This is a genomic window from Aeromonas sp. R4-3 (genome assembly GCF_040908275.1).
In the GTDB taxonomy this organism is placed as follows: Bacteria; Pseudomonadota; Gammaproteobacteria; order Enterobacterales; family Aeromonadaceae; genus Aeromonas; species Aeromonas rivipollensis.
Genome location: NZ_JBFODK010000027.1, coordinates 1 through 52,901, shown reverse-complemented (window position 1 = coordinate 52,901; position 52,901 = coordinate 1). Strand labels below are relative to the sequence as shown.

Here is a 52,901-nt window from a genome sequence, read left to right as displayed (position 1 = left end):
GGCGCCTCGCGGCCCGCGAGGCCCTGCGCCCTTTCGGCCTGGCGGGGAGTACAGTGGCCATAGGGAGCGCCCGCGAGCCGCTCTGGCCTGAGGGGATGGAGGGGAGCATCAGCCACAGCCAGCTGGCGGGACAGGGGGTGGCGCTCTGCGGGGTGCGCCCCGCCCAGGGGGGCATGGGGCTGGATCTGGAGGCCTGGCTCGAGGCCGATCAAGCGGCGCAGCTCTGGCCCGGCATAGTCGATGAGGATGAGTGGGGGCGGCTGAAGGCCGGGGCCGGCGCGGTCGGGCTCGACAGATCCCGGGGGCTGACCCTGGTGTTTTCCGCCAAGGAGAGCCTGTTCAAGGCGCTCTATCCCAGAGTGGGGCGCTATTTCGACTTTCTCGATGCCCGCTGGCTGGGGATGACGGCACAGACCCTCACCCTGGAGCTTAAGGTCCCCCTGACGCCGACCCTGCCCGCCGGCTGGCGCTGCACCCTGCACTGGCAGCGGTTGCCGGGGGGCGTGCTCACCACCTTGCTGCTGTGAGTTCCGCCCGGGCCCTCGCGCCCCGTCACTGCCCAGACAAAGAAACCGCCATCAGGCGGTTTCTTGCTATCTCTCTCAGGCCGACTGCTTGCTTGGCGCTGTATCCTGGCGCCGGCGGGGCACTATGACGGGGGCACCATCGCCGGGGGCGTGCAGTATGTCCACATCTGTCTGGTAGAGACGATCGATCAGGGACTTGGTCACCACCTCCCTGGCCGGGCCCATGGCCTGGATGCCGCCGTCCCCCAGGACAATCAGCTCGTCGCAGTAGCGGGCGGCGGTGGCGAGATCATGGATGACGATGAGCACCGTCTTGCCCTCGGCGGCGACCCTGTGGATGGCCTCCATCACCTCGGTCTGGTGGCCTATGTCCAGGGCGCTGGTGGGCTCGTCCAGCAAGATGAGATCCGCATCCTGGGCCAGCACCATGGCGAGCCAGACCCGCTGGGCCTGGCCGCCGGACAGCGAATTGGCGCTCTGCTGCCAGATGGCATCGAGCTGCATCCGCTCCCGGGCCCAGTCCACCATGCGGGCGTCCTCCTCGCTCCACTGGGTGAACCAGCCCTGATGGGGATGACGGCCATACTGCACCAGCTGCTCGACCCGGATGCCAGGCGGCACCAGGGGGCGCTGGGGCAGGTAGGCCAGCTCCCGGGCCAGGGCCTTCATGCCATAGCTACCCAGGGGCTTGCCCTTGAGCAGTATCTCCCCTGACTGGGGCTGCTCCTGGCCCGCCAGCAGTTTGAGCAGGGTGGACTTGCCGCCCCCGTTGGGGCCGACTATGCCCACCAGCTTGCCCTGGGGGATGGAGAGGGAGATCTCCTCGAAGATGGCCTTGTGCTGGTAGCCGAAATGGAGTCGATTCACGGTGAGCGTCATCAGTCGGCCCTCGGTTTGTCTTGGAAATGGATGAATGGCATGGTCAGTCCGCCCGTTGTCTGTCTTTGATCAGGATGAAGAGCAGCAGCAAGCCGCCGAGAATGCGGGTCATGATGCCGGTGGCCACCTCATGGGGGCTGGCCAGCACCCGCACCAGAGTGTCGCTGGCGAGCAGCATCAGGGCGCCGCACAGGGCCGCAATCCAGAGCGGCACTATGCGATCCCGGGAGAGCCAGGAGGCTAGTATGGGGGCCGCCATGGCGATGAAGACCACGGGGCCGCCGATGGCGGTGCCAAGGGCCGCCACCAGTATGGCCTGGGCCAGCACCCCGAGCTGCACCCGGTTCACGTTCACCCCCAGGGTGCTGGCGGTGACGGATCCTAGGCGCAGCACACCGAGGGCGCGGGAGAGATAGACGACCCAGGGGCAGATGAGCAGGATCAGTATCCCCACCGGCACGACTGTGCCGTAGCCCTGGCCGACGAAATTGCCCATGTTCCAGAGATAGAGGCTGGTGAGGTGCACCAGGGACTGGGTGGACATGGCGAACTGGCCGATGGCGTTCATCAGCTCGGAGACGCCTATGCCGATCACCACGAACAGGTAGCCCTGCTCCCCCGGCTTGTTGCACAGGGCATAGAGCACCAGAGCGGCAAACAGGGCACCGAAGGGCGCGGCCCACCAGGGCCAGCTGCCGAGCGTCAGGTAGAGGGAGAAGATGATGATGGCCAGGGAAGCCCCCTCGTTGACCCCTATCATGTCCGGGGTGGCGAGGCGGTTGCGGACCAGGGTCTGCACCAGGCAGCCGGAGAGGCCCATGGCGGCGCCGGCCACCAGCACGGCGACGATGCGCGGCAGCCGGATCTTGAACACCGTCACCTGGTCGAGCCGGCTTCCCTCCCCAAGCAGTGTCTGGATGACACCCATCATGGTGATCTTGCCGGAGCCCAGGGTCAGGGCCAGCAGGGAGAGCAGGGTGAGGGCGAGCACTAGCCCGAGGGTGATTAGCCAGGCGCGGCGCTCCAGCAGCAGGGTGCGGCGGCCGAGGCGCAGGCAGAGGGTGCCGGTGGGGAGTCGGGTTTCGGGCAGGGGGGCCCTCATGTTCATGGCGTTATTCATGGGAGGGCACCTTATTTGACGGCCAGCAGGGAGCGGAAGCCGCCGCTGCGCACCACCAGGATGAGCACGGGGGCACCGATCAGCGCCAGAATGACGCCGTTGGGCAGCTCGAACGGCTGCAGCAGCCAGCGCGCCAGTATGTCGGCACCGAGCAGGAACAGCACCCCGAACAGGGCGGAGAAGCGCACCTGGATGGCCAGGCGCACCGGCTCCACCAGGCGGGCGCAGTAGGCGGCCAGGAAGCCGACGAAGCCGATGGGACCGGCAATGGCGATGGCGCAGGCGGTGAACAGGGTGGCGGCCAGCAGCACGCCGATGCGCACCCGGGTCGGCCGTATGCCGAGCGCCTGGGCCTGGTTGTCCCCCATCTGCATCAGGGTGAGCTGGCGGCACAGCGCCAGGGTCAGCAGCAGGGCGGCCAGCGCGAAGGGGATCACCGTCAGCACGGACTCCAGGCTGGAGGCGGCCAGCGACCCCAGGTTCCAGAAACGAAACTGCTCCAGTACTACCCGGTTGGAGAGCAGCAGGAAGTTGGAGAGGCCGCCGAAGGTGGCGGAGAGGGCGACCCCCACCAGGATGAGCTTGAGGGGGTTGGAGCGCCCCACCATGAGGCCGAGACCCAGTACGATGAGGTTGCCGAGCAGGGCCCCCATGCCGGACCAGAGCAGGTAGCCGTAGGCGGATTCGACACCGAAATAGGTCAGCCCGATCACCAGGGCGAACACGGCGCCGGCGTTGACCCCGAGCAGGCCGGGTTCGGCCAGGGGGTTGCGGGTGGCGCTTTGCAGCATGGAGGCGGCGAGGGCGAGACAGACCCCCACCACCAGGGCCGCCAGGGTGCGGGGCAATCGCAATGTATTGACTATCATGGCGAGTTTTTCATCGGCCACCAGGGCGGGATCGCCCAGCAGGAAACCGGCGACCTCGCGGCCACCATAGACACCGGCGCCTGTGGCCAGTGACAGAGAAATCAGCAGTATGAGGAGCAGCACTCCGAGCCAGAACAGCTGAGCTTGGTATCTGAGCACGCAACAACTCCTTTGATAGGGGGCAGTAGAAACGCAAAAAGGGAGCCCCGATCTCGGGGCTCCCGCAGGGAGAGCTTACAGCTTGTAATCTACGCCAGCGTAGACGGTGCGTCCTTCCAGGATGAAGTCGGCGTCGGTGGCCACCTCATCACGCTTGGTGTTGGTGAGGTTGGTGATGCCGAGCTTGAAGTCCAGCGCCGGGGTGACAGTCCAGTTGGTGTTGACGTCCAGGGTCTGGTAGTGCTTGGAGGTGAACGCCTGGGAGTTGCGGGCCGGGACCTTGATCACCTGGCTGCCGACATATTGCCAGGCCAGGTTGGCGCTGACGAGCTCGCTCGCCTGCCAGTCCAGACCGAGGTTGCCGGTGTGATCCGGGGTCTTGGCCAGATCATCCCCTGTGCTCCTGTCCACTGAGTCCAGCAGGGTGAAGTTGCCGGTCAGCGTCACGTTGTCCAGCACGTCGACCCAGCCGGTCAGCTCCAGACCCTTGATGCGGGCCTCCTTGACGTTGAGGTAGGTCATCACGGTCGGACGGTAGCCCGGGCCCCACTGATCGCTCTGGATCAGATCCTCGATCTCGTTGTGGAAGCCGGTCACCCCGGCGCCGAAGCGCGCGGCCTCGTAGGCGGTGCCCAGCTCATAGCTGACGGCGGTTTCCGGCTTCAGATCCGGGTTGCCGATGACCTGGCAGGCGCCGCGGCAGGCGGTGGTGGAGAAGCCTTCGCTGGACTGGGCCAGGGTCGGGGCCTTGAACGCCTTGCCGGCGCCACCCTTGATCACCCACTCGTCGGTCAGGGTGTAGAGGGCATAGGCGCGCGGGCTGAACTCGGTGCCATAGGTCTCATGGTGATCCAGACGACCGGAGAGGGTCAGGGCCAGATCGCCGAAGCCGAACTCGTCTTGCAGGTAGACGGCGCTCTGGGTCGCATCCACGCTGCCATTGGCGATGTTGCGGCTGTGCTCCAGCTCTGTCTTGCGCAGCTCGGCACCTGAGGTGAGCAGGTGATCACCCAGGTAACCGCTGACCTGACCGTCCACAGTGTTGTTGGTCTGGGTGACATCGGCGGCGCCGCCATTGAGCTGGGAGTCATCCATCAGATCGATTTGCTCGAAGTAGTAACGAGCGCGGCTGTCGAAGTGCTCCCAACGGCCGTTGTGGGTCAGCCCCAGGCTCAGGCGATCCAGGTTCTGCACGTTGTGGGGGGTGGCCGGTGCGGTCGGGGCGCGGGGCACGTTGTTGAAGTAGCTGTCCATGTCGTTCTGGTTGTAACCCAGATCGAAGTCGATGTCCTGGTTATCGGCCACCAGCCACTTCAGGCTGGTCAGCACGTTGACCACTTCCCGTTTTTCCAGGGCATCGGCGTCCGGGTTGTTGGACTGATCGCTCTTCCAGTTGTCGCGCTGATAGCCTTCCACCACCACGCTGCCCAGCAGCTTGTTGTCGATCAGGGCGCCGGAAACATAGGCGCTGGCCTGGTTGGCATCGCCGCCCTCACCCTCGGTGGGCATGCTGTGGGTGTATCCGACGGCGGCCTCTGTCTTCTCCTTGGCCTGGCGCAGGATCACGTTGACCACGCCGCCCAGAGCATCTGCCCCGTACAGGGAGGAGACGGGGCCACGGATCACCTCGATGCGCTCGATGGCGGCCATGGGGATGGAGCTCAAGTCGAAGTCGTTGCCGTAGGCGCTGCCCAGGGTCTCGCGGGCGTTGACCCGTTTGCCGTTGATCAGCAGCAGGGTGTAGTCACCCCCCATGCCACGGATCTTGATCTCGTTGCGGCCGGTGGGGTTGGTGGAGACTATGTTGACCCCCGGCACGTGCTTGAGGGCATCGCCGATGTTGTTGACGTTCATCTTGTCCAGATCGGCACGGGTCACCACCGAGACGCTGGCCGGGGCGGACAGCTCGGTGTGCTTGGTCTGGGTGGCGGTGACCACCATGGTCTCGTTGGCCTTGACCGACTCTGCCTGGGCCAGGCCCGGTACGGCCAGCAGGCCGAGGGAGAGCAAAATCGGGTTCAAACGAAATACGCCATGCTGCAACTGCATTGTCAAAACTCCATGAATAAACAGAGGTTATGGGGTAGGGCGCTGTGGGCCCAAATGCTCACTGACTTCCTTGTCTGGCAGTACCAGAGGCAGGATTATTGTTATCTCTTGCTCGCTCCAGTCCCCGGATGAGGAACCAGACGCCGGCGCAGGCCAGCAGGCCGCAGCCGATGTTGATCCAGGCCAGGGTGGAGAAACCGTGCAATGCGCTCCCCGCATCGGAGACCAGGTATCTGGCCGAAAGCAGGCTGCCGACCCCGGCTGCCACATTGGTGACTGTGCCCTGGAAGGACATGAAGGCGGCGCGCTGATGGGGCGCCGGAATGGCCGCCGTTACCGCTAGGGTGGTGCTGGCGCGGGCCGAGCTCAGGGCCATGAAGAGGGTAAACAGCAGGTAGACGGGCAGGCCGACCGGCAGGGCGAAGCCGAGCAGGGTGACCAGGGCCAGCAACAGGCTGGTGAGCAGTATGGCGCCCTGGGCACGGCCCTGGTCTATCCAGCCGCCGCACAGGCGCATGGTGGCCATGCTGGCGAGGCCGCCGCACAGATAGAGGGCGGCGATCTGCTCGCGCGGGAAGCTGAGGTTGAACTGGAAATAGTTGGCAAAGTGCGGGATCAGCAGGAAGTGGCCGAACATCTGCAGACAGAGGATGCACAGGGCCCCCTGACAGAGCGGCGAGCCCAGCAACTGGCGCAGACCGCTGCCCTGGGGGGAGCGGGTCACCGGCAGGGACGGCAGCAGGCGGGCGCAGATCAGGGCCAGCAGCAGGCCGCTCGCGCCAAACAGCAGGAAGGGGCTCTGCCAGCCGAGCAACTGGGCCAGGATCAGGGCGACGGGCACGATCAGGATGGCGGCAAGTGAAAACGCCATCCCCACGTAGGCGAGGCGGCGGCCCCGTTCGGCCGGGGGCACCAGATCCAGCACGGCGGCCATCAGGATGGCGGCAAGGGGCCCAGCCACGCAGCCGGACAGGATGAAGATCACCAGCAGTTGCTGACTGTCTTGCACCAGGGCGCAGGCCATCAGCAGCAGAAAACGCAGGGTGAGCAGCACCAGCAGGGCGGGTTTGCGGTTGACCCGATCGAGCCAGGGGGCGGCCAGGAGTCCCATCAGGGCGGCGCCCAGGGTGGCGCCGCCGCTGAAGTAACCGGTCTGCTCCGGGGCCATGCCGAGGCTTGTCACCAGGTCCGGCCCGAGGGGCATCACCATCATCATGCTGCCCATGGAGAGCATGTTGATCAGCAGGGCCAGATGGATGGCAGCAGGGGAGGAGACGACAGGTTCTGGCTTCATCAGAGGCTGACTCGAAAAAATGAGTCCGAATTGTATCCGAGGGATATTGTTGTGACAACAAATGATAACCATTTTTATTTGTATTGAGTGGTCTCTCAATGAGTCTTTTATTTGGGCTCGAAAACGAGCCGAACAAGGACCTCCATGACACTGTCATGGGCCCGGCAGTTTTGCCCCTTGCCATTGCAATCGGGGCGCCATGGCCCATGATGGCAAGGAGTGATGAGAGAGACGCCATGAGAGACGGCAAAAGGGACGGCAAAAGGGATGGCAAAAGGGACGGCAAGAGGGGGACGAGGATGAGAGCTTGGTGTTGGGTGCTCGGGTGCTGCGTGCTCTGGGCCTTGCCCTTGCGGGCCGAGGTGAAGGTCATACCTGTGTTTGAGGCAGAGGGGATGGTGCAGACCCTCAAGGAGCTATATCCCGAGCTTGGGGTCAGTGCCATGGGCAACCAACTGGTGCTGAGCGGGACGCCCGACCAGCTGCAGGAGGCCGAGAGGGTGCTGGATAAGCTCAACCAGCCGCCCCAGAGCCTGCTCATCGAGTGGCGGGTGGCGGGGGCGTCCAGCAGCCGGCAGGCGGGGATAGGCATCGGCAATGACAACGCCAAGCGGCAGTGGCTGCTGGAGGGTGGGGCCGAGGATTACCAGCGCACCCAGCAGGACAACTGGCAGGTGCGCGGCCTCTCGGGGCGGCCCGTGCTGCTGCAGATGGGCTCCTATCAGCCGGTCACCTTCTATCGCTGGCAGGGGGGTCGGGTGGTGGGCATGATGCCGCTGATAAGCGGCCTCTACGCCACCGCCACCCTGATAGGTGACAGGGTACAGATAGCCCTCAGCAGCGAGCAGGCCAGGCTTGAGCGGGGTGACATCAAGACTGGGCAGAGCGCCACCGAGGTGAGCGGCGCCCCGGGGCAGTGGCTGACGGTGGGGGAGCTATCCACCAGTCAGGGGGGTCAGGGGGCCGCGCTGTCCAATCCGTCACGGGTCGGGGTGGCGAGCGGCAGTGAACGCCAGACCCTGCAGATCCGGGTCACTCGCCAATGAGGCGGCCGACGGTGCCCGTTAATGGGGTTGATCCCGGGTGTAATCCCGCAGCTGGCGGCTCTTGAGCAGATACCAGAGCGCCCAGAGGCTGGCGACCAGCACCAGGGCGGTGGGCCAGCTGAACGACCATTTCTGCAGATTGAGGCTGTGCAACTGCATCAACAGACCGCTCGCGGTGGAGCAGAGCAGCAGGCCCCGGCTGTGGCGTCTGAGCCAGGCGCGCAGGCTGTTAGTCTGCTGATAGGTGCCGCCAAAGGCGAGCAGCGCCAGCATGGCGGGCACGTCCGTCAGCAGGCTGATGTAGAGGCTCATCTTGTCCGGGTAGAAGAGGGTCAGGATGGCGCTGCCGCTCTCCCGGGTGACGCCGGCCATCAGAAACAGCCAGACCGAGCGGGTCAGCAAGAGGGCGATGGGCCAGAACCAGAGCGGCGGCCGCAGTTGGCCATGATCGTCATAGCGATGTTCGGGGTAGAGGGTCATAAGGCCCGTTCCGGGGTTGAACTATAGATGCAGGGGATATGGGGCGGGGGGCGGCCCTTTGCAAGGCGGGGGAATTAATCGGGGGGCCAGTGCCCCCCAATCTCTGCTTGGCTTGTCTGATGCCGGATGGCGTTACAGCCAGCCCTTGCGCTTGAAGAAGAGGCCGGTGCCGAGCGACGACATCACCATCAGCACCAGGGACATCTGATAGCCGTATTCCCAGGCGAGCTCCGGCATGCGGCCGAAGTTCATGCCATAGATGCTGGCGATCAGGGTGGGGGGCAGGAAGATCACCGCAGCCACCGAGAAGATCTTGATCACCTTGTTCTGCTCCAGATTGGTCACCCCCATGGAGGCCTCCAGCTGGAAGTTGATCTTGTCAAACAGGAACTGGGTGTGGGGCAAGAGGGACTCCACGTCGTGCAGCATCTCGTCGATCCACTTGTTCTGCTCCCCTGTCATGCGCTGGCGCAGGCTGCGTTTGAGGAAGCGCAGGGCTCGGCGGGTATCGTGCAGGGAGAGACGGATCTGGCCGTTGGCCTCTTCCTGGGCCATCAGCTCCTTGAGCATGGAGTTGATCTGATCCGGCTCGAAGATCTGATCGGCGGTGTTCTCCAGGGTCTTGTAGCCATCCTCGATGAGATCCGAGAGGTACTCCACCTTGAGGTTCTGCACCTCCAGCAGGATGTCGAGGGCGTTCTCCACCTCCAGCCTGTCCTGGCGCATGTAGTGGCGCAGCAGGCGCACCAGGCCGATGTCATCCTCGCGAATGCTGATCAGCAGGTTGTTGCGCAGGGTAAAGGAGACGTGGACACCCTTGGTGTCGCGGCCGATCCGCTGGGGGAACAGGGAGTGGATGTGCAGACCATCTGTGTCCCAGTAGAAACGGGCGGAGGCCTCGATGTCGTCCAGCTCTTCCTTGTCGGGCACCTCTTCCAGGAAGAGGCCCGTCAACCATTCTCGCTCCGCCGTGTCCGGCTTGTAGGCATCCAGCCAGACGGTGTTGTCGGGGACTATGTCGTCCGGTCCGAGCGTGACTATGTCCAGCACCTTGTTATTGAGAATGTAGGCGGTGATCATCTGTCCCCCCTTAAGAAGTCGTGGGTAATCAGGGATGGTTGCACAGGTTCATGCGGCCCTAGATCGCACAGAAAGCGATCCCATGAAATAGCATAACGAGGCCGATGGACAACCTGAATGCGGCGAACTATACAGGGGCGGGCCCCGCTTGTCAGGGGCTATTCATCGGGGGTTCAGCCTGTTTGCTCAAAAAAACGGCGAGGTCGGAGCAGCTGTCCGGGCCGGCATAACCCGGCCCGGACGGGGGATTGCCGAGGGATAAATCGACCAAGATCCCTGGGATCCCAGGGATCACATATTGGGGTAGTTGGGACCAGAGCCTCCCTGAGGCGGGGTCCAGACGATGTTCTGGGCTTGAGCATCCTTGATGTCACAGGCCCGTTTGCCCATCTCACATATTGGGATAGTTCGGCCCCGTGCCTCCCTAAGGAGGTGTCCAGACGATGTTCTGGGGCTGAGCATCCTTGATGTCAGGCCCCAGCCCGAACCGCGCCGGTCACATATTGGGATAGTTGGGGCCGGATCCTCCCTGGGGTGGCGTCCAGACGATATTCTGGCTGGGATCCTTGATGTCACAGGTCTTGCAGTGAATGCAGTTGGCCGCGTTAATCTGCAAGCGAGGCTGGCCCTCCGCCTCCGGGATCTCGGCCTCAATGATCTCAAAGACCCCGGCCGGGCAATAGCGCTGGGCGGGCTCCGCCCAGGTGGGCAGGTTGACCGTCACCGGGATGCGCTCGTCCTGGAGCCTCAGGTGGCAGGGCTGATCCTCGTCGTGGCTGGTGTTGGCCAGATACACCGAAGAGAGCTTGTCAAAGCTGAGTCGCCCGTCCGGCTTGGGGTAGTCGATGGGCTGGCAGCGGCTGGCCAGGCGCAGCTGGCGGTAGTCCGGCTCCTTGTCCAGCAGGGTAAAAGGAGAGGCGCGGGCAAACAGCCGCTGCTCCAGCCAGTTGAAAGCACCGCCGAGCCAGGGACCGAAGCGGTGCAGGGCGGCGCCGAAGTTGCGGGCAGCGATCAACTCCCTGGCCAGCCAGCTCTGTTGCAGCGCATCGCCATACTCGGCGAGATCCCGCCCGCCCTCATCACCGCCGCGCAGGCTCATGGCGACAGTGCCGGCCGCCAGCATGCCGGACTTCATGGCGGTGTGAATGCCCTTGATGCGGGAGAAATCCAGGGTGCCCGCATCGCAGCCGATGAGCAGGCCGCCGGGGAAATGCATGCGGGGCAGGGAGTGCCAGCCCCCCTTGGTGATGGCCCTAGCGCCGTAACTGATGCGCTCCCCCCCCTGCAGGGTCTGCGCGATGAGAGGGTGGTGTTTGAGGCGCTGGAACTCGTCGAAGGGGCTGAGCCAGGGATTCTGGTAGTTGAGATCGACGATGAGGCCGACCGCCACCTGGTTGTCCGCCAGATGATAGAGATAAAAGCCCCCCTGACTCTTGCTGCCTCTCTGCTCCCCGAGCGGCCAGCCGCTGCCGTGCAGCACGCGGCCGGGATGAGATTGACCGGCGGGCACCTGCCACAGCTCCTTGAAGCCGATGGCATAGTGCTGGGGTTGGTGCTGGGCGGTGTTTTCCAGATGGAATTGGGCGATCAACTGTTTGCCGAGGTGGCCGCGGGCCCCCTCGGCGAACAGGGTGTAGCGGCCATAGAGCGCCATGCCGGGCACGTGATCCGCCTTGGGGTTGCCCTCTTTGTCGAGCCCGAGATCCCCTGTCACCACTCCTCTTATCCTGCTCTCTTCCACTATGAGTTCGCTCGCCGCGAAGCCGGGGTAGATCTCGACCCCGAGCGCCTCGGCCTCCCGGGCGAGCCAGCGGCAGAGGTTGCCGAGGCTGACGATGTGGCAGCCGTCGTTGTGCATCCGCGGCGGCACCGCCCAGCTGGGAAGTTGCAGGGCGCGTGACGCGTCTTGCAGCAGATGGACCTGATCATCCGTGACCGGTACGCCGAGGGGCGCCTCTTGCCAGCGCGCCGGCAGCAGCTCCTTGAGGGCGACGGGATCGAGCAGGGCGCCGGAGAGCAGATGGGCGCCCACTTCCGCCCCCTTCTCCAGCAGGCAGACCGAGAGATCCGGGGCCTGCTGCTTCAATGCGATGGCGGCACTGAGGCCAGCCGGGCCGCCACCGACGATGACGACATCAAATTCCATTGCTTCGCGTTCCATCTTGCCTCTGCGCTCGACTTGGCCTAGGGTAGTGCTGGTAGTTTACGTAAACGTAAACCATTTTGTCAGCATAAAAGTGTGAGAGTGCAAAATGGATTCACTCAACCGATACGAGGGATGACCGCCATGAAGCTGCTGGTCGCTGTCAAACGGGTCGTTGATTACAACGTCAAGATCCGGGTCAAGAGCGATGGCTCCGATGTGGAGCTCGCCAATGTGAAGATGGGCATCAACCCGTTTTGTGAAATCGCGGTGGAGGAGGGGGTGAGGCTGCGTGAAGCCGGGGTGGCCACCGAGCAGGTGGTGGTGACTCTGGGCCCGGAGGTGGCGGCCGAACAGCTGCGCCATGCCCTGGCGCTGGGGGCGGATCGGGCCCTGCACTATGTCACCGACGAGACCCTGACCCCGCTCACAGTGGCTCGCGCCCTGCAAAAGGTGTGCGAGCGGGAGCAGCCCAGCCTGGTGCTGCTCGGCAAGCAGTCCATCGACTCTGACAACAACCAGGTCGGCCAGATGCTCTCGGCCCTCTGCGACTGGCCACTCGCTACCTTCGCTTCCGCCATCAAGCTGGTGGAGGGGGAGCTGCAGGTGACCCGCGAGATAGACGGCGGTCTCGAGACCCTCGGCATGGGGCTGCCCGCCGTGGTGACGGTGGACCTGCGCCTGAACGAACCCCGCTTCGCCTCGCTGCCCAACATCATGAAGGCCAAGCGCAAGCCGATTGAGAGCGCTCCCTTTGCGGCCCTTGGGGTCGAGCCCGCCGGTCAGACCCGGCTGCTCGGGGTGATGGCGCCTGCCCCCCGGCGCGCCGGCATCAGGGTGGGCTCGGTGGACGAGTTGCTGGACAAACTCAGGCACGAAGCCAAGGTGATCCCATGAGCGCATGCAGGGTCACGGCCTATCTCGCGGGCCAACTGGCTGCCACCAGCGGGCGCGTTGGCGAACAGACAGGAACAACAACGGACGACATCAAGGTGCTGCCATGAGCGTACTCATTATTGCCGAACATCATCAGGGCCAGCTGGCGGACAGCGCCGCCCGTCTGGTCACTGCGGCGACCCGGCTCGGCGCCGAGGTTCACCTGCTGCTGCTGGGCCAGGGGCTGGCGGAGGCGGGGGAGCAGGCGGCCTCCTTGCAGGGAGTCACCCGGGTGCTGCTGGCCGAACACCCCATGCTGGCGGAGGGGCTCAATGACGGTATCGATCGGCTGCTGGCCCCCGTGGTGCGGGACTATCAGCACTGCCTGATGGCGGCGAGCAGCCACGGCAAGGATCTGCTGCCACGGGTGGCGGCCAGGCTGGGGGTGGAGATGATCTCCGAGGTGACTGACATAGAGGGGCCCGATACCTTCCTGCGCCCCCTCTATGCGGGCAACGCCATTGCCCGGGTGACGAGTGCGGCGCCCGTCAAGGTGATCAGCATACGGGCATCGGCCTTCCCTTGCGCCGAGAGCGGGGGGGCAGAGGCCAGGGTCGAGCACCTTCCCGTCCCCGAGCTGGGCTGCCGGACCCGGCTCATCGAGCGGCGTGCGGTGCGATCCGCACGGCCCGAGCTCGGCGCGGCGCGGGTGGTGGTCTCAGGCGGGCGGGCGCTCGGATCGAAAGAGCAGTTTGCCCTGATTGACGCCCTGGCCGACAAGCTCGGCGGCGCTGTGGGGGCCTCTCGGGCCGCGGTGGATGCGGGTTTTGTCGCCAACGATCTGCAGGTGGGCCAGACCGGCAAGATAGTGGCCCCCGAGCTCTACATCGCCATCGGCATCTCGGGGGCCATCCAGCACCTGGCGGGGATGAAGGAGTCCAAGGTGATAGTCGCCATCAACAAGGACCCGGAAGCCCCCATCTTCCAGGTGGCGGACTATGGCCTGGTGGGGGATCTCTTCACCCTGCTGCCGGAGCTCACCGCCAAGCTGTAAATTTGCCAAAAAGGGGCACAGGAAGCCGTCTGTGCTGTCTCGCCCCCGTTTCCATGCATGTTCTCTGCAAGCCCTGGCCCTTTCAGGGCTTTTTCCATGGTGTCGGCGTCGGCCATGGGGGCAAAAGGTTGCGCCAGATCCCAAAAAGCCTTTGCCCCCACGGGGGCCTGTCGTGTAAAAACATTCAAGTCATCGATCACTCTCATCCATTCACGGAAAGCGTCATGAGCAAACAGATTTACAACTTCTGCGCCGGCCCCGCCATGTTGCCGGTTGAAGTCATGGAGCGCGCCCAGCGCGAATTTTGTAATTTCCAGGGGCTGGGAGCCTCGGTCATGGAGCTCTCCCATCGCGGCAAGCCCTATATGGCGGTCGCCGAGAAGGCCGAAGCCGATTTGCGGGATCTGCTGGCGGTGCCGGACAACTACAAGGTGTTGTTCATGCACGGCGGCGGTCGCGGCCAGTTCTCTGCCGTGCCCATGAACCTGCTCGGCGGCGCCAATAAAAAGGCGGATTACCTGCTGACTGGCGTCTGGGCTCAGAGCGCCGTGGATGAGGCCCAGAAATACGGGGACATCCAGACCTTCCAGGGGGTGGCGAAGAACGAGCAGGGGATAAGCCACCTGCTGCCGACCCCGGCGTTTCGCGCCGATGCGGCCTATGTGCACTACTGCCCGAACGAAACCATAGATGGCATAGAGATGTTCGACATCCCGGCCACCGGCGATGTGCCCCTGGTGGCGGATCTCTCCTCCACCATCCTCTCCCGTCCCATCGACGTGAGCCGCTTCGGCATCCTCTACGCCGGTGCCCAGAAGAACATAGGCCCGTCGGGCCTGGCCATCGCCATAGTGCGGGACGACCTGCTGAACCAGGCGAGAGCCGACGTGCCCTCTGTCTTTGACTACCAGCTCACCGCCAAGAACGACTCCATGTTCAACACTCCCCCCACCTACGCCTGGTATCTGGCCGGCCTGGTGTTCGAGTGGCTCAAAGAACAGGGCGGGCTGGAGGCGATGGAGGCGCGCAACAAGGCGAAGGCCGATTTCCTCTACGGCTACCTCGACGACTCCAGCTTCTACGGCAACAAGGTGGACGTGGCCTGCCGCTCCCGCATGAACGTGCCCTTCCAGCTCAAGAACGAGGCCCTGGACAAGCAGTTCCTGGCGGAGTCGGAAGCGGCCGGTCTGCTGGCGCTCAAGGGGCACCGCATCGTCGGCGGCATGCGTGCCAGCCTCTACAACGCCATGCCGCTGGAAGGGGTCAAGGCCCTGGTGAGCTTTATGGATGGTTTTGCCAAGCGCCACGGTTGAGCCGCCGCTCACGCGCTGGCTGCGACGCCGTGATCAAGGCTCATGTGCTGCGCGGAACCTCATTGATGGGTATCAACTCCGGTTCCTGTGCTGCGCTTCACCTTGCTGACGACCTCTCGCGACAGAGCGTGAACAGCCAGGGTATTGCCGTTGATGCAAGGCGCCGGGGACTCCCCGGCGTCTGTTTTTCCAGAAGATCCTGACCGCCAGCCCGGCTGCCCCGGTTTTGTGCCACAGACGGTCTTGCCGCGCGGGGCGCGGGCTGTTAACGTCCGGTCAGGTGATTTACTTGAGATTGTACAGGAAGTCTATGAATTCGTTGCGTTTGGAACCCATTTCTAGCGTGGCCGGGGTGGTCAATCTGCCTGGCTCCAAAAGTGTCTCTAACCGTGCCCTGCTGCTGGCAGCCCTGGCACGGGGCACTACCCGGCTGACCAACCTGCTCGACAGCGATGACATCCGCCACATGCTGGCGGCGCTGACCCAGCTCGGGGTCAAGTACAAGCTCTCCGCCGACAAGACAGAGTGCACCGTGCATGGCCTGGGTCGCAGCTTTGCGGTATCGGCACCGGTCAACCTCTTCCTCGGCAACGCCGGCACCGCCATGCGCCCGCTCTGTGCTGCGCTCTGTCTGGGCTCCGGTGAGTACATGCTGGGGGGCGAGCCGCGCATGGAAGAGCGTCCCATCGGTCATCTGGTGGATGCCCTGCGCGAAGCGGGTGCCCATATCCAGTACCTGAAAAAAGATGGCTATCCGCCCCTGGTGGTGGATGCCAAGGGTCTGTGGGGCGGCGACGTGCACGTCGACGGCTCCGTCTCCAGCCAGTTCCTGACGGCGTTTTTGATGGCGGCCCCCATGGCGGCCGGCGACACCCGCATCCACATCAAGGGGGAGCTGGTCTCCAAGCCCTACATCGACATCACGCTGCACATCATGAAGCAGTTTGGTGTGGTCATCGAGCACGATGACTACAAGGTGTTCTACATCAAGGGCAACCAGACCTATGTCAGCCCCGGTGACTTCCTGGTGGAAGGGGACGCCTCCAGCGCCTCCTACTTCCTCGCGGCAGGCGCCATCAAGGGCAAGGTGCGGGTCACCGGCATCGGCAAGCACAGCATCCAGGGGGACATCCACTTCGCCGACGTGCTGGAGAAGATGGGCGCCCGCATCACCTGGGGCGACGACTTCATCGAGGCCGAGCAGGCCCCCCTGCACGGCGTCGACATGGACATGAACCACATCCCGGATGCGGCCATGACCATAGCCGTCGCGGCGCTGTTTGCGAAGGGGCCCACCGCCATTCGCAACATCTACAACTGGCGGGTGAAGGAGACGGATCGCCTGCACGCCATGGCGACCGAGCTGCGCAAGCTGGGCGTGGAAGTGGAGGAGGGGCACGACTTCATCGCCGTCACCCCGCCGGAGCAGCTCAAGCACGCCGAGATCGATACCTACAACGATCACCGCATCGCCATGTGCTTCTCCCTGGTGGCGCTGTCCGATACCGCTGTCACCATCAATGATCCGGGTTGTACCTCCAAGACCTTCCCGGACTACTTCACCAAGCTGGCCAGCATCAGCCAGGCTTAAGTCCGTCGGGCCCGCCTTGTGCGGGCCCGTTCGTTTCTGCCTCCCGTCTTCTCCCCCGGTTTGCCAACACCCTTAGCAGCATTATCCAAACTTGCAAGGTGCGCCGATAAAATTCCTTGTCCAAGAATGTAATTTTCTATTTACACCGTCCCGGTCGCGGGCTAGATTGAAGTTTCTTCATCGCAGTCATTTAGCAGGAAACTTGGTCATGCAGCATCAAACCGACGACGTTCGTATCAGTGAAATCAAAGAGTTATTGCCCCCGGTTGCGGTGCTTGAGAAGTTTCCGGCGACCGAGACCGCATCAAATACCGTGTTTGAATCCCGCCAGGCCATCCATCAGATCCTGGCCGGTGAAGATCAGCGCCTGCTGGTGGTGATCGGCCCCTGCTCCATCCACGATCCGGTTGCCGCGCTGGAATACGGCAAGCGCCTCAAGACCTTGCGTGACGAGCTCAAGGGCCAGCTGGAAATCGTGATGCGGGTCTACTTCGAGAAGCCGCGCACCACAGTGGGCTGGAAGGGGCTGATCAACGACCCTTACCTCGACAACAGTTGCCAGATCAACGACGGCCTGCGCCTGGGTCGCAAGCTGCTGCTGGATCTCAACGACATGGGGCTGCCGACCGCCTCCGAGTTCCTCGACATGATCACCCCGCAATACGTGGCGGATCTGATGAGCTGGGGTGCCATCGGGGCCCGTACCACCGAATCCCAGGTGCACCGCGAGCTGGCCTCGGGTCTCTCCTGCCCGGTGGGCTTCAAGAACGGCACCGACGGCACCATCAAGGTGGCCATCGATGCCATCGGCGCTGCCAGCGCCCCGCACCACTTCCTGTCGGTGACCAAGTACGGTCACTCCGCCATCGTCTCGACCGCCGGCAACCCGGATTGTCACATCATACTGCGCGGTGGCCGCGAGCCGAACTACAGCGCCGCCCACGTGGATGAGGTGGTGAAGGGGCTGGACAAGGCCGGTCTGCCCCAGAAGGTGATGATCGACTTCAGCCACGCCAACAGCAGCAAGCAGTTCAAGAACCAGATGCTGGTGGCCGAGGACGTGGCCGGTCAGCTGCGCGCCGGCAGCAAGGCGGTGTTCGGTGTCATGGTGGAGAGCCACCTGGTGGAAGGCCGTCAGGATCTGGTGGAAGGGTGCGAGCTCACCTTCGGTCAGAGCATCACCGATGCCTGCATCGGCTGGGCCGATACCGAGGTGCTGCTGCGCAATCTGGCCGATGCGGTCGCCACCCGCAACGCACTCTGAGGCCGGGGCGGGGATGCCCCGCTCACGGCAATAAAAAAGCGCGACCCCAGGGTCGCGCTTTTTGTTGGCTCAGGAAGAGGGGCTTACTTGGCCCGCTCCTGATGACCGCGCAGGCGGATGTTGATCATCTCCACCACCAGCGAGAAGGCCATGGCGAAGTAGATGTAACCCTTCGGAATGTGCATGTCCAGCCCCTCGCCGACCAGGGCGACACCGACCAGGATCAGGAAGGCGAGCGCCAGCATCTTGATGGTGGGGTGCTCGTCGACGAAGTCACCTATGGCCTTGGCGGCAAACATCATGACGCCGACGGCGATCATGATGGCCAGCACCATGACGGGCACGTGATCCGCCATGCCGACCGCAGTGATGACGGAATCCAGGCTGAAGATGATGTCGAGGATGGCGATCTGCACCAGTGTCGACATGAAGCCGGCGGTCTTGCTCACCATGCCGGGCTCTTCGGCGGCGCCCTCCAGGCTCTGGTGGATCTCGTGGGTACTCTTGGCGATGAGGAACAGGCCCCCCACCAGCAGGATGAGATCCCGGCCCGAGATGGCTTCATCCAGCATGCTGAACAGCGGCTCGGTGAGGCGCATCACCCAGGCCAGGGAGAGCAGCAGCAGGATGCGGGTGCCCATGGCAAGCCCCAGCCCCAGGATCCGCGCCTTCTGGCGTTGAGCCTCCGGCAGTCGCCCCACCAGGATGGAGATAAAGATGATGTTGTCGATGCCCAGCACGATCTCGAGCAGGGTCAGGGTGGCGAGCGCCACCCAGGCTGAGGGGTCAGCAATCCATTCCAGCATGATTGAACCTTGGTTGAAAAATTTGAAGCAGCGCATTCTAGCAGGGGGTTATGGCTTGTCCCAGTAGCGCGAAAAGATAAAAATGGCAGCCATCCAACGGGAGGAAAACATGTTTCGATTAGGGCTCATCATCAACCCCATCGCCGGCATCGGCGGTGCGGTCGGTCTCAAGGGCAGCGACGGCATGGTGGCCGAGGCGCTGGCGCGGGGCGCCATGCCCAAGGCCCGGGAGCGGGCCCGTCAGGCCCTGCTGCCCCTGTGCTCGCTCACAGACCAGTTCGAGCTGCTGACGGTGGCGGGAGAGATGGGGGAGACACTCGCCGCCGAGCTGCATTTGCCTCACCGCATCCTCTACCAGCCTGCCGGTGCCCAGACGTGTGCCGAGGACACCCGGGCCGCCGCCCTGGCCCTGCGGGAAGCCGGGGTGGATCTGCTGCTCTTTGCCGGCGGGGATGGCACAGCCCGGGACATCTGCGCGGCGGTGGGGGAGTCCTGCCATGTGCTCGGCATCCCGGCGGGGTGCAAGATCCACTCCGGTGTCTACGGCGTGACCCCGACGGCGAGCGGCCGGGTGGCGGCGCGGATGATAGCAGGGGAGCTGCTGAGCCTGGTGGATGCCGAGGTGATGGACATCGACGAAGAGGCGTTTCGGGCGGGCAAGGTGCGCGCCCGCCACTACGGCCAGCTGCTGGTGCCCGGGGATCTGCGCTACGTCCAGGCGGTCAAGCAGGGCGGGCGGGAGTCCGAGGAGCTGGTGCTGGCCGATCTCGCCGCCGGCGTGGTGGAGCAGATGGAGCCTGACACCCTCTATCTGATGGGGTCGGGGAGCACAGTAGCCGCCTGCATGGCGGAGCTGGGTCTGGAAAATACCTTGCTCGGTGTGGATCTGGTGGAAAATGGCCAACTTATCGGGCAGGATCTCAGCGCCGCCGAGATCCTGACCCGGATCCGCGGTCGTCGCTGCCGCCTGATCATTACCCTGATCGGTGGCCAGGGACATCTGTTCGGGCGCGGAAATCAGCAACTGAGTCCAGAGGTGATCCGGGCCGTCGGGCGAGACCATATTCAGGTGCTCGCCACCAAGTCCAAGCTGGCGGCCCTCGATGGTCGTCCGCTGCTGGTGGATACCGATGACCCGGCACTGAACCGGTCGTTACGTGGTTATCTGCGCATAACCACGGGATACAAGGATCAGGTCATCTACCCGGTGGCCAACCCGGAATAGGACATCAAGGATGCGGCTGGCCTGGCGCCAGAGAGCCGCGATCAACAAGATCGCGGTTCCACTCCCCCGAATTTTTTGCCGGCAATCCCGGAAATGAGGCTGCGTTAAATGACGATTCACGATTTTGAACACAAGTTGTTGGGACTGATCGACGCCATGGTCGCCACGGCCAGCGAGGACGAGCTGTTTGCGGGCGGCTACCTGCGGGGTCATATCTCGCTCGCGGTGGCGCGCGCCGAGCTGGAGGGCAAGACGCTGGTGCGGGACGTAAAGAGCTATGTGCTGCGCAGCCTGAACGAGGCCATCTTGCAGGGGGAGCTTTCCGAGCAGGACGAGGTGCTGGTGCAGGAGATGTGGAAGCGCTTGCAGCAGCAGGCGGAAGCTTGATCCCATTCGCAATTCAAACAGAAGTTTAAGTAATCTGCTTCCCTGAGTGTTATCAAAAGGTTAATAATGAGGCTCGCCTTTTGTTTCAGGGATTAAACTATGGCCTCCACCTCACGCATTGCCACCAAACTGCCGCTCGAGATGCTCTATCACTGGGAGCGGCAGTGTCCCGACCGGATCTATCTTCGCCAGACCATCAACCGCGAATACGTCGACTTCACCTGGGGTGAGGTCGCCGACGAGGCGCGCCGCATGGTGACGGCACTGCGCGCCCTGGGGCTGGTCCCGGGGGACAAGGTGGCCCTGCTCTCCAAGAATTGCGCAGAGTGGTTCATCGCCGATCTCGCCATGCAGATGGGGCAGTACGTGAGCGTGCCCATCTACCCGACCGCCAACGTCGACACCATCGAATACGTGCTGCGCCACAGCGAGGCCAAGGCCATCTTCGTCGGCAAGCTGGACGACTGGAAGAGCCAGGAGGCGGGGGTGCCCGCGGATCTGCTGCGCATAGCGCTGCCCTATGACACCATGCCGGCCGCCCACCAGTGGGACGCGTTGCTCGATGCCCATGACCCCATCCCGGACAGCCCGGTGCAGGCACCGGATGCCCTGCTGAGCCTGGTCTACACCTCTGGCAGTACCGGCAAGCCCAAGGGCGCCATGCTGAGCGTGGAGCGCTACGCCTGGTCCTGCGAGAAGCTGGTGGAGGCAGTCTCCCTGACGGCCGCGGATCGCGGCTTCTCCTACCTGCCGCTCGCCCACATCACCGAGCGGGTCTACATCTACGGCGGCAGCCTGTTCAGCGGCGCCACCATCGCCTTCCCCGAGTCCCTCGATACCTTCATCGAGGACGTCAAGCGCTGCCGACCCACCGTCTTCATCTCGGTGCCGCGGCTGTGGGCCATGTTCCGCATCAAGATCCACGAGAAGTTGCCCCAGAAGAAGCTGGCGCTGCTGCTCAAGATCCCGCTCATCTCGGGTCTCATCAAGAGCAAGCTGCAAAAGGGGCTGGGGCTGGATCAGGCGCGGGTGCTGGGCTGCGGCTCGGCCCCGGTGGCCCCGGCGCTGCTCGAGTGGTATCACAGCATAGGCATCGAGATCACCGAGGCCTGGGGCATGACCGAGAACCACGCCTACTCCACCCTCAACTACCCCTTCCGGGCGGACAAGATAGGGACTGTGGGCAAGGCGGGCCCAGGGGTGACCCTCAAGATCTCAGACGAGGGGGAGATCCTCTGCCGCTGCGACGGCATGATGCTGGGCTACTACAAGGATCCCGAGCACAGCGCCGAGGCCATCGACGCCGAGGGCTGGCTCCACACCGGTGACATGGGCAAGCTGGACAGGGAGGGCTACCTCACCATCACGGGCCGCATGAAGGACGTGTTCAAGACCGCCAAGGGCAAGTACGTGGCGCCTGTGCCCATCGAGGGGATGCTGGGGCAGGAGCCCATCATAGAGCAGCTGTGCGTCATCGGTTACGGCATGCCGCAACCGGTCGCCCTGGTGCAGCTGGCCGAGAGCGCCATGAAGGGGGACAGGGGGGCGGTCGATGCCCAGCTGGAGGCCGCCCTGACCCGGGTCAACGGCCAGCTCGAATCCCATGCCCGCCTGCGCGGCATCCTGGTGGTCAAGAGCCCCTGGAATATCGAGAACGGGGTGTTGACCCCCACCATGAAGATCCGCCGCCACCTGCTGGAGCAAAAATACGCGGACATAGGCGAGCGCTGGTCCGGTGCCAGGACCATCATCTGGGAGTCCTGACAGGGGTTCGCACTAGCTGGAATATCAATGAGATCAGGGGAGCCAGCGGCTCCCCTGATACATACTGGGCGCAAATCAGCGCGTCGCGGCCAGTGCAGACCCATGATCCGGGGGGCCTGGCAGGGGGTAAAGGTATTTGGAAAATTAATGCAAAAAGGGGAGCCAGTGGCTCCCCTAATACATTCCAGCGCCGGATCAGACCGCCAGGTACTCCAGCTGGACAGATCCCAGGGCCTTGAGGGTCGACTGGGCCGAATCCCGCTGGCTGATCTGGCCATCCTTGCTCTCCAGCAGCACGGCGCGGCGCACTGCGGCGAGCTCCTCGCCATTGAGCACCGCATGGGCGCAGGCCATCTGCATGGGGGGGAGGCTGGGGTTGAAGGCGGCGTTCTCGGCGTAGCGGCCGCAGAAGATGCGACCATCCTCGAACTGCAGCGCCACAGCGGCATAGCCCTGGCTGTAGGGGGCATAGCTCTGGCGGGCGGCGGCCAGCGCGGCCTGCCACAGGGGGTCGTCGCTCTCGAGCACCAGCTCGTCGTGGGCCTGGGGGCTCATCAGGGCATCGGTGATCTCGAGATCGGCGGGGCCGAAGGAGTGGGGCAGGAAGGACTGCAGCTCGCTCAAGTCGTCCGGCAGGGAGACTTTCAGGGTCTTGGCGGTGCTCAGCTCGTTCATGAACTGGCGGCAGTGACCGCAAGGGGTGTAGTTGACGGTGATTTCACTGATCCCGGTCTCGCCGCCGAGCCAGGCGTTGGAGATGGCGGACTGCTCGGCGTGCACCGAGTGGAACAGCCCTTGACCCGCAAACTCCATGTTGGCGCCAAAATACCAGCTGCCGCTCAGGCCGCAGGCGATGGCGCCGACGAAGAACCTGGAGATGGGAGCAACCGAGCAGGCGGCCGCCAGCGGCAGCAGGGCCAGGCGCAGGGCACGATCGTCGAGCCCGGTGGCGGCTTTCAGCGTCGCCACCTGCTCAGGGGTAAAACGGGCCTGGAAATCGTCCCCCAGCATGGGCAGCAGGGCGGCCTGGAGCGGGGCGGAAAGGGTCTCGAACGGCTTGGCAAAGCGGGGATGCATACTGTGTCCTCAAAGGCCAATTGGGGGGCCATTGTAGGGAGCAAGCGCGGTGAAATGTGTGAGCGCGCTCACGCCTTGATGGGCAAAGGGCCGGGGATGGTAAAGGAAACGTTTGTCTTTCGCAATCTGTGCGCTTGCTCGCAGCATCAGGGGCATGGCGGTGTCATATGGACTGCTTGAAGGGGCAAAGAGGCCATGGCCGCAGGGGGCGGCCATGGCAGAGGGCGTGGCGCCGGGCTCAGGTCAGCCAGTGATAGAGGGCAAACAGCAGGGGGGCGACGGCGGCGGTCAGCACGCCGCACACCACCATGGCCAGCGACGAGAAGGCCCCCTGGGTGACCCCCTGCTCGGCGGAGGCGGCGGTGCCGATGGCGTGGGCGCAGGCCCCCATGGCGAGCCCCTGGGCCTCGGGGTCGGTCACCCGCATCAGCCTGAGCAGGGGATAGCCTATCAGGGCCCCCAATATCCCCACCACCACCACCACGGCGGCGGCGATGGCGGGAATGCCGCCGAGGGACTGGCTGACGCTCATGGCGAGCGGCGTGGTGATGGACTTGGTGGCGATGGAGGCGAGCAGGGTCGGATCCGCCCCCATCAGGTGGCCAATGCCCAAGGTGGTGCAGACCGAGATGAGCACAGAGGTGAGGGTGCAGAGGACGATGGGCTTGAGCTTGTCCCGGATCTGGCGGGCCTGCTGATAGAGGGGCAGCGCCAGCGCCACCACGGCGGGCTCCAGCAGGGCAGTGATGGGGGCGGTACCCTGCTGGTACTGATCCAGCGGCAGATCCAGCCAGAGCAGCAGGCCAATGATGACGGCGGTGGGGATCAGCACCGGATTGATGACGGGCCAGGGCAGGCGGCGGTAGAGGGCCCGGGTCATGAAATAGAGCGCCAGGGTCAGGGGAATGGCCAACCAGAACATCATTGTCTGTTCATCCTCTGGTAGAGATGGCCGACGGCGCCCAGGATCAGCACTATGCCGAGCACGACGCAGAGCATGATGAGGCCGAAGGATTGACGCAGGGGCTCGAGCCAGGCCACCAGACCGACGGCGACCGGCACGAACAGGACCCCCATGTGACGCAGCAGCAGGCCGCCCCCCTGCTCGACCCAGGAGAAGCGGATCAGCTGCAAAGAGAGCAGCACGAACAGCAGCAGCATGCCGATGATGCTGCCGGGGAAGGCGAAGGGCAGCAGGGCGGCCAGGACCTTGCCCGCCAGCAGGCAGGCGATGATGACCAGAAAATCACGAAGGTAGCGCAAGGCGCGTTGCAACAGCACGGGGGCCTCATCTTGGCAACTGTGAGCGAGGTCGCAGTTTAACAGGCACGGGGGGCATGGAACAGGGTCAACTGACCCACAGGGGATACAATGGCCCCGGCATCATCCCCATTCACAAGAAGGAGCTCCCATGTCGTACCCCTCTTTCCTGGCCAGATTGCGCCAGTTGCCCGCCGATCCCGCCCTGCCTCCCCAACTGCTGCAAACCCGTCAGTGGGACGGCCCCCTGTGCCGGGTGAGGCTGGACAATACCGGGTCCAGCCCCGAGGCCGTTCGCCACTGGCGGCTGTTTGAGGGGGCGCTTGGCCTCTCTCCCGACGCGGCCATCTACGGAGAGGGGTTCCAGATGCTGGCCCAGACCATGGGCAGCTGGCAGGCCCCCGAGCCGGTGGGCCGCTGCCCCGACGCCGGCGTCTATCGCATCACCGAGGACGACGGCTATCACACAGTCCACAACTTGTTGCTGGTGGCCTGCGAGGGGGGCTGGCTGCTGCTGGCGTTCGCGAGCTGCCAGCGCTTTGGCGGCGAGTTCCGCCTCTATCCGGACGGCCGCCTTGAGATAGTGATGAACGCCGAAGGGCGCACCCTCGCACCGGGCCAGCACTGGCATAGCGAGGCGCTGATCTGCCTGGAGGGGCCGGACAGGGAGGCACTGCTGGGGTCGCTGGCGGACTATATCGAGGCCGAACACCCTTCGCTGGTGGCGGACCTGGCCGCGCGCCCGAGTGGCTGGTGCTCCTGGTATCACTACTATGCGGACGTGAGCGCCGCCGACATTCGCGAGAACCTGGCGGTGCGGGCGATGCGCTTCCCGGCTCTGCGTTACGTGCAGATAGATGACGGCTATCAGGCCAGGATGGGGGACTGGCTCACCCCTTCATCCAAGTTCGAGCAGGGGGTGGCAACCCTGGCAGGGGAGATCCGCGCCGCCGGTTGCGAGCCCGCGCTCTGGGTCGCCCCCTTCATCGCCGAGCCCGGCTCGCAAGTGTTCCAGCAACACCCGGACTGGTTCGTGAAAGGGGAGGATGGCCTGCCGCTGCCCTCGGAGCGGGTCACCTACGGCGGCTGGCGTTGCACCCCCTGGTATGTGCTGGACGGCACCCATCCCGAGGTGCAGGCGCACCTCGAGCAGGTGTTTCGCACCCTGCGCGAGCAGTGGGGCATCCACTACTTCAAGCTGGATGCCAACTTCTGGGGTGCCATCCACGGCGGCCGCTTCCATGACCCCGCCGCCACCCGGGTGGAGGCTTACCGGAGCGGCATGGCAGCCGTGCTGCGCGGGGCAGGGGAGGGCGCCTTCCTGCTCGGCTGCAACGCCCCCATCTGGCCTAGCCTTGGCCTGGTCCACGGCATGCGGGTGAGCGATGACGTGGAGCGCCAGGGCCCCCGTTTTCGCCAGATAGCGCGGGAAGCCTTCTGCCGCGCCTGGCAAAGCGATCGGCTCTGGGCGCTGGATCCCGACTGCGTCTGCCTGCGGGATATCCCGGGCCAACACGCCAGCGAGCCCGAGTATCAGTTCCACCTGGCCGCCCTGGTGGCGAGCGGCGGCATGGTGCTGGCCGGCGATCGGCTGCAGGATCTGGACGAGGTGCAGGGGACGCACCTTGGCAAGCTGCTGGCCCTGTGCGCGGCGCGCACCCCGGCGGCCCGTTTCGATGACATGGGGTTTGGCCGCGGCCGGGTGGCCCTGCCCGGGGGCGGCGAGCTGCTCTGCCTGTTCAACTGGGGCGAGCATGCTGCACAGTTTGAACTACCAGCAGGGGGCACGGATTTCTGGGACGACACCCCCCTGGGAGAGACGCTGGAACTGGCGGGGGGCCAGGGGCGGGTGATCCGCTACTCCTGAATGCCGCACTCAGCAAAAAGGCTCCCTCGGGAGCCTTTTTATCGGGTGGGGTTGACCCCTAGAAGTGCCACTCCATCCCGATGGCGTAATTGGCGGAGCCATAACCCGGGATCTCGTTGCTGGAGGCGAGTGCCTTGAGGGTCAGACGGGCGCCCAAGGGAATGCCGAGCCCCATGCCGATGGCGACCTCGTCGCTCTGATCCCCCATCATGTCGACCCGCAGGGTGCGATAGAGGGAGAGATCCTGGCTCATCTGGGCATAGATCTGGGACGACTTGTTGTAGAGCTGACCGAAGATCTCCATCTGGAAGCCGTTCTGGGGCGTGATGGCCAGGGGAATGCCGGCGAAGCGATAGAGATCCGAGTGGTTGAAATAGCTGTTGGTGATCTGGGGGGTGAAGTCGGTCTGCTGATAGAGGGTGCTGAAGTTGCGTTCGATCAGCTGATAGGTCTGCTCCGGCAAACGCAGCAGATAGTCCGGCACCTCGAAACGTACCCCGGCCAGGGTGGCCTGGGGCAGCAAGGCACAAGCGACAAGAGTGAGAGCAGGCAGTGCTGAACGCATATAACGAAAGATCCCCAACAGTCGAAGCGCGGCATCCATGCCGGCAGCGCATGTAATCATCAAACTATCAGGAGCTTGGCTCCCCTGCTCATTATGTCGTGGGCGCGGGGAGCCGACAGGGTTTTAAGTGTGAAATGCCTCACATCTCATAGATCTTCCAGATAGTGATAGAGACTCTTTAGGATCGCAAAGTTCCGTTCGTTACCCTGATTCTGCTCCGCCAGCGCCTCGAGACGGGGCACATAGTCCGGCAGACGGCGGCTGAAGTAGTCGCTGCAGTGCAGGCGCCAGCGCTTCTGCTCCGCTTCGCTCAAGGTGTGAGGCCAGTTGCGGGCGCGATAGCGGAACAGCATCTCCGGCAGCCGTGAGTCGGTGAAGGCAAACTCCCGCTCCCCCAGCAGATCCGCCGGGGTGGCGCGCACCAGATCCATGGTGGACTTGTCGCCGTGACCGAAGAAACCGGCGTAGAGCTGAGTATCGGGATCGCTGTCATTGCTGCCTGCAAACTCCTGATTGAACACCTCCACCAGTTTTTCCCGCACCTCGGGATGGGCCCGCAGCAGATCCAGGCTCTTGCGGCACTGCTCCCTGTCTATGCCAAGCTGATCGGCCCGCTCCGGGGTCAGGGTGGCGGCCGGCGCCAGCACCGGGCACTTGTTGATGTGCACCAGCTTCACCGGAATGGCCGCCAGATCCCCGAGATCATCCTTTTTGGTGTAGAGGCGCTCGCGGATCTCCTCGCTCGTGAGCTCGACAAGCGGCGTCGGGTCACGGGTCAGATCCACCATGATCACCGCATTCTGGTTGCTGGGATGCCAGGCCAGCGGCGACACCCAGCTTGCGCACCCCTGCCAGGGGGAGAACATGCCGGAGACGTGCACCAGGGGCTTCATGGTCACCACGTCGATGAGCGCCTTCACCTTGTTCTTGTTGCGCAGGGCAAACAGGTAGTCAAACAGCTTGGGCTGGGCCTTTTTGACCAGCTTGGCCATCTCTATGGTGGCCAGCACGTCCGAGAGGGCATCGTGGGCATTGGCGTGGGCCACGGCGTTGGCCACCGTCAGTCTCTCCAGCTTGAAGCTCGGCTTGCCCTCGTCGTCGAGGGCCCACTCTATCCCCTCGGGGCGCAGGGCGTAGCAGGCCCGCAGCATGTCGAGGATATCCCAGCGGGAGTTGCCGTTCTGCCAGGCGTAGGCATAAGGGTCATAGAAGTTGCGATAGAGGGTGTAGCGGGTCACTTCATCATCGAAGCGGATGCTGTTGTAGCCCAGCACGCAGGTGTTAGGGGTGGCGAACTGCTCGTGAATTTGGCGAATGAAGTCCGCCTCGCAGAGCCCGTCCTTCATCGCCTTCTGCGGCGTGATGCCGGTGATGAGACAGGCCTCCGGTTCCGGCAGGTAGTCCGCCGGCGGCTTGCAATAGATCACCAGCGGCTCGCCGATGATGTTGAAGTCGGCGTCGGTGCGAATGCCCGCAAACTGCGACGGCCTGTCCCTGGCGGGGCTGATACCGAAGGTCTCGTAATCGTGGAAATAGAAGGTAGGATTTGTCTGCTGGCTCATTTCGTTGTTCTGAATTGTGTTTATATGCTTGAAAAACAAGTCGTTATACGGAGTGTTATCTCAGATTGTCTCACTTTGTCCGATCTTGATTCAGTCCGTTTCAGACCAGTTTGGTACGTATCTGTGTACACGTCAGGACGCGTTAATGTGTCAGTGAAAAATCAGATGACCAGTCACAGGAGAGTCATATGCCCCTTACTGATGCGAAGCTACGGGCACTCTATGGTAAGCCCTACTTTGGCAAGACGGAATTGTCAGATCGTGATGGATTGTCAGCTCGGGTCACCGAGCGTGGCACCATCTCATGGCAGTATCGCTATCGCTGGCAAGGAAAAGCGGCGAGACTCAAAATTGGACGCTATCCCGACCTTAAACTCGCTGATGCCAGGGCTTTGATCCCTGCTATCCGTGGTGCACTTGAGCGTAATGAACATCCCAGAGTTTTCTGGGATAAGCTCCACCAGAAGCATGATGTCACACTTAAACAGTGCTGCGAGCATTTTCGTGAGCATCATCTGCCCAAGCTGCGGCCCCGTACGGTCATGCTTTATGAGCATACCATGCAGCGCTATTTCGAACCTCTGTTTATTGGTATTCCGGTTGAACAGATCCCGTTTTCCAGCTGGTTGGAGTGGTTTGATAAGATTGGCAAGAAAAAGCCCAAAAATGCCGGTCATTTATTACGCAGATTAAAGTCCATTCTTAGTTTTTGTATTCGGAGAAATCTCATTGGCGGCTCCCCGGTGTTGCAATTACGCACCGAAGATGTTGGCTCTCAACCTGAGAGAGGTACTCGTGTGCTGACCATGCGTGAACTCGCTCAGATTTGGATTGCATTCGAACAGAGTAGGGCCAGCCGCGGATTAAAATTGGCCGCCAAACTGGTGATCCTGCTGGGCTGTCGCAGTGGCGAGGCATTGGGGGCGCAGTGGAGTGAGTTTAATCTGGAGGAGCAAATTTGGACGGTTCCCGCGGCTCGTGCCAAAAGTGGATCACCAATACGTCGGCCTATTCCTACCCGGGTGATGATGTTGCTGCAAGAAGCAGCAGCGAAATCTCGGCTAAAGGGCGGCCCTGTATGCCGCTCACCTGTGAATCCAAAGATGTCATTAAGTAGTGCATCTCTTATTCAGCTTGCAGAGCGGGTGAGAGATAAACTGGAGCTGCCGTATTGGCGTATGCATGACATGCGTCGGACACTCAGTACTCGTTTATCGGAAGAACGAGTTCTACCACAAGTCACAGAAAAAATGCTTGGCCACAGGATGGCGGGTGTCATGGCTATTTACAATCTACATGATTGGATAGATGAACAGCGTGAGGCATATGAGTTATGGGATAAAAAATTAATGGAGGCTGTGACATCCTTTCAGGAAATGTAAATATAATGGAGTCATTAAATAGCGGTGTAATTCATCATCTAAGATGAGCGATTTTCCCTTGATATCCAACTGCTGACCTCTGCGGTAGAATAAAAGCCTTTATTGTGTGGCGGTGGGAACTTGTGTTCTTTAATCCACCTGTACAGTGTTGATCTGGAAATGCCAAGCTGTTTTAAAAGCGCTTTGGTTTTTATTAGTTTAGGTTCGTTGTTGTTCATATGGCCTCCTGTTTTTTAGGAGGTTAAAACACCATTAGCGTATGTGTCAATTTGCTCCGTTTTTAGATGGCTTGCTTTTATGATATAGAAAAACAAGTCGCCATGCTCATACTACGAAAATCAATTTTATACGTGTTTTTGTATATTATAAAAGCAATGAAAAAGGTCGTGTATCAATATGGCTCATGGTCATGATATGTAAATTTCAATGGCGGAGGTGCTCGTTCTGTCTCCTTGGTTGCCTTTAGGGTAGGGTTTTGCTTCAGAGTTGAATCCACCGCAGCCTAACATGCACCCCTACTGCTTTATTCAATTGGCCCTCCCTCATGTCACTGAGTCAGCGAACACAATTTGTATCATCTGGGGCGATCCGTGATGGCTTAGCCAGAAAATCATTAATAGCCATAATACCCAATTCCATTTTTCTCCGTGCGGAGACATTCGCTGAGTGAACACGAATTTGGGGTGGGATGAAGTGATTGGTCATTACCTTTTTTTCTATCCAAAGAATAACGTCGTAGCCTGTTCCTCTATTATCATCACCTAGGTCATGGTCGAGGCTAATTTCTGTCACTGCTCCTGTTTTTAGCCATGCAATCGCTTCGTCTGGCCAGAATACGCGAACGCACCCTGCCGGTGTTTCTCTCTCATCGTCCAGATACAATTTCATGTTGCTTCCTCTTGGTCACTACAGGCTCATCAGTCATGACATATTTTCTGCAATAGGCGAACAACACCGCGATTAGCCCCATCAACAATCTGCTCACCGGGAAACGGCAGCCGGGATGACAACCCGGGGTCGGGATCGATGTAATAGACAGATGCGCCTGGGTTGATGTTTTGCAGCAAAGAGAATGCAGGTTCAACCAGTAAACTGGTGCCTATAATTATCACAATATCGGCCTCGCAGAGCCAGCGACGAGCGTGTTGATACTCATAAACCGTCTCACCAAACAGCACGATATCAGGGCGCAATTGTGAGCGGGTACATGGGCAGCACTAGCCCATATTTACATCCTTGTACCACGGCTGCCGGTATTTTGAATTACGAAAGCCTTTGGGTACCAAAAACCGGATTGAACCATGCAGATGAATAACACCATGGCTACCGGCCCTCTCATGTAAGTCATTAATATTCTGGTTGATGATCCCGACACGATATTTCGGCTGTAGCTGGGCGATCAGATAGTGGGCTTGCGAGGGGGAGGCTTCCAACATGGTTTGACGCCGCTGGTTGTGAAAGGCCAGGAAACCAGCCAGATCCGTGTCCAGGCTGCTCGCGTGTGAATAGCGCCAGTTTTCATCGTGATGCCAAATACCCTCCTTGCCTCTGAACGTGGGCACTCCGCTCTCGGCTGACAAGCCGGCCCCGGTGAGGAAGATGATATTGGGGCGATAGCCTTGCCCTGTAGTAAGGGCTTGTGCTCGTTTTTCTCGATGGTGGCGCTGATGTCTTCGTGCTCGGGAAGAAATTGATTGCATAAGATTACCTTTGGTAAGCATCGGTTGAAATTTACAAATTAGTTGGCGCAATACCACTCGGGTAAGGGCAATTTAGAAGCCTTGCGACAATGCCTGTTTGGGCAACAAAGGGGAGCTGTGATGGGATGTGGGCAGTTTGCTACCTATCCGCCTGAAAACACGACATGTGCAAAACCCCAGTATCGAACCTGCACAGTCCGCTCGGTATAGTCAGTCGAGCTTACGTCAGAGGGGATATGCGATGAGTAACCAACCCGGCTTTTGGTTAGCGACACGCCCGTTGTCACTGGCCGCACTGCTGCTGGGCCTAATGCCGCAAGTCGTGTTTGCCGCCGACTGCACCTATCGGGAGGATGCGTTGGGCAATACTCGCTACCAGTGTGATGATGGCAAACAGGGCACCCTGCGTGAGGATGCGCTGGGAAACATCAAAGACTCGGGTACCGGCATCACCTGGCGCACTGATGTCTTGGGCAACCTCAAGAGCAGCGATGGCACCACCTACCGCGAAGACGCACTGGGCCATGTGCGCGGCAGCAATGCGCAAACCGGCGAGCGGGTGACGTGGCGTGAGGATAGTCTCGGTAACCTGCGCGCCTCCGATGATACCGTCTGCCGAATCAACGCGCTGGGGCAACTCAAATGCCGTGGCGAGAGCACACCGCCAGCTTTGTTAGAAGGCAAATGATGGCTTTTGCAGCAAATGGTCTGTGCATCGCCTCTGATGTGATATCAGGCATGGTTGCAACGGGGCCAAGTGGGTAAACTCGTCGGCAATCTCTGGCGCCGCAACTTGTAAGGTTGGGAATACTCGCCTCTTTTCGTTTTCCATGCGCCCTTGGCGCAAACAGACTCTTATCGGAATACCTGACTCATGGCTATCAAGAAGAACGAACTCTACTCCTCCCTCTGGGCCGGCTGCGATGAGCTGCGCGGCGGAATGGATGCCTCCCAGTACAAGGACTATGTGCTGACCCTGCTGTTTGTGAAATACGTCTCCGACAAGGCCAAGGGTAACCCCTACGCCATGATCGAGGTGCCGGCAGGGGCGAGCTTTGATGACATGGTGGCGCTCAAGGGCAGCAAGGAGATAGGCGAGGGGATCAACACCATCATCAGTGCGCTGGCGACCGCCAACGATCTGCAAGGGGTGATCACCATTGCCGACTTCAACGACGAGGACAAACTCGGCAAGGGCAAAGAGATGATCGACCGCCTCTCCAAGCTGGTGGCTATCTTCGAGGGGCTGGATCTATCGGCCAACCGTACCGAAGGGGATGACCTGCTGGGTGATGCTTACGAATACCTGATGCGCCACTTCGCCACCGAGTCGGGCAAGTCCAAGGGACAGTTCTACACCCCGGCCGAGGTGTCGCGCATTCTGGCCAAGGTGATTGGCATCAGCCGTCAGACCCCGCAAGATGCCACCGTCTACGACCCCACCTGTGGTTCGGGCTCCTTGCTGCTCAAGGCGAGCGACGAGGCCGGCCCCAAGGGACTGAGTATTTACGGACAGGAGATGGACAACGCCACCAGTGCGCTGGCGCGGATGAACATGATCCTGCACGACAATCCCACCGCAGCAATCTGGAAGGGCAACACCCTGGCTGCGCCCCAATGGAAGGAGGGTAACAACCAGCTCAAGACCTTTGACTTCGCCGTGGCCAACCCGCCCTTTTCCAACAAGAACTGGACCAGCGGTCTCGATGCTGAACACGACGAGTTCGGCCGTTTTGTCTGGGGCGTGCCGCCAGAGAAAAACGGCGATTACGCCTTCTTGCTGCACATCATCAAGAGCCTGAAGAGCACCGGCAAGGGTGCGGTGATCCTGCCCCACGGCGTGCTGTTTCGCGGCAATGCCGAGGCGCGTATCCGCGAGAACCTGCTGAAACAAGGTTATATCAAGGGGATCATTGGTCTGCCTGCCAACCTCTTCTACGGCACCGGTATTCCTGCCTGCATCATCGTTATCGACAAAGAGAGCGCCCACACCCGCGCCTTCAATGCTCTGGCAGGCAATGAGCAAGGGCTGTTTATGATCGATGCCAGCAAAGGTTTTATCAAAGATGGCAACAAAAACCGGCTGCGCGAGCAAGACATCCACAAGATTGTCGATACCTTCACCCGTGGCCTGACCCTGGATGGTTACAGCTGCTGGGTACCGCTTAGTGAGATCGCCCGCAACGACTACAACCTCAATATCCCGCGCTATATCAATGACAGCGAAGGGGAAGACCTGCACGATCTGGCCGGTCACCTGCAAGGGGGCATCCCCGAGCGCGATATCGCGGCGCTTGGTCCCTACTGGCGGGTATTCCCGACCCTCAAGGCGACCCTGTTTGCCCCGCTTCGTCCCGGCTACAGTGAGGCGCGGGTCGCCGCCGCCAAGGTAAAGGGCACCATACTGGCCTGTGAGGAGTTTGCCCGCTTCAAACAAGCGGCGCTGGCGCCGTTCGCTCAGTGGTTTAGCGAGTGCCAGTTCGGCGAGTTTGCCAAGGGCGACTCGCCCAAGGCGCTGATCGACGAGGTGAGTGAAGCACTGCTTGAGCGCTACCGTGCCACCGCCGAGACGACTGGTGAACTGCTCGACCCCTACACCATCTATCAGCTGCTGATGGACTACTGGCAGGGCCAGCTGCAAGATGATTTCTATGTGCTCTCCCAGGATGGCTGGCCAGCGGGGCGGATTCTGCGCGAGCTGATTGCCGACAAGGGTGAGAAAATCAAAGAGAGCCCGGATCTGGTGATTGGCAAGGCCAAGTACAAGGCCGAGCTTATCCCTCCCGCCTTGCTGGTGGCCCGCTTCTTTGCCAATGAACAAAAAGAGCTCGATACCCTGCAAGCCGCGCTGGATGAAGCGAGCCAGGCATTGGAGAGCTTTATCGAGGAGCAGAGTGGGGAAGAGGGCGGACTGGTCGAGGCGATGAACGACAAGGAGAAGGTGACCGCCGCCAGCGTCAAGGCCCGCATCAAGGTCGCCACCGACAAGGAGGAGCTGGTTGTGCTCAAGCAGGTGCAGCAACTGTTTGACGCCGAGACCCGCGCCAAGAAGGCCCACAAAGAGGCCAGCGACGCCCTCGATAAAGCGGTGTTTGCTCATTACCCCAAGCTGCAGGACAACGAGATTAAAACCCTGCTGGTGGAAGACAAGTGGCAGGCGAGCCTGCGCGGCGCGCTGGAAGCCGAGATTGAGCGGGTCACCCAGCAACTGGCTAATCGGGTAAAGGAGCTGGAAGAGCGCTATAGCCACTCCCTGCCACAGCTCACCAACACAGTCAGCGAGCTGGAAGGCAAGGTGGCAGCCCATTTGAAGGCGATGGGGCTGGAGTGGGCATAATGGCGGAACAGATGATGCAGCATAAAGACGGCGAGAAGGTCGCCAAGCAGTCTATTCCGGCGGGCTATAAGCAGACCGAGGTGGGGGTTATTCCCCAAGAGTGGTCTCTTATATCTTTAAATAGTATTGTTGATAGTGCCGCTCCAATATGTTATGGAGTGGTTCAAGTTGGTAAATATGATGAAGCTGGCATTCCAATTATCGCAATAAAATTTTTGAAAAACATCTCTACAGCACCATTGCATCGGACATCTATAGAAATTGAAAAGCCTTATGTTAGAAGTAGGTTAAAAAAGGATGATGTTCTGATATCTATAAAAGGTACGATAGGCCACATTGGTGTTGTACCTGAAGGTTTTGAAGGTAATATCAGCCGGGAAATTGCAAGAATTAGATTGCGAGATGGAATATTCTCAAAGTATGTTGCACATCAATTAGAGGCTCCGGCAACACAGGAACGTATAAGTAAATCTGTTGTTGGGACAACAAGGTTGGAGTTTTCAATATCGGCAGTTAGAGAATTTCTGATACCAATTCCATCGGATTGCCAAGAGCAAAAACAGATTGCAGATGTTCTATCCGATTGCGATGCGCTTATTTCTGGGCTGGAGTACCTGATCTCCAAGAAAAAAGCTATTAAGACAGCCACCATGCAGCAGTTGTTGACTGGCCGTACCCGCCTACCGCTGTTCGCTCTGCACCCCGACGGTACCACCAAAGGCTATAAATCCAGCGAGCTGGGACAAATTCCTCAGGATTGGGAAGTTGCACCAATTGGTAGCGTACTTTCAATTACTACTGGTGCTAAAAATACACAAGACAAAGTCGATGATGGTCGTTACCCATTTTTTGTCCGTTCTCAGACCGTTGAACGCATTAATACATATTCGTTCGATGGTGAGGCAGTATTAACTGCCGGTGATGGCGTTGGTACAGGGAAAGTATTCCATTACATCAATGGTAAATTCGACTTTCATCAACGCGTTTACCTTATGCATAACTTTGGTGAAAGAGTTTCTGGTTATTTTTTCTATTTGTTTTTTAGCAATCATTTTTTCGATCGGATCATGTCTATGACAGCAAAGTCGTCTGTTGACTCCGTCCGTCGAGAAATGATTACTGATATGAAAATGGTCTTGCCATCCAAGGCCGAACAAACAGCCATCGCCACCATCCTCTCCGATATGGATAGCGAGCTCGCTGCACTGGAGCAGAAGCTGGCCAAGGCCCGTGATGTGAAGCAGGGGATGATGCAGCAGTTGTTGACCGGCCGTATCCGCCTGCCGCTGCCGCAGGAGGCGTGATGGAGAGCATCAACAATCAGGTGTTGCCGGTACGCCAGTTGCTGGCCATTCCCCAACTGGCCATCCCCAGTTATCAGCGCCCCTATCGCTGGGGCGCCAAGAATATTTCGGATCTCTTCACCGATCTGGCGACTCATCAGGACAAGAGCGCCTATCGGCTGGGCTCGGTGGTGTTTTATCAGCACGCCGATAGCAAGCTGGGCGAGATGCTTGATATCGTCGATGGTCAGCAACGTACCCTGACCCTGATGTTGACCGTCAAGGCGCTGATAGAGGTGCTGGATGGCGAAAGTCGCAGTGGCAAAGAAAAGACTACCCGCTTCCAACGTCAGGATCTGCGTGAGCAATTGCTGGCCTTGCGGGGGCCTGTCGATGAATTTATGCAGCGCCAGCGCTTCCCAAGCCGGGATTCGGAGTACAACCTCAGACGCAACTATCTGGAGTTGCGTCGGCTGGTGGCACGCCCTGAGTTTGACGAGCAACAAATCGACTTTTTGCTCAACCGCTGTCAGGTGGTCTGTTTTGTGCTGCAGGATATCTCGGAGGCGTTCCAGTTCTTCGATTCGCAAAATGCCCGGGGGCGCGATCTGGCCCCCCACGATCTGCTCAAGGCATTTCACCTGCGCGAGTTTGCCGAACATGAGGCCAACCTCAAGGCCGAGGCAGTCGCCCATTGGGAGCGTCTGCCAAGCGACGATCTGGCCAATCTGTTCGCCCTCTATCTCTATCGGGTACGCCAGTGGGCCGAGGGCAAGTCGGCCCGCTACTTTGGCAAGGGGGAGGTGGATCTCTTCAAGGGGGTCAACCTAGATCGGGTGGGGCACTTCCCCTACGTGGAGTCGCTGCGCATCGCCCACCACTTTGTCGATGAGTACAACAGCCAGTACCAGCGCAAGATAGACGGCCAGCGCATGTCGTTTCCCTTTCATCTCGACCAGATGATCATCAATGGCCGGCGCTTTTTCGAGATGGCCGAGTACTACCAGACGCGGGTGGCCGCCATCGTGGCCGAGGAGTCTGATTCCGGCAAGTTGCAATCTGCCACCCTGCTTGGCGAAACGCTGACACCGATGGCCAGCAAGGTGCTCTCGACCCTGGGCAGCTACGAGCGCCGCCACCGCACCGGGGATCGTTATGTGCGGGCCATGTTCGACTGCGCCCTGATCTTCTATATCGACAAGTTCGGCAGCCAGGGGCTGTCACTGGCCATCGAGAAGTGCTTTATCTGGGCCTATCGCTGCCGCATTCGCCAGCAGGTGGTGCAACTGGCGACCATGGATAACTACGTGCTGGAGCACAATCTGGTCCGTGCTATTCGTGATGCCCGTCTGCCGGGAGACCTGCACGGCTTCCCTTTGCCGAGCATGAGCAGTCGAGAGAACAAGAACAATCGCAACGGCGCCGAAGATGAACTGGTCGGGCTGTTTCGGGAGATGAAATATTATGAGTGATGCAGGTGTCCGCCCCTTTTCCATCCGCGCACTGCTCGAAGACAGCGCCCGCTATCTGGTGCCCATGTACCAGCGCAACTATGCCTGGGGCGAGGGAGAGATCACCCAGCTGCTGCAGGATGTGCTGGATTATCAGGGCAAGCGAAACAGCAAAGATCAATACCAGCCCTACTATATCGGCACCCTGGTGGTCTTTGCCCGGGACGACAGCAGTTTCGAGGTGATCGATGGCCAGCAGCGCTTTACTACGCTTTCTCTGCTGGCCAATTGGCTCAAACACCACGCGAAAGATGCGGTGGATATGAGCTGGTATCGTGCTATCAACCTCGCTTTTGAGAGTCGCCCCATATCGAGCCATACCTTCGAGCGCTTATGGCAGGGGGTTTCACCACATCAACTAGTGGGAGATGGCGTTAATGAAGGGCTGGTCAAAGGGTTCAAGCTCATCGGAGAGAAACTACCAGAGCTTTTGCGCCAGAAAGGGCTCGAGCTTTGTGACTTTTGTAATTATCTCTTTGATCATGTGCAGATCACGCGTGTCGAAGTGCCCGAGCATACTGACCTCAACCACTACTTTGAGGCGATGAACAATCGCGGCGAGCAGTTGGAAAAGCATGAGGTGATCAAGGCGCGGCTGATGGCGACGCTAAACAAGATCCCCGAGGATGAGACTCGTCGCCAAAGTCTTCATGTACTTACCCGGGTATGGGATGCCTGCGCCAATATGGAGCGCTATATCCAGTACGGTTTTACCCCAGAGGAGCGTCATCGCCTGTTCGGTGAGAAAGACTGGGGTCAGTTTGTTCCCCGGGATTTTGCCCATCTACTTGATCTGCTGGCACCCTCTTATTGCCCCCCTTCTGCAGATAAAAGCGATGATGATGTGATTGACGCCAGCCAGGGGCGCACCTTGTTGGCCATTTTGCAGGATGACAAACTCGATGGAGAGCAGAAGGTGGAGGAGGAGAGTGCAGGCTCCGAGCGCTTTAATAGCGTCATCAACTTCTCCAACTTTTTGCTCCATGTGCTGCGACTCGTTAGCCGAGACTCCATGAATACAGAAGGGGTGCCGCTCGATGATAAACAACTGGTCGATCAGTTTGAGCTGCGGGTGATCGGGCAGACGGACCCAGTGGCGGCAGTTCAGCGTTTTATCTATGGCCTGTTAAAGAGCAAGTATCTGTTTGATCACTTCATCATCAAACGCGAATTTTACGATCGTAAAGATGGCTGGAGTTTGAAACGACTTCGTGGGTACTCAAAAGGCGATACCCAAAAAATCTATACCGTTGGCTACCTCAATACCTTCGATGAGAACGAAGGCGGGTTTGATGGTGTGAACCGGCGGATCTTGATGTTGCTATCGGCGTTTCATGTGTCGACCCCGACCCAGGTTTACAAACACTGGCTCAATGGTGCACTGCGATATCTGTTCGACAATTGTCACCCTGATCAACCGGTGGAGGCAGGGGCTTATCTTTCCTATCTGGAAAGTCAGGCTCGCCGCTTTGTCTTCCAGCGCTTTTTGGCGCCGGGTGAAGGGGCTTCTTATTACCAGATGCTCTTTGGTGATCATGTTTTGTTGCCCCACGCCGAGGTCAACGATCATTGGTGTGAAGCGATTAAATCCAAACTTACCTATGGCCAAATCGCGAACAACTTTGTTTTCAACTTCCTCGACTATCTGCTGTGGGTGCTGTCTCACAATCAAGATAGAAGGCACGATTGGGAGGTGTTTCACCGTTTCGAATTTACGTTTCGAAGTTCAGTGGAGCATTTTGCTCCTCAGCACCCTATTCATAATGCGCACGAGGTTGAGAATGAGTCACTCCATTCGTTTGGCAACCTTTGCCTTATCAGTCACAGCAAGAACTCGCGCCTGAGTAACTTCCAGCCCCAACAGAAGCAGGAGCACTTTGAAGCGAGCCTTGCCAACAACCAGATTGATAGCCTCAAGTTGCTCGCCATGATCCGTTTGATGAAAGAGAAAGGTCGCTGGCAGGAAACCGAGATCGCAGAACACCAGGAGCAGATGCTAGCCGTGCTGGCTGCAGAGGCTGCCAAGATGAGGGAACAACCATGAGTACGGTTGGACAGCGAGAACATGCTGCCCAAGATTGGATGGTCCGGTTTATGTGAGCGATATGGGGTTCACTGTCTGTGGCACTGGAACGCCATTCAGAAAAACCGCAATATCGAGACCTTGTTGTTGATGGTTGTGTTATCAGTGGCGATCATGCGCCGCTAAGTATTACTGAAAAATAGACTTGGTGTGGACTCAATGTTGCCTTGTTATTGGCCTGGTTGAGAGTTCAAAAAATAATTGGAGAGCTGTATGTCGGTTGTAGAAGCATCATCCACAGGTGGAGTGATAGAGGGGGTGGATCCTTTTGTATTAACCTCCCTTGAGGCGATGCGAAAGAAGTTATTGGATCTCACCTCTCGCAATCGTCTGCTCAACTTTCCCCTCACCAATAAAGGTTCCGCACTGCGTATTGTTGATGAGCTGCCAGAGCAGCTCTATGAAACACTCTGCGCGGAAGTCGCAATGGAGTTTGCGCCAGTCCCTGAACCAACCCGCCAACAACTGTTGGAGCATGGCTATCTGAAGGTTGGTGAGGATGGTAAGGATGCCCAGCTAAGGGCCCTTCCGACGGCCAAGGATTGGGCACAGGTTTTGGGGATCAGCACCGAATTCGATTTACCCACTGGACAGCGGGTGCCTGCCTCAGAAGTAAACCGGCCACTGCTGGAGCAGGCCCATGAGTTTATCTATCAATATGGCCAGGCTAGAGATGGAAAACTGACCGGTATTCGGACCCAGTACGCTAAACAAGGCCTCAATTTGTCAGAACTGACCACAGCCTGCAACCTGGCGGGTTATGAAGGGCTTGAGGACTTTGAACGTCAGGCCAAGATAGGTAAGGCGCTCACTATATCGCCATCCTACCCCGGTCATGACGATAAGCGGATACAGGTTCTGCTCTTCCCCGGAGAGCTTGAGGCGCGTCTGCGGGCCATCCACAATAAGGCTCAAACGGCCATAGAAGAGAGTGGCGCCAACATCCTGTATTTGGCGCTGGGGTTCCTCGAATGGTACGAGAGCGATACTTCGGATAAAGCACGCTTTGCCCCCTTGTTCACCATCCCTGTGCGATGTGAGCGTGGCAAGCTGGATCCCAAGGATGGCCTCTACAAATACCAGATCCATTACACGGGTGAAGATATCTTGCCCAATCTCTCCTTGAAGGAGAAATTACAGGCTGACTTTGGGTTGGCCCTTCCTCTGTTTGACGAGGAGCAGACACCTGAGTCCTATCTCGCTGCGGTGACCAAAGTCGTTGGCAAACATAAACCCAGGTGGTCGGTGAAACGCTACGGGGCGCTGAGCTTGCTCAATTTTGGCAAGATGATGATGTATCTGGATCTCGATCCTGCTCGTTGGCCTCAGGACAAACGCAACATCTTGTCTCATGAGGTTATCCGTCGCTTTTTCACCAGTCAGGGGGGCGGCGAAAACAATGCCGACTCAACAGGTGGATTAAGCCAACATGAGTATTGCATCGATAGTTACCCTGAGATCCATGACAAGATCCCGCTGATCGATGATGCGGATAGTTCGCAACACAGCGCCTTGATCGATGCCATCCATGGGAAAAATCTGGTCATTGAAGGACCTCCCGGCAGCGGCAAATCACAGACGATTACCAACTTGATTGCTGCGGCCCTGCTCAATGGCAAGAAGGTGCTGTTCGTGGCAGAGAAAATGGCGGCCTTGGAGGTCGTCAAGCGTCGTCTGGATCGTGCCGGTCTGGGTGAGTTCTGCTTGGAGTTGCACAGCCACAAGACGCATAAGCGTAAGGTGCTGGAGGATATTGAAGCCCGCATGATGCGTCAGGCAACAATGCCGACGACGGAAGAGATTGACGCCCAGATTACGCGTTATGAAGAGCTCAAGAGGCAGCTCAATGAGTATGCTGCATTGATAAACACCCCTTGGGAGCTCACGGGAAGGACTATCCATCAGATACTGAGTGGTGCGACGCGCTATCGCAACAAATTGGATATCGATGCAACAGTACTCCACATTGAGAACTTTTCCGGTAAAAAACTGGACAAGGTGACTCAGTTACGACTGAGCGACCAAGTGGTGGAGTTTAGCCGCATCTACAAGGAGGTGCGGGAGCAGGTGGGGGCCGATGCAGAAATATATGAGCACCCTTGGAGTGGTGTGAATAACACCCAAATCCAGCTGTTTGATAGCGCTCGTATAGTTGATTTGTTACAAGCTTGGCAGGCGTCAATCCTCCATTTCCATCATCATTATCAGGGTTTTTTAGACAAATGGGCTCTGGAAGGTGAGAGTCTCGATAAGCTCGCCCATATTGAGCAACTGGTACAGGATCAGAGACATCTACCTGCCTTGAACGGATCGGAATTATTCGCCGCTCTTCCCGGGTTGGATACTTCGGATGCGATAGCACGCGTTCGTCACTATCTGGCGAGATTTGACACCCTTCAAGGCTACTATGACACCTTGAGTCAAGCCATTGAACCCGAGAAGCTCCGTCTGCTGGAACGAGGTGAGCCATGTGATTTTCCCCGTGAGGAGCTGGCAAAGTACGGTGTTGCTGAACATTTCTCTCTTCGTGACTTGATCAAGTGGCTCGAGTCTGTTCGATGCATCGAAGATGAGTTGTCATCCCTCTCTGGTCAGCTGAGCGACTTCAAGAGTGCGTTACCTGACAGCCTCTCTGCACACATCGATGATACCCAGTCTGGCTTGGTATTCTGTGCCGAATTACTGTCTATTGTGGGGGCCTTGCCGGCAGAGCTCATCAGGGTACGTGACCCACTGTTTGATGATGATGGCCTCGATGCTGTACTGCTCGAGCTGGCTCAGCAGATTGAAGAGTTGCGTCCCCTCAGGGATAACTTGTCCGAGCTGTATCAGTTGGACAGACTACCGTCCCAAGAGCAACTTGCTCGTGCTGTTGCGATTATTCAGCAGGGTGGTTTCTTCTCATGGTTCAAGAGTGATTGGCGTAGTGCCAAGGCCTTGCTCACAGGGTTGTCTCGACAGCCAGGAACCAAGCTTGCCGAGTTGAAACGTTGGTCAACCAACCTGGTGAAGTACACGGAGTTACTGCAGAGGTTTGAGCAAAGAGCCTTCGGTAATCAACTCGGCAACGCATACCGTGGACTGGACACGGATTGCGCGCAGTTGATGCAATTGCGCGATTGGTACAAGCAGGTCCGCGCTTGTTACGGCATCGGCTTTGGAAAGCGGGTAGCGATAGGCTCTGATGTGATGGCTCTGGATGGCGAAATCATTAAAGGCGTCCATCAGATCGAGAAGTCACAGTTCAGCGCGAAAATAATGGCCTTGGTGAAACAGGCAGAAAATGAGGCCAAGTTGCTGCCGCGCATTGCCCACCAACTGAAAGATCATCCTGTCTGGCTAGGTGAACAGGGAGCATTGAGACAGGTTTGCCAACAAGTGCAAGCGACGCTGACTGCTTTGCAGGGATGGTTTGTCAACACAGAGGTGTCGCTGGGTCAGATGACACATTTCTCCGATCTCTTGCAAAAAATGTCTGCCTTGCAGATTGACCTTGAAAATAAGAAACCGGAGTTGGGTGTTTTTGCGCAATCAGTCCCGTTGGCTTTTGGGTTGAATAAAGATAACCGACAGGCACTAACCATTATCGGCGACACGCTGAATCTGGCTGATCAACTGGTTGGAAACATAAAGTGTGCCTCTTTGGCCACCAGGATCAGGCATCTGGATAATGCGAGCGAGTATGCGTTACTTTGCCGTGATGGTGTTGAAGTTGGCTTGCAATGGCATGACCAGGAGCAACATGCTGCGCGATTTGCACAAGAAACAATGTTGGATAACGGCCAGTGGCTCAAGTCGACAGACTGTTCACTGGGCGCATTGCTGGAGCGGAACGAAAAGGCGATTCAACAGCCTCGCTGGTTGAATGGGTGGGTCAACTTTATCCGTTGCTACGAACAGATGCAGGAACGCGGATTGCAGCGGATCTGGTCTGCAGTCCTTGCCGGAACACTCCCTGTGGAGAAGGTTGAACTGGGTTTGGCTTTGGCACTCCATGACCAGTTGGCTCGAGAGGTTATTCAGGCCCACCCTGAATTGGTGAGGATCTCCGGTACCCAACGCAATGCCTTGCAAGCATCGTTCAAGGAGTACGACAAAAAGCTGATTACGTTGCAGCGTCAGCGCATTGCTGCGCAGATTGCTCGTCGCCATGTCCCGGAGGGGAACGCGGGAGGTAAGAAGAGCGAATACACCGAGTTGGCACTGATCAAAAATGAGTTGGGCAAAAAAGCCAGACATATTCCAATCCGGCAGTTGGTCAACCGAGCCTGCAGTGCTCTGGTTGCTATAAAACCCTGCTTCATGATGGGGCCAATGTCCGCAGCTCATTACCTTGAACCTGGACGGATGGAATTCGACTTGGTGGTGATGGATGAAGCATCTCAGGTAAAGCCAGAGGATGCGTTGGGAGTTATCGCCAGGGGCAAGCAATTGGTGGTGGTGGGTGATCCCAAGCAGTTGCCGCCAACCAGTTTCTTTGATCGAAGTGTGGATAGTGAGGATGACGATGATGCCGCCGCGCTCAGCGATACGGACAGTATCCTGGATGCCGCATTGCCGCTGTTCCCCATGCGGCGTTTGCGTTGGCACTATCGTTCCCGGCACGAGAAATTGATCGCCTACTCCAACCGCCATTTTTATAACAGCGATCTGGTGATATTCCCCTCTCCTTATGCGGAGTCTCCGGAGTATGGGATCAAATTTACCTATGTCTCGAAAGGACGTTTTTCCAACCAGCATAACATTGAAGAGGCGCAGGCCGTGGCAGAGGCGGTGCTTCATCATGCGCAGCACAGACCGGGTGAATCACTCGGTGTAGTTGCGATGAGTTCAAAACAGCGCGATCAGATCGAACGCGCTATTGATGAACTGCGCCGCAGTAGGCCGGAAGTCGATAGTGCTATCAATGGTTTGTATGACATGGAGGAGCCGCTTTTCATTAAGAACCTTGAGAACGTGCAGGGTGACGAACGTGATGTGATCTTTATTTCCTTTACCTATGGACCTGCTGAACATGGTGGGAAGGTATATCAACGCTTTGGGCCAATAAATTCCGATGTAGGCTGGCGTCGTCTGAACGTACTCTTTACTCGTTCGAAGAAGCGGATGCATGTCTTCAGCTCGATGCGCTCAGAGGATGTGCTGACGAGTGAGACCAGTAAACTTGGAGTCGTCTCTTTGCAAGGTTTCCTTCAGTTTGCTAAAAAAGGAACATTGGACTCACAAATCACCCATACAGGGAAGGCACCAGATAGCGACTTCGAAGTAGCCGTAATGGAGGCGCTTAGGAAAGCCGGATTCGAGTGTGAGCCTCAGGTTGGGGTGGCCGGATTCTTTATTGATTTGGCGGTGAAAGACCCTGGTTGCCCAGGTCGCTACTTGATGGGGATTGAGTGTGATGGTGCTGCCTATCACTCTGCAAAATCGGCCCGAGACAGGGACCGACTACGTCAAGAGGTACTGGAACGTTTGGGTTGGAGAATTAGCCGTATCTGGTCCACAGACTGGTTCAGTAATCCTGACGAGGTGCTCTCCCCAATTATCCGGAAACTCCATCAGCTCAAGACGTTGGAACCTGAGGTTACAGTGCCTTCATATGAGTATATGGAGGAGAGCGAGCCTTCTGCAGAGGCAGAGGATCACCAAGAGACATCTCCTATACCAGAGCTGGGACTCAAGGAACAGCTTCGGTATTTTGCCAAGCATGTCATCGAGGTAGCGCTACCGGATGTTGATGATGATCGCCGTTTGTTGCGACCAGCCATGCTCGAAGCCTTGCTTGAGCATCAGCCTCTATCACGTTCCGAGTTTGTTGAGCGGATACCACACTACCTGCGACAAGCAACAGATGTGCATGAGGCTCAACGTTTCCTTGATCAGGTATTGGCATTAATTGATGGCGCTGATATGGAAGCTGATGATGCAACGTTCGAGCCTGAGTTGGCATAAGCAGAGGTAATTAGAACAGTGACAACTGTCGGTCAACGTGAACGCGCCACCCAACAGCGGGTAGTCCAGTTTTTTATTGAGGAGCTGGGCTATCGCTATCTGGGCGACTGGCATATCCGTTCCAACAATCGCAATGTTGAGCCCGCCTTGCTGACCAGTTGGTTGGCCGGGCACGGTGTGGATGAGGCGCTTATTCCCCGGGTGCTGCGCCAGCTGGAGCGTACCGCCAGCTTGGGGGAGGGGCGCCAGCTCTATGATGCCAACAAAGAGGTCTACCGCCTGCTGCGCTACGGCGTGAAGGAGAAGGCTGGTGCGGGCGAGCAGAATCAGACCGTCTGGCTGGTGGATTGGGATAATCCGCAAACCAACGACTTCGCCATCGCCGAGGAGGTGACGGTCGCGGGTGAGAACACCAAACGACCGGATCTGGTGCTCTACGTAAACGGGATTGCGCTTGGGGTGATTGAGCTCAAGCGGTCCACCGTCTCTATCGGTGAGGGGATCCGGCAGAGCCTCGACAACCAGCAGCAAGACTTTATCCGCAACTTCTTCACCACCCAGCAGTTGATCATGGCGGGTAACGATAGCCAAGGGGTGCGCTATGGCACCATTGAAACTCCTGAGAAGTACTATCTGGAGTGGAAGGAGGCCGATGGCATACAGGAGGGCAATCTGCTGGATCGCCACCTGACTCAGTTGTGCGACAAGGAGCGCTTTCTTGAGCTTATTCACGACTTTATCGTGTTTGATAGCGGGGTGAAGAAAACCTGTCGCCATAATCAGTACTTTGGCATCAAGGCAGCCAAAGGGTTCATAGAGCGCCGTGAAGGGGGGATCATCTGGCATACCCAGGGCAGTGGCAAGAGTCTGACCATGGTGTGGCTGGCCAAGTGGATCCGCGAGAATGTACCGGATAGCCGGGTGTTAATCATCACTGACCGCACCGAACTCGATGAGCAGATTGAGAAGGTGTTCGCCGGGGTGGAAGAGGAGATCCTGCGTACCAAAAGTGGTGCTGATTTGGTACGTCGCCTTAACGAGGCGCAACCATGGCTGCTCTGTTCTTTGGTGCATAAATTTGGCCGCCATACCGATGATGAAGAGAGCGATCTTGATGGCGATGAGTTTATCGATGAGCTCAAGGCTAGCCTGCCGGCGGACTTCGTCCCCAAGGGTAATCTCTTCGTGCTTGTGGACGAGTGCCACCGTACCCAGTCCGGCAAGTTGCATGGAGCCATGAAGAGCATATTGCCCGAGGCGCTCTGCATCGGTTTTACCGGTACGCCGCTGATGAAGAAGGACAAGAAGAAGTCGGTGGAGGTGTTTGGCCCCTACATCCACACCTACAAGTTTGACGAGGCGGTAAGCGATGGGGTGGTGTTGGACTTGCGCTACGAGGCTCGCGACATCGATCAGCGGGTCAAATCTCAGGCCAAGGTGGATGAATGGTTTGAGGTGAAGACTCGGGCGCTTTCCCGGCTTGGTCGCCAGCAACTCAAGGAGAAGTGGGCCTCGATGCAGAAGCTGCTGTCGAGCCGCTCGCGCCTTGATCAAATCGTGGCCGATATCCTGCTTGATTTTGATCGCAAGCCCCGCCTGGCCGATGGTCGCGGCAATGCCATGCTGGTTTGTTCCAGTGTCTATCAGGCCTGCAAGAGCTATGAGCTGTTCAGTCAGGCCGGCTTTGCCGACAAGTGTGCCATCATCACCAGCTATCAACCCAATGCCAGTACCATCAAGGGTGAGGAGACTGGCGAGGGGCTGACCGAGAAGCTGGCGAAGTATCAGATCTATCGCAAAATGCTGGCACGTTTTTTTGAGCAGAGCGAGGACGAGGCCGGCAAGCGGGTGGAGGAGTTTGAGAAAACAGTCAAACAGCGCTTTATCAAGGAGCCGGGTCGGATGCGGCTACTGATTGTCGTGGACAAGCTGTTGACTGGTTTCGATGCGCCATCGGCGACCTACCTTTACATCGATAAAAAGATGGCCGAACACAACCTTTTTCAGGCTATCTGCCGGGTCAACCGGCTCGATGGGGCCGACAAGGATTATGGCTACATCGTCGATTACAAGGACCTGTTTCGTTCCTTAGAGAAAACCGTCAAGGATTACACCGCCGAGGCGTTCGAGGGATACGACAAGGAGGATGTGGCCGGTCTGCTTAAAGATCGATTGGCACAAGGCAAGCAAGATCTTGATGATGCCTTGGAGGCGGTACGCACCCTGTGTGAGCCGGTCAAGGCACCGCGCGAAGAGTTGGATTATCAGCACTACTTTTGCTGTACGCCAGGCGCCGATGAGGATGAACTGCTCGACAAGGAGGCACTGCGCCTGACCCTCTATCAGTTCGTTGCCAAGTTGATCCGGGCGTTCACTACGCTGGCCGGCGAGCTGGAGGAGGCGGGCTACAGTACCAGTCAGGCTGCGGCTATCCGCCGCGAGGTGGAGCACTACACCAAGGTGCGTGACATGATCAAAGTTGCCAGCAGTGATCACGTCGATATGAAACAGTTCGAGCCAGCGATGCGGCAGATGTTGGATCTCTATGTCGATGCCGACCCCAGCGAAACCCTGATGGACTTCGAGGAGCTGGGACTGCTGGAGCTGATCATCGAACGGGGAACTGAAGCGCTCGATGGTGCACCAGAGGGGCTGCGCAAAGACCCTGAAGCCATGGCTGAGGCCATCGAAAACAACGTGCGGCGCACCATAGTCGATGAGAACCCGGTGAACCCCAAGTACTACGAGAAAATGTCGGTTCTGTTAAACGAGCTGATAGAGTTGCGGCGCTCTCAGGCCATCTCCTACCAGGAGTATCTGGAGAAGGTGCGTGAGCTGGCCATCAAGGTGAAGCGGCCAGCCAGTGGTGGGGCAGGGGCTTATCCTGCCAGTATCGATACCTCTGCCAAGCGGGCTCTCTATGACAATCTGGGCAAGGATGAGTTGCTGGTGGCCAAGATTGATACCGCCGTGCGCTACACCAAGAAAGCGGACTGGTATGGGGATCGCTTCAAGGAGCGGGAGATTGCCTTTGCCATCGCTGAAGAGGTCAAGGGGTATGATGTGAAGGTTGCGGATGTGATGACCCTGGTAAAAGCCCAGCCGGAGTACCATTGATGGCGTTGGTTACCTTTGGTGAGCTGACTGTCGAGTTGCAGCGCAAAGGCATCAAAAATCTGCACATCAATGTGCTGCCCCCTGATGGACGGGTGCGTGTATCCGCTCCTGCTTCTTTGTCAGATACCGCCATTCGAGTTGCAGTGGTGAGAAGACTTGCTTGGATTCGACAGCAGCAGGCTGCGTTTGTTGCACAGCCGCGTCAGAGCGAGCGCAAGATGTGTAGCGGAGAGACTCACTATCTTTGGGGGCGAGGCTACCGATTGGATGTGATCCCGACCGAGGGCACCCACAGCGTCAAGCTGCAGGGTGGCTGGATCCGTATGCGGGTGCCTGCACACTATGACGCAGACCGCCGCGAGGTGTTGCTCCTTGAGTGGTACCGCCAGTTGCTACGCCAGCGCTTGCCAGATCTTATCGCCAAGTGGCAGGAGACGTTAAAGGTGTCACCTTCCTTTGTGGGTATCAAACGCATGAAGACCATGTGGGGTAGCTGCAAAACAGATACTGCTCGCATTTGGATTAACCTCGAGTTGGTCAAGAAGCCCCCTGAATGTCTGGAATTTATTGTTGTTCACGAGATGGTGCATCTTTTAGAGCGAAAACATAACCAGCGATTTATCTCCCTGATGGATTTGTACTTGCCAAATTGGCGAGAGCACCGAGAGAAGCTAAACAAAATGCCGCTGGCGTTTAACCGGTGGGGGTATTAAATGTTTCTTTATGACCCATCGCAGTTTATCGAATGGCTTGGTTTCCCTTCACAAGGGGAATTTTTTCGAGGCGTGTTTACTTCCCCTAGCATAAATAAAGACAAGCTGTATCCTCCATGTGCCAAAACACTAAACAAGTATTTTTTATCATCAGGGGATGAGTGCCACAGTACTCAGTCAGAAAAACTCATCCAAAGATTGAAGGATATCTCAGTGGCTAGGGGTGTTAGTGCTGATTTTTTTGATACGCCATCTGAACCCATACTAATATCGCAATTTGCCATTCGTTATAAATGGCCAAGCATATTCAAAGGTCTTCAAATTACAGGCTATTACCCACAAACGTGTGCGCAAGCAGAATGCTTCCTATGTGAGTTGCAGATTTTATTGGATAGCCTAGATGGTCTTGGTGGGAGAAGTCGAGCCAAGAAAGTTTTAGAGAACGACTGGCTGAGAGCTAGTCTAATGGAGTTGAATGTAGAGTCGCGAGTCAATGATATAGATTTTAACATGGGGCCTGAACAAAACAGGGTCCTGTTTAGAACTCTACATTATTTCAATATATATCTTTTTATTAAGATGCTAGCGGCGTTTGATGCTGATTTTAACCGCCATGTGTCGATGGAACACAAGCAATCGATATTTCTTAAAATGATGCCCACATCCCCACTAGATAAGTGGGTGCCTCATAGGTCTGGATTGTTTGAACCTCTTCTGAAACGTTTTGTATCCAAGTCAATAGGCTATCAGGCTTTTGCCAAGTACGCGGGTTGCAATGAAGATTCTATCGCAACCAGTTTACGTCAGTTTTATGCAAGAAAACGAAATCTAAAATTTAAAACGGTTAGAGAATGGTTACGTGGAGCACTTGAAGAGTTAGCCAAGACAGAAGATTTTGATGTCGAGGAAGTTCTTCACTATTGTGAGCCGATGTGGGGCGTAGCGGATATATTATCTGGATGGATTCATGTAACGGGTGATCCAGAGCTGGATCATGAAGTTGTTACATGTTTTAGCCATTATAATCGCTTTTATAATGAAGCTATCGGCAGCAGGGAGCCATAGGCTCCCTGAAAAAGTCATTCATCATCTTCATCATCAGGGCGCTCATCGTAGCCCCGACTCTGCCAGTAGGCATCGTGCTCGGGGTTTAATTGACGCGAGCGGTTATCGTCGTCATCTTTTTTAGACATGTTGTTTCCTTACTTTTTAGTTTCCGGTTTTGGCGGGGTGACTGCAGTGGTTTTTTGTGCACGAGCGGTGAAACTGTCTTTACTCACACCACCTCCGTTACTCCGCGCTTCAGCACTATGGATACGGGATACGGCTTCTGTGGTCATGGATTTTTTGTTGTTGCTCATCATAGATCTCCTTGTCATCTCCAGTGGATGTACTGGATAGCGACAATGTATGAAAAACGAAGCCATCTAACAGGGGGCAAAAAATGGAAATTTCTGTAGGGTATGGTGTAGAGGGGAGTTGGAATGCCGAGATGTAGTGGCCGAAAAATTGACTATGTGTTTAGCCTATGTCAGGTGATAACTAGATCTGTGCGGCCTGTGTTCACCACCTTTTTGCCTGTTTACGTAAGAGTTCGCTAGGTTTAACAGGTCTGGATAATGTGTTCACGGGAATGCAGTATTGATGAATTTCGTATCTATTTTCTATGGTATGATTATGTTTTATTTATATTTTTTATTAAAAATAAAAAGAGAGGTTTAATTTATGTTTTCTAACCAGCTTAACTTTATTTAACTGTCAGCGTTAATCTGATAGCTAAATAAAATGGTTATCCGCCGGGTTGTAACAAATAAGTTCATGTGAGCCATCTCTCAATATTATTTAATATGGTTCTCTATATGGTGATTAATCACCCTGAAATAAAGATGTATAAGCCGTAAATGAAGGGGGGAGTGAAAAAATGTGCTTTTTGAGCATCTATCAAGGTGGTGTCGAAGACTTCATATTATGCATAGCAAAGCATCCATGATGACAAGGTTCCATTGAGACCCTTCAGGGTGGCCTGGTTATAATTAATGGTATCCCATTGTACTCTCGTTGGACAATGCTTGGAGGTGAGTGTTGGAGTGGTGTATTTTGCATAAATACTCACTTTAACCTCATCTTTTAATAGGTTTCGTGAGTTATCTGTGTAGCAGGCAGCTTCAGCAAGGCGTTGTGTAGAAGTGTCTGCCATTATATGGCAGCGCCAAATGCTAATTGCCATATTGTGGCACGGATTTTTGACATTGAGATAGTGGTTTCATTAACCTAACAGATTGTTTTTTAAGGTTCTATTTTTTAATTAGTAGGGTTTGTGTACATGATAAAATCATAGATGTAAGAATGCAAAAACCTAGAAAAATTTCCGATATAAATTGCCATATTATGGCAATGCCCCTTCATATGCCATCACGCAAACCTTGTCATTAACCAGCATTGAGGATGGTATTTTAATGGTCGTGGCGTGGCTTATGGATTTTATATTGCTGCGTAATATTTTGTCCACGATGGGGAGGGGAGCCCACGATTTTCTTGTTTATATTTATTGGTTGGTAGTCTGGTTATATTTTTTAGAGGGCTGTGTAGTGGTCAACTAAATCCGGACACTGTGTTAAGCCGATTTTCGGCCTTCACTGGCGATACCCCATTATTGTGTTGATGCGGTCGCCGCCAGTTGTAGTCATCCATCAGGTAATAGCTGATATTCCGCTTCGTCTCCCGCAGGTTCATATATCCCGTTGTCGGGAGCCACTCTGACTTCAGGCTCCCATCGGCGCGTTATCCCAGCAGTTGCCACGCCGACTCATGCTCTGGGTCATGCGATAGCGCCACAGTCGTTGCCGAAATGCCCAGTTGCCATATTGGCTGCCCTGGTCGGAGTGACACAGCACGCCTGATGGGCAACCCCGCTGCTGATAGGCCATCTCCAGTGCTTTGATGGCCAGCTCTGCATCAGGCTTATCAGACATCGCCCAGCCCACGACCCTCCGGGTATGCAGGTCGAGCACTGCGGCCAGGTAATACCAGCGACACGCGGCCCAGACGTAGGTGATATCACAACACCACACCTGATTGGCTTGCTGAACATCAAATTCACGGGCCAGCAGATTGGGGATATCCGGTCGCTCAGACCGGGCGACCTGATAGCGATGGGCGCCCGGTTGCTTGGATACCAGACCGGCTTCCTTCATCAGACTGCGCACTTTGAATCGGCCAATCTAATGCCCCAGCTCTCGCATCATCGACATCAAGGCGCGGCTGCCCGCTGAGTTGCGGCTTTCTTTTAACAAACGGCGCAACTCGCTGCGTTGCTGCATCCGCTCACGGTTAATCGTCCGCTTGCGGGTCAGATAGTCGTAAAAACAGGATGTTGGAACATCGAAAGCGCAGCAGACCAGAGTGATGGGGGCTTGCTCTCTTAATCGGTCTATCAGCGCGTACGTGTGAACTCGTCCGTCATCAAGAGAGCCGTAGCCTTCCTAAGAAACACCCTCGATTGCCTGTAGGGTGAAACCAAACTCGGCGGCCCGACGGTGCAATCCCTTGACCACCCGATCGCGGTACTG

The 52,901-nt window shown here is 58.3% G+C and carries 39 protein-coding genes and 2 pseudogenes; 21 read left to right on the top strand and 20 right to left on the bottom strand.

What is annotated here, in order from left to right:
- Positions 1-527: 4'-phosphopantetheinyl transferase (locus tag AB5Y91_RS07920; protein ID WP_368169481.1), on the top strand; the 527-nt coding region annotated here is incomplete at its 5' end.
- Between the two features lie 75 nt (positions 528-602).
- On the opposite strand, the gene AB5Y91_RS07915 is transcribed toward AB5Y91_RS07920, so the two are convergent.
- The 5 genes from AB5Y91_RS07915 to AB5Y91_RS07895 form a co-directional block, all read right to left on the bottom strand.
- Positions 603-1,406: an amonabactin ABC transporter ATP-binding protein gene (locus AB5Y91_RS07915; protein WP_368169480.1), complete on the bottom strand. Its 804-nt coding sequence runs from the start codon at positions 1,404-1,406 to the stop codon at positions 603-605.
- A gap of 43 nt (positions 1,407-1,449) precedes the next feature.
- Positions 1,450-2,526, bottom strand: coding sequence for an amonabactin ABC transporter permease subunit 1 (locus tag AB5Y91_RS07910; protein WP_368169479.1), 1,077 nt, complete (start codon positions 2,524-2,526; stop codon positions 1,450-1,452).
- An 11-nt stretch (positions 2,527-2,537) separates the two neighbouring features.
- Positions 2,538-3,554 carry an amonabactin ABC transporter permease subunit 2 gene (locus AB5Y91_RS07905; protein ID WP_163137028.1) on the bottom strand — a complete coding sequence of 339 codons (1,017 nt, stop codon included), beginning with the start codon at positions 3,552-3,554 and terminating at the stop codon, positions 2,538-2,540.
- Positions 3,555-3,629: 75 nt separating this feature from the next.
- Positions 3,630-5,603, bottom strand: coding sequence for a siderophore amonabactin TonB-dependent receptor (locus tag AB5Y91_RS07900; protein ID WP_368169478.1), 1,974 nt, complete (start codon positions 5,601-5,603; stop codon positions 3,630-3,632).
- Positions 5,604-5,661: 58 nt separating this feature from the next.
- Entirely contained in the window at positions 5,662-6,897 is a 1,236-nt protein-coding gene (locus AB5Y91_RS07895; RefSeq protein ID WP_163156492.1) for an MFS transporter, read from the bottom strand.
- 299 nt (positions 6,898-7,196) lie between these two features.
- Here AB5Y91_RS07895 and AB5Y91_RS07890 point away from each other — a divergent pair, with 299 nt between their 5' ends.
- On the top strand, positions 7,197-7,943 hold the full coding sequence (locus AB5Y91_RS07890) for a hypothetical protein (protein WP_368169477.1): 747 nt from the start codon (positions 7,197-7,199) through the stop codon (positions 7,941-7,943).
- A gap of 18 nt (positions 7,944-7,961) precedes the next feature.
- Here the strand turns inward: AB5Y91_RS07890 and AB5Y91_RS07885 are convergent, their stop codons facing one another.
- From AB5Y91_RS07885 to AB5Y91_RS07870, 4 genes are all read right to left on the bottom strand, one after another.
- Positions 7,962-8,423, bottom strand: a complete 462-nt coding sequence (locus AB5Y91_RS07885; RefSeq protein ID WP_106887046.1) for a DUF2919 domain-containing protein — start codon at positions 8,421-8,423, stop codon at positions 7,962-7,964.
- 132 nt (positions 8,424-8,555) lie between these two features.
- Positions 8,556-9,503 (bottom strand): magnesium/cobalt transporter CorA, encoded by a 948-nt coding sequence (gene corA / locus AB5Y91_RS07880; protein WP_005332981.1) that lies wholly within the window; start codon positions 9,501-9,503, stop codon positions 8,556-8,558.
- A 291-nt stretch (positions 9,504-9,794) separates the two neighbouring features.
- Complete coding sequence (locus AB5Y91_RS07875; protein WP_290028546.1) at positions 9,795-9,893, bottom strand: 4Fe-4S dicluster domain-containing protein; 99 nt, start codon at positions 9,891-9,893, stop codon at positions 9,795-9,797.
- A gap of 106 nt (positions 9,894-9,999) precedes the next feature.
- Positions 10,000-11,664, bottom strand: coding sequence for an electron transfer flavoprotein-ubiquinone oxidoreductase (locus AB5Y91_RS07870; RefSeq protein WP_368169476.1), 1,665 nt, complete (start codon positions 11,662-11,664; stop codon positions 10,000-10,002).
- A gap of 126 nt (positions 11,665-11,790) precedes the next feature.
- Here AB5Y91_RS07870 and AB5Y91_RS07865 point away from each other — a divergent pair, with 126 nt between their 5' ends.
- From AB5Y91_RS07865 to aroG, 5 genes are all read left to right on the top strand, one after another.
- Positions 11,791-12,543 (top strand): electron transfer flavoprotein subunit beta/FixA family protein, encoded by a 753-nt coding sequence (locus AB5Y91_RS07865; RefSeq protein ID WP_368169475.1) that lies wholly within the window; start codon positions 11,791-11,793, stop codon positions 12,541-12,543.
- 103 nt (positions 12,544-12,646) lie between these two features.
- Complete coding sequence (locus AB5Y91_RS07860; protein ID WP_368169474.1) at positions 12,647-13,576, top strand: electron transfer flavoprotein subunit alpha/FixB family protein; 930 nt, start codon at positions 12,647-12,649, stop codon at positions 13,574-13,576.
- A 224-nt stretch (positions 13,577-13,800) separates the two neighbouring features.
- Entirely contained in the window at positions 13,801-14,889 is a 1,089-nt protein-coding gene (gene serC / locus AB5Y91_RS07855; RefSeq protein ID WP_368169473.1) for a 3-phosphoserine/phosphohydroxythreonine transaminase, read from the top strand.
- A 310-nt stretch (positions 14,890-15,199) separates the two neighbouring features.
- Positions 15,200-16,480: a 3-phosphoshikimate 1-carboxyvinyltransferase gene (gene aroA, locus AB5Y91_RS07850; RefSeq protein WP_025326697.1), complete on the top strand. Its 1,281-nt coding sequence runs from the start codon at positions 15,200-15,202 to the stop codon at positions 16,478-16,480.
- 208 nt (positions 16,481-16,688) lie between these two features.
- Positions 16,689-17,744 (top strand): 3-deoxy-7-phosphoheptulonate synthase AroG, encoded by a 1,056-nt coding sequence (aroG, locus tag AB5Y91_RS07845; protein ID WP_106887042.1) that lies wholly within the window; start codon positions 16,689-16,691, stop codon positions 17,742-17,744.
- 83 nt (positions 17,745-17,827) lie between these two features.
- Here aroG and AB5Y91_RS07840 read toward each other — a convergent pair whose 3' ends face one another.
- A complete protein-coding gene (locus tag AB5Y91_RS07840) occupies positions 17,828-18,586 on the bottom strand; it encodes a TerC family protein (protein ID WP_171275968.1) in 759 nt (252 codons plus the stop codon).
- Between the two features lie 73 nt (positions 18,587-18,659).
- On the opposite strand from AB5Y91_RS07840, the gene AB5Y91_RS07835 reads away from it, so the two are divergent.
- From AB5Y91_RS07835 to AB5Y91_RS07825, 3 genes are all read left to right on the top strand, one after another.
- On the top strand, positions 18,660-19,775 hold the full coding sequence (locus tag AB5Y91_RS07835) for an ATP-NAD kinase family protein (RefSeq protein WP_290071892.1): 1,116 nt from the start codon (positions 18,660-18,662) through the stop codon (positions 19,773-19,775).
- A 108-nt stretch (positions 19,776-19,883) separates the two neighbouring features.
- Positions 19,884-20,162: a YfcL family protein gene (locus tag AB5Y91_RS07830; protein WP_005332956.1), complete on the top strand. Its 279-nt coding sequence runs from the start codon at positions 19,884-19,886 to the stop codon at positions 20,160-20,162.
- A 99-nt stretch (positions 20,163-20,261) separates the two neighbouring features.
- On the top strand, positions 20,262-21,926 hold the full coding sequence (locus tag AB5Y91_RS07825; RefSeq protein WP_106887040.1) for an AMP-binding protein: 1,665 nt from the start codon (positions 20,262-20,264) through the stop codon (positions 21,924-21,926).
- Positions 21,927-22,121: 195 nt separating this feature from the next.
- Here AB5Y91_RS07825 and cdd read toward each other — a convergent pair whose 3' ends face one another.
- From cdd to AB5Y91_RS07810, 3 genes are all read right to left on the bottom strand, one after another.
- Positions 22,122-23,003: a cytidine deaminase gene (cdd, locus tag AB5Y91_RS07820; protein WP_368169472.1), complete on the bottom strand. Its 882-nt coding sequence runs from the start codon at positions 23,001-23,003 to the stop codon at positions 22,122-22,124.
- A 238-nt stretch (positions 23,004-23,241) separates the two neighbouring features.
- Positions 23,242-23,928, bottom strand: coding sequence for an LrgB family protein (locus AB5Y91_RS07815; protein ID WP_368169471.1), 687 nt, complete (start codon positions 23,926-23,928; stop codon positions 23,242-23,244).
- Complete coding sequence (locus tag AB5Y91_RS07810; RefSeq protein ID WP_106887037.1) at positions 23,925-24,284, bottom strand: CidA/LrgA family protein; 360 nt, start codon at positions 24,282-24,284, stop codon at positions 23,925-23,927. The genes AB5Y91_RS07815 and AB5Y91_RS07810 overlap by 4 nt, the downstream gene beginning before the upstream one ends.
- Before the next feature lie 130 nt (positions 24,285-24,414).
- Here AB5Y91_RS07810 and AB5Y91_RS07805 point away from each other — a divergent pair, with 130 nt between their 5' ends.
- Positions 24,415-26,130, top strand: coding sequence for a glycoside hydrolase family 36 protein (locus tag AB5Y91_RS07805; protein WP_368169470.1), 1,716 nt, complete (start codon positions 24,415-24,417; stop codon positions 26,128-26,130).
- A 58-nt stretch (positions 26,131-26,188) separates the two neighbouring features.
- Here the strand turns inward: AB5Y91_RS07805 and AB5Y91_RS07800 are convergent, their stop codons facing one another.
- Entirely contained in the window at positions 26,189-26,695 is a 507-nt protein-coding gene (locus tag AB5Y91_RS07800; protein ID WP_106887035.1) for a hypothetical protein, read from the bottom strand.
- A gap of 146 nt (positions 26,696-26,841) precedes the next feature.
- On the bottom strand, positions 26,842-28,257 hold the full coding sequence (gene sbcB, locus AB5Y91_RS07795; RefSeq protein ID WP_368169469.1) for an exodeoxyribonuclease I: 1,416 nt from the start codon (positions 28,255-28,257) through the stop codon (positions 26,842-26,844).
- A gap of 188 nt (positions 28,258-28,445) precedes the next feature.
- Between sbcB and AB5Y91_RS07790 the strand changes: the two genes are divergently transcribed.
- The gene (locus tag AB5Y91_RS07790) at positions 28,446-29,639 is read left to right on the top strand and encodes a site-specific integrase (protein ID WP_257726148.1); all 1,194 of its coding nucleotides are present in this window, start codon (positions 28,446-28,448) and stop codon (positions 29,637-29,639) included.
- A gap of 38 nt (positions 29,640-29,677) precedes the next feature.
- Here AB5Y91_RS07790 and AB5Y91_RS07785 read toward each other — a convergent pair whose 3' ends face one another.
- The 3 genes and pseudogenes from AB5Y91_RS07785 to AB5Y91_RS07775 form a co-directional block, all read right to left on the bottom strand.
- Entirely contained in the window at positions 29,678-29,857 is a 180-nt protein-coding gene (locus AB5Y91_RS07785) for an AlpA family transcriptional regulator (RefSeq protein ID WP_080768032.1), read from the bottom strand.
- A gap of 337 nt (positions 29,858-30,194) precedes the next feature.
- Positions 30,195-30,527: a cyclic-phosphate processing receiver domain-containing protein gene (locus AB5Y91_RS07780; protein WP_303809508.1), complete on the bottom strand. Its 333-nt coding sequence runs from the start codon at positions 30,525-30,527 to the stop codon at positions 30,195-30,197.
- A 29-nt stretch (positions 30,528-30,556) separates the two neighbouring features.
- Positions 30,557-31,339: pseudogene (locus tag AB5Y91_RS07775) on the bottom strand (NAD-dependent deacetylase).
- Positions 31,340-31,580: 241 nt separating this feature from the next.
- Here AB5Y91_RS07775 and AB5Y91_RS07770 point away from each other — a divergent pair.
- The 9 genes from AB5Y91_RS07770 (at position 31,581) to AB5Y91_RS07730 (ending at position 50,397) form a co-directional block, all read left to right on the top strand.
- Positions 31,581-32,027: a hypothetical protein gene (locus tag AB5Y91_RS07770; RefSeq protein ID WP_303809510.1), complete on the top strand. Its 447-nt coding sequence runs from the start codon at positions 31,581-31,583 to the stop codon at positions 32,025-32,027.
- A 186-nt stretch (positions 32,028-32,213) separates the two neighbouring features.
- A complete protein-coding gene (locus AB5Y91_RS07765) occupies positions 32,214-34,676 on the top strand; it encodes an N-6 DNA methylase (RefSeq protein WP_368169468.1) in 2,463 nt (820 codons plus the stop codon).
- On the top strand, positions 34,676-35,980 hold the full coding sequence (locus AB5Y91_RS07760; RefSeq protein ID WP_368169467.1) for a restriction endonuclease subunit S: 1,305 nt from the start codon (positions 34,676-34,678) through the stop codon (positions 35,978-35,980). Before AB5Y91_RS07765 ends, AB5Y91_RS07760 begins: the two co-directional genes overlap by 1 nt.
- The gene (locus tag AB5Y91_RS07755; protein WP_368169466.1) at positions 35,980-37,431 is read left to right on the top strand and encodes a DUF262 domain-containing protein; all 1,452 of its coding nucleotides are present in this window, start codon (positions 35,980-35,982) and stop codon (positions 37,429-37,431) included. Before AB5Y91_RS07760 ends, AB5Y91_RS07755 begins: the two co-directional genes overlap by 1 nt.
- Positions 37,424-39,514 (top strand): DUF262 domain-containing protein, encoded by a 2,091-nt coding sequence (locus AB5Y91_RS07750; RefSeq protein ID WP_368169465.1) that lies wholly within the window; start codon positions 37,424-37,426, stop codon positions 39,512-39,514. Before AB5Y91_RS07755 ends, AB5Y91_RS07750 begins: the two co-directional genes overlap by 8 nt.
- Before the next feature lie 252 nt (positions 39,515-39,766).
- Complete coding sequence (gene hhe, locus AB5Y91_RS07745; protein ID WP_368169464.1) at positions 39,767-45,502, top strand: DUF4011 domain-containing anti-phage protein Hhe; 5,736 nt, start codon at positions 39,767-39,769, stop codon at positions 45,500-45,502.
- A gap of 18 nt (positions 45,503-45,520) precedes the next feature.
- The gene (locus AB5Y91_RS07740; protein WP_303809522.1) at positions 45,521-48,619 is read left to right on the top strand and encodes a type I restriction endonuclease subunit R; all 3,099 of its coding nucleotides are present in this window, start codon (positions 45,521-45,523) and stop codon (positions 48,617-48,619) included.
- Complete coding sequence (locus AB5Y91_RS07735; protein WP_303809524.1) at positions 48,619-49,332, top strand: M48 family metallopeptidase; 714 nt, start codon at positions 48,619-48,621, stop codon at positions 49,330-49,332. Before AB5Y91_RS07740 ends, AB5Y91_RS07735 begins: the two co-directional genes overlap by 1 nt.
- Complete coding sequence (locus AB5Y91_RS07730; protein WP_303809526.1) at positions 49,333-50,397, top strand: hypothetical protein; 1,065 nt, start codon at positions 49,333-49,335, stop codon at positions 50,395-50,397.
- Positions 50,398-50,534: 137 nt separating this feature from the next.
- Here AB5Y91_RS07730 and AB5Y91_RS07725 read toward each other — a convergent pair whose 3' ends face one another.
- On the bottom strand, positions 50,535-50,693 hold the full coding sequence (locus tag AB5Y91_RS07725) for a hypothetical protein (RefSeq protein ID WP_368169463.1): 159 nt from the start codon (positions 50,691-50,693) through the stop codon (positions 50,535-50,537).
- 1,231 nt (positions 50,694-51,924) lie between these two features.
- Positions 51,925-52,814: pseudogene (locus tag AB5Y91_RS07720) on the bottom strand (IS3 family transposase); the annotation flags it as partial.
- Positions 52,815-52,901 lie beyond the last annotated feature (87 nt).

Coding starts and splice junctions, on each gene's coding strand:
- AB5Y91_RS07915 (WP_368169480.1), bottom strand. CDS start 1,406: ATGACGCTCACCGTGAATCGACTCCATTTCGGCTACCAGCACAAGGCC.
- AB5Y91_RS07910 (WP_368169479.1), bottom strand. CDS start 2,526: ATGAATAACGCCATGAACATGAGGGCCCCCCTGCCCGAAACCCGACTC.
- AB5Y91_RS07900 (WP_368169478.1), bottom strand. CDS start 5,603: ATGCAGTTGCAGCATGGCGTATTTCGTTTGAACCCGATTTTGCTCTCC.
- AB5Y91_RS07895 (WP_163156492.1), bottom strand. CDS start 6,897: ATGAAGCCAGAACCTGTCGTCTCCTCCCCTGCTGCCATCCATCTGGCC.
- AB5Y91_RS07890 (WP_368169477.1), top strand. CDS start 7,197: ATGAGAGCTTGGTGTTGGGTGCTCGGGTGCTGCGTGCTCTGGGCCTTG.
- AB5Y91_RS07885 (WP_106887046.1), bottom strand. CDS start 8,423: ATGACCCTCTACCCCGAACATCGCTATGACGATCATGGCCAACTGCGG.
- corA (WP_005332981.1), bottom strand. CDS start 9,503: ATGATCACCGCCTACATTCTCAATAACAAGGTGCTGGACATAGTCACG.
- AB5Y91_RS07875 (WP_290028546.1), bottom strand. CDS start 9,893: ATGGGCAAACGGGCCTGTGACATCAAGGATGCTCAAGCCCAGAACATC.
- AB5Y91_RS07870 (WP_368169476.1), bottom strand. CDS start 11,664: ATGGAACGCGAAGCAATGGAATTTGATGTCGTCATCGTCGGTGGCGGC.
- AB5Y91_RS07865 (WP_368169475.1), top strand. CDS start 11,791: ATGAAGCTGCTGGTCGCTGTCAAACGGGTCGTTGATTACAACGTCAAG.
- AB5Y91_RS07860 (WP_368169474.1), top strand. CDS start 12,647: ATGAGCGTACTCATTATTGCCGAACATCATCAGGGCCAGCTGGCGGAC.
- serC (WP_368169473.1), top strand. CDS start 13,801: ATGAGCAAACAGATTTACAACTTCTGCGCCGGCCCCGCCATGTTGCCG.
- aroA (WP_025326697.1), top strand. CDS start 15,200: ATGAATTCGTTGCGTTTGGAACCCATTTCTAGCGTGGCCGGGGTGGTC.
- aroG (WP_106887042.1), top strand. CDS start 16,689: ATGCAGCATCAAACCGACGACGTTCGTATCAGTGAAATCAAAGAGTTA.
- AB5Y91_RS07840 (WP_171275968.1), bottom strand. CDS start 18,586: ATGCGCTGCTTCAAATTTTTCAACCAAGGTTCAATCATGCTGGAATGG.
- AB5Y91_RS07835 (WP_290071892.1), top strand. CDS start 18,660: ATGTTTCGATTAGGGCTCATCATCAACCCCATCGCCGGCATCGGCGGT.
- AB5Y91_RS07830 (WP_005332956.1), top strand. CDS start 19,884: ATGACGATTCACGATTTTGAACACAAGTTGTTGGGACTGATCGACGCC.
- AB5Y91_RS07825 (WP_106887040.1), top strand. CDS start 20,262: ATGGCCTCCACCTCACGCATTGCCACCAAACTGCCGCTCGAGATGCTC.
- cdd (WP_368169472.1), bottom strand. CDS start 23,003: ATGCATCCCCGCTTTGCCAAGCCGTTCGAGACCCTTTCCGCCCCGCTC.
- AB5Y91_RS07815 (WP_368169471.1), bottom strand. CDS start 23,928: ATGATGTTCTGGTTGGCCATTCCCCTGACCCTGGCGCTCTATTTCATG.
- AB5Y91_RS07805 (WP_368169470.1), top strand. CDS start 24,415: ATGTCGTACCCCTCTTTCCTGGCCAGATTGCGCCAGTTGCCCGCCGAT.
- AB5Y91_RS07800 (WP_106887035.1), bottom strand. CDS start 26,695: ATGCGTTCAGCACTGCCTGCTCTCACTCTTGTCGCTTGTGCCTTGCTG.
- sbcB (WP_368169469.1), bottom strand. CDS start 28,257: ATGAGCCAGCAGACAAATCCTACCTTCTATTTCCACGATTACGAGACC.
- AB5Y91_RS07790 (WP_257726148.1), top strand. CDS start 28,446: ATGCCCCTTACTGATGCGAAGCTACGGGCACTCTATGGTAAGCCCTAC.
- AB5Y91_RS07785 (WP_080768032.1), bottom strand. CDS start 29,857: ATGAACAACAACGAACCTAAACTAATAAAAACCAAAGCGCTTTTAAAA.
- AB5Y91_RS07780 (WP_303809508.1), bottom strand. CDS start 30,527: ATGAAATTGTATCTGGACGATGAGAGAGAAACACCGGCAGGGTGCGTT.
- AB5Y91_RS07770 (WP_303809510.1), top strand. CDS start 31,581: ATGAGTAACCAACCCGGCTTTTGGTTAGCGACACGCCCGTTGTCACTG.
- AB5Y91_RS07765 (WP_368169468.1), top strand. CDS start 32,214: ATGGCTATCAAGAAGAACGAACTCTACTCCTCCCTCTGGGCCGGCTGC.
- AB5Y91_RS07760 (WP_368169467.1), top strand. CDS start 34,676: ATGGCGGAACAGATGATGCAGCATAAAGACGGCGAGAAGGTCGCCAAG.
- AB5Y91_RS07755 (WP_368169466.1), top strand. CDS start 35,980: ATGGAGAGCATCAACAATCAGGTGTTGCCGGTACGCCAGTTGCTGGCC.
- AB5Y91_RS07750 (WP_368169465.1), top strand. CDS start 37,424: ATGAGTGATGCAGGTGTCCGCCCCTTTTCCATCCGCGCACTGCTCGAA.
- hhe (WP_368169464.1), top strand. CDS start 39,767: ATGTCGGTTGTAGAAGCATCATCCACAGGTGGAGTGATAGAGGGGGTG.
- AB5Y91_RS07735 (WP_303809524.1), top strand. CDS start 48,619: ATGGCGTTGGTTACCTTTGGTGAGCTGACTGTCGAGTTGCAGCGCAAA.
- AB5Y91_RS07730 (WP_303809526.1), top strand. CDS start 49,333: ATGTTTCTTTATGACCCATCGCAGTTTATCGAATGGCTTGGTTTCCCT.
- AB5Y91_RS07725 (WP_368169463.1), bottom strand. CDS start 50,693: ATGAGCAACAACAAAAAATCCATGACCACAGAAGCCGTATCCCGTATC.